The following is a 57,671-nucleotide window of genomic DNA, read 5'->3' as shown; positions in this document are numbered from 1 at the left end:
TTACCCGTTCGCGGATTATCGCTATAAGGAGCCCCAACGGCAGTCTTAGCCTGGAGTTGACCTTATGAGCGCTGGCAACGAACAACTGGAAGTGGAAGACGACCTCGTTGAGTCGGATGACGATGTGGTAGAGGCACCTGTAGCAGAGGTGGCCAAGACCAATTTAAGCAAACGCCGCACTATCGACAATCTTCTGGAAGAGCGACGCTTGCAAAAACAGCTGGCCGATTACGACTTCGATCTCTGATCAAGCCGTTGACGGCCGGAAGCCTCCCTGACGGAGGCTTTTTTCTGCCGGTTACACGGGTATTCAAGGGGTGCAATATCCTCCTAGACCAAGCCGTTGCGTTGGGCCAGTTCGATCAGGTCCACGAGGGACCTGGCATTGAGCTTGAGCAGCAAGCGCGTCTTGTAGGTACTGACGGTTTTGTTGCTGAGGAACATGCCATCGGCAATTTCCTTGTTGGTTTTGCCACGGGCCAGTTGCTGCAGCACCATCATCTCCCGCCCCGATAAGCGTTCGACCATGTCGGCTTCACTGGCATTGCCCATGGTTGACCGTACTGAGTTGAGCGCCTGGTTCGGGAAATAGCTATAGCCGGAAAGCACCGCCTTGATGGCACTGAGCAACTCTGTCAGATCCTGCTGCTTGCACACATAGCCGGCGGCACCTGCCTGCATGCAGCGCATGGAAAAATGGCCGGGCGCCTGGGACGTCAGCACCAGCACCTTGAACGAGACGGCTTGCTTGGTCGAAGCCAGCCGACAAATAACTTCCAGGCCGTCGAGCTTGGGGATTCCGATATCCAGTATCACAATATCCGGCATATGTTCCCGTGCAAGTTGCAACGCATCGACACCGTTATCAGTCTCGGCAACGACCTCATAACCATGACGCTCCATTAGCATGCGCACAGCAAGACGAATGACGGGATGATCATCCACGATCAGCACTTTATTCATGAGAAAGTCCAATTTCGCTGTTCGAATTATTTAGAGCAAACACAATAGCCTAGTCGATTACTAGTTGGCATAGCATTCCCCCCCGAGCAAGAGCAGGCAGAGACCCAACCCACAAGAAGATAGGAATTAGCCTACAAAAATTCGCCAACTTAGATGCATAGAGCTTTATGGTTGCTTTCAGACCTTTCTCGACGCGTACATATTTTGAGTGAAAGATCATGACCATCAGCCCGTAAAAGTAAACGTGCCGCACAAGCCTTTCAGGAAATACCCCTTGTTTGTCGCAATGACGCCAGCAAACCGCCCCGAAAAAACTATCCGCATTAGTTCCATTTAACATATTTCGACACTTCCATAATTCCTACAGAAAATTCAACAACTCACATATCCATTGCAGCTACATGAGTGAATTTTCTGTCAGACATAGTTCCTCATCAGATGTAAAAAATCATTCAACCTTAAAAATATAAAGATAAACTGGATAATAATTGCGCAAGTTACGGAAAAATCCTTAAACACACGCTAAACGCTAATAAACAGCGCCGCATCTAAAATCCAGGCAAAAAAAAGGCCCCTTGCAAAAGGGGCCTTTTTTCACGACGGGCGCACGGTTCAGAACAACGAGCGGCCCTTGTTGGCAGCAATGCGCATGCGCAGTGCGTTCAACTTGATGAAGCCTGCCGCGTCCGCCTGATTGTAGGCGCCGCCGTCTTCTTCGAAGGTGGCGATGTTGGAGTCGAACAGCGACTCATCGGACTTGCGGCCGGTGACGATCACGTTGCCCTTGTACAGCTTCAGGCGCACGACACCGTTCACGTGAGCCTGGGAGGCGTCGATCATCTGTTGCAGCATCAGACGCTCAGGGCTCCACCAGTAACCGGTGTAGATCAGGCTGGCGTACTTGGGCATCAGCTCGTCTTTGAGGTGCGCGACTTCGCGGTCCAGGGTGATGGATTCGATGGCGCGGTGGGCGCGCAGCATGATGGTGCCGCCCGGGGTTTCATAGCAGCCACGGGACTTCATGCCAACGTAACGGTTCTCGACGATGTCGAGACGGCCGATACCATGCTGACCGCCGATACGGTTCAGGGTCGCCAGTACGGTGGCCGGGGTCATTTCAACGCCGTCCAGCGCAACGATGTCGCCGTTGCGGTAAGTCAGTTCCAGGTACTGCGCCTTGTCTGGAGCGTTCTCCGGGGAGACCGTCCATTTCCACATATCTTCTTCGTGCTCGGTCCAGGTGTCTTCCAGCACGCCGCCTTCATAGGAAATGTGCAGCAGGTTGGCGTCCATCGAGTACGGCGACTTCTTCTTGCCATGGCGCTCGATCGGAATAGCGTGCTTTTCAGCGTAATCCATCAGCTTCTCACGGGACAGCAGGTCCCATTCACGCCACGGCGCAATGACTTTAACGCCTGGCTTGAGTGCGTAGGCACCCAGTTCGAAACGTACCTGGTCGTTGCCCTTGCCGGTGGCGCCGTGAGAAATGGCGTCGGCGCCCGTTTCATTGGCGATCTCGATCAGGCGCTTGGCGATCAGCGGACGTGCGATGGAGGTACCCAGCAGGTACTCACCTTCGTAGACAGTGTTGGCGCGAAACATCGGGAAAACGAAATCGCGGACGAACTCTTCGCGCAGGTCGTCAATGTAGATCTCTTTCACGCCCATGGCTTGCGCCTTGGCACGTGCAGGTTCGACCTCTTCACCCTGACCCAGGTCAGCGGTGAAGGTCACCACTTCACAGTTATAAGTATCCTGCAGCCACTTGAGGATCACCGAAGTGTCCAGGCCGCCGGAATACGCGAGAACGACCTTGTTTACGTCGGCCATGCCATCACTCCACGGGGTTGTACGGAAAGGCGACGATTCTACCGATCAAAACCGTGAAATTACAGGGGCGCGACAGCAAATGAAGATAAAGCGACAGATTATGTCGAGTGGGCGACCGATGGTCGCCTCTTATGAGGTAGCCGCCGGGTTGCTCGGCGCAGTGGCCTGAGGCGCCGGTTTCTCTGGGGTAGCCACCCGCTCAAGCTGAATATTTACACGGCGGTTACGCGCACGGTTGGCGGCATTGGTGTTGGGCGCCAAGGGGTAGCTTTCACCATGGAAGCGCATCGTGATTTGCGATTCCTGGATGCCGTTGGCCTTGAAGTAGTCCATCACCGCCAGGGCGCGGCGCCGTGAGACGTCACGGTTGGTCAGGCGATTGCCACTGTTGTCGGAATGACCGTTCAACTCGACATGATTGACCGTGGGATCGGCTTTCATGAATGCCAGGATCACCGACAACTTCTTCTTGGCCGCCGCGTCCAGCTCAATACCACCACCGGGGAAGCCCACTTCAGTCTGTTTGACCTGGTCGTAATTCATGGGCAGCAGCTTGGTGGTGCACACCTGATAATCGTTGTACGCCTTGTTGAACTTCACAGGCAGCAGGCGAATTTCCGAGTAGCCGCCTTGACGCCCGTAATGCCGCACGGTCGGGCTGCGCCCTTCAAGCAAACCCGTGAACAGGCGGCCGGCCTGGGCCTGGGAGCTATTGAACAGGACCTCGCCGCTGCCGACACGCACGGCCCCAAGGTTGATATCACCTCGGCCCGGCTGCCACGGCGCGGCCGCGGCCAATAAGGTTGCCGAGCCGGCGCCAAGGGTGCCGCCATAGGTTTTCAGACGAAACGTTGCCTGCTCGCCGGCCCGGCGCACGAACTCACCGGAACCGAAATCGGTGATCGGCTGGGTCAGGCGGCACTCGAACTGATCGCCCTCTACCTTCCACTCAATATTCTCCAGACGTGTCTGGAACGTGAGGGCCGCCGCAGGCAGGCTGGCGAACACACTGAGCAGGGCTAGATAATACTGGCGCACGGGAGGCTCCACTGGTTTCTACAACACTTCAAAGCGTCATACATCGTTAAGGCATACCCGGAGATATCGGTAGCATCCGGCAAAACTTGATAGCGAGTGCCTGCAAGAGTCTTTTCCGGTAGCATTCCCACCAGATTGACCCGCCTGGAATCCCCAATGTCCGACCGCCTGACCCTGCTGCGTCCCGACGACTGGCATATTCATCTTCGCGATGGTGCTGCGTTACCCCAAACCGTGGCCGATGTGGCCCGCACGTTTGGCCGTGCCATCATCATGCCTAACCTGGTACCTCCGGTGCGCAATGCCGCAGAAGCCGACGCCTATCGCCAGCGCATCCTCGCTGCACGACCGGCCGGCAGCCGCTTCGAACCGTTGATGGTGCTCTACCTGACCGACCGCACCCAGCCTGAAGAAATCCGTGAAGCCAAGGCCAGCGGTTATGTGCACGCCGCCAAGCTGTACCCGGCAGGTGCGACCACCAACTCCGATTCCGGTGTAACCAGTATCGACAAGATCCTGCCGGCGATCGAAGCCATGGCGGAGGTCGGCATGCCATTGCTGATCCACGGGGAAGTCACCCGTGGCGACGTGGATGTGTTCGATCGCGAAAAAATCTTCATCGATGAACACATGCGTCGTGTGGTCGAGTTGTTCCCTACGCTCAAAGTGGTGTTTGAACACATCACCACCGCCGATGCGGTGCAGTTCGTCAGCGAAGCGTCGGCCAACGTTGGCGCGACCATCACCGCTCATCACCTGCTCTACAACCGCAACCACATGCTGGTGGGCGGGATTCGGCCGCATTTCTATTGCCTGCCTATCCTCAAGCGCAATACCCACCAGGTGGCACTACTGGATGCCGCCACCAGCGGCAGCCCGAAGTTCTTCCTCGGCACCGACTCTGCGCCACACGCCCAGCACGCCAAGGAAGCCGCATGCGGCTGCGCCGGCTGCTACACCGCGTTTGCCGCCATCGAGTTGTACGCCGAAGCGTTCGAACAGCGTAACGCGCTGGACAAACTCGAAGGTTTCGCCAGCCTCAACGGCCCGCGTTTCTACGGCCTGCCGGCGAATACCGACCGCATTACCCTGGTCCGTGAAGACTGGACCGCCCCTGCCAGCCTGCCGTTTGGCGAGCTGACCGTTATCCCGCTGCGCGCCGGTGAAACACTGCGCTGGCGCCTGCTGGAGGAAAGCAAGTGAGTGAAGACCATTACGACGACGAACAAGAGCACGGCGGTGGCGGCTCGCGCCATCCGATGGCCGAGCGTTTTCGCGGTTATCTGCCGGTTGTCATCGACGTAGAAACCGGTGGTTTCAACTGCGCCACCGACGCCTTGCTGGAAATCGCCGCAACCACCATCGGCATGGACGAACAGGGCTTTGTGTACCCGGAACACACTCATTTCTTCCGCGTCGAGCCGTTTGAAGGCGCCAATATCGAAGCCGCTGCCCTGGAATTCACCGGGATCAAGCTCGACCACCCGCTGCGCATGGCGGTAAGTGAAGAAGCGGCGCTGACCGATATCTTCCGTGGCGTGCGCAAGGCGTTGAAGGCCAATGGCTGCAAACGTGCGATTCTGGTCGGCCACAACAGCAGTTTCGACCTGGGCTTCCTGAACGCCGCCGTGGCGCGGCTGGACATGAAGCGCAACCCGTTTCATCCGTTCTCCAGTTTCGACACCGCAACGCTTGCCGGCCTGGCCTACGGTCAGACCGTTCTGGCCAAAGCCTGCCAGGCGGCCGGTATCGACTTTGACGGGCGTGAAGCCCACTCGGCCCGCTACGACACCGAGAAGACCGCCGAGCTGTTCTGCGGCATCGTCAATCGGTGGAAACAGATGGGCGGCTGGGAAGACTTCAACGACTGAAGGCAAATCCCGCGCATAAAAAAACCGGCCTTTTCAGGCCGGTTTTTTTGTACCGTGACGTTGGCTTACAGCTTGCCAGCGTTCTCGGTCAGGTAAGCCGCTACGCCTTCAGGCGAAGCGTTCATGCCTTTGTCGCCTTTTTTCCAGTTGGCAGGGCAGACTTCGCCGTGCTCTTCGTGGAATTGCAGCGCGTCGACCAGGCGGATCAGCTCTTCCATGTTACGGCCCAGCGGCAGGTCGTTGATGATCTGCGAGCGCACAACGCCCTTGTCGTCGATCAGGAACGCGCCACGGAATGCCACGCCGCCTTCGGACTCAACGTCGTAAGCCTTGGCGATCTCGTGCTTCATGTCGGCAGCCATGGTGTATTTGACTTTGCCGATGCCGCCGTCGTTGATGGCGGTGTTGCGCCAGGCGTTGTGGGTGAAATGGGAGTCGATGGAAACCGCGACCACTTCAACATTGCGCGCCTTGAAATCGTCCATGCGGTGGTCCAGGGCGATCAGCTCCGAAGGGCAGACGAAGGTGAAGTCCAGCGGGTAGAAGAACACCAGGCCGTATTTGCCTTTGATGGCTTCAGACAGCTTGAAGCTGTCTACGATTTCGCCATTGCCGAGGACGGCTGGTACGTCGAAATCCGGGGCTTGTTTACCGACGAGTACGCTCATTGGATATCTCCTGATATAGGGGTGACGATTGAAGTAAAAGGACCGGTCGAGTCTGCCTGTGGAAACAGACAGAAATATGACGCAATCACGCTTCGTGAAGACCGACCATCATACACCGAAAAAACCGTTCGTCAGCGCACGGGCAATTCCCCCCGGATTGCTGCTGAAACTATTTTGACAATCATTCTCGTTAACATTAAGATCCATCGCACTTAAGCCATAAACCCGCGACGGTTCTCACTTATGTATGTCTGCCTCTGCACTGGCGTCACCGACGGACAAATCCGCGAAGCAATCTATGAAGGTTGCTGCAGCTACAAAGAAGTGCGTGAAACCACCGGCGTTGCCAGCCAGTGCGGCAAATGTGCTTGCCTGGCCAAGCAAGTGGTACGGGAAACCCTGACGCAGCTGCAAACAGCCCAGGCCGCACTCCCCTACTCGACAGAATTTACACACGCCTGATAGGCATGTTTTAAAGAGCCGGACCTTGTGTCCGGTTTTTTTATGCCTGTAATTCAATTAGTTAGCGCCAAGACGCGGAACACAAACATTCTTATTCCGATTAATTTTCATTTATTATTCAATAACTTAGGTTTGACACTAGGATTTTCACCGCTCAGACTCCGCCCTATACACAGCTATTACAGGGCAGGACCCCAGTCATGAAAGGCGACATCTCAGTCATCCAGCAACTCAACAAAATCCTTGCCAATGAACTGGTCGCGATCAATCAGTACTTCCTGCATGCGCGCATGTACGATGACTGGGGCCTGGAAAAGCTCGGCAAGCGTGAATACAAAGAATCGATCAAGGCCATGAAGGACGCCGACGCGCTGATCAAGCGCATCCTGTTCCTGGAAGGCCTGCCGAACGTGCAGGACCTGGGCAAGCTGAACATCGGTGAGCACACCCAGGAAATGATCAGCAGCGACCTGGGCTTTGAGCGCAAGAGCCACAGCGACCTGAAGGCTGGTATCGCTCACTGCGAAACCAAGGGCGATTTCGGCAGCCGTGAACTGTTGGAAGATATCCTGGAAGATCAGGAAGAGCATATCGACTGGCTTGAAACCCAGTTGGGCCTGATCGACAAGGTCAGCCTGGAGAATTACCTGCAATCGCAGATGGGTGAATAACCCGTAGCGTTCAGGCACAAAAAAGCCCCGCTCTCACCAGAGAAGCGGGGCTTTTTATTGCTCGCCCATTAGGCGTCAGTCTTGACTGCTGCTTTTTGCGCTGCGTCTTTGATCAGCGCTTGCAGCGAACCATCAGCTGCCATTTCAGTGATGATGTCGCTACCGCCAACCAGCTCACCGGCTACCCACAACTGCGGGAAAGTCGGCCAGTTGGCATACTTTGGCAGGTTGGCGCGGATTTCAGGGTTTTGCAGGATATCCACGTAAGCGAACTTCTCGCCACATGCCATCACAGCCTGGGACGCTTTTGCGGAGAAACCGCACTGAGGCGCGTTAGGTGCGCCCTTCATGTAAAGCAGAATGGTGTTGTTGGCAATCTGCTCTTTGATCGTTTCGATGATATCCATGGAACACCTCTGCAGGAACTTTGCGACTCACGGGTCGGCACGGTGGCGCATTGTAACGCAAAAATCCAGCAGGATGCTCAGGCCGCCGCCACCTTCACCGGTACGCCGTTGAGCGCCGCATTACCCGACAACTCGTCCAATTGCCGCTCGTCGGTCAAGTCATTGGCACTCGCCCCCGGCTGGCTGCTCGCGATGCTCATCTGCACGCCCGGACGACCGTGGCCCCAGCCGTGAGGCAGGCTGACCACACCCGGCATCATGTCCGTGCTGGCCGCTACTTCCACTTCGACCATACCGATACGCGAACTCACCCGCACCCGCTGGCCATCGCTCAACTGACGGCTAGCCAGATCATCGGGGTGCATCAGTAGTTGATGGCGTGGCTTACCCTTCACCAGTCGGTGATAGTTATGCATCCAGGAATTATTGCTGCGCACATGCCGCCTGCCAATCAATAGCAGTTCGTCGGCCACCGGCACCGGCTGCGCGGCGAAACGCGCCAGGTCGGCCAGGATCACGGCCGGTGCCGCTTGCACCTTGCCATCCGCGGTTTTCAAACGTGCCGCGAGGTTGGGCTTGAGCGGCCCCAGGTCGACGCCATGGGGATGATCCGCCAACATCGCCACCGACAGTTTATGACTGGATGCGTCACCATAGGCACCCGCACGCAGGCCAAAGTCGATCATCTGTGCCGGTGGCAGGGTGGGCTTGAGCACCGCGCCAGTGTGCGCCGCAAACGCCTTGGCCAAGCCGACAAAGATCTCCCAGTCATGCAATGCACCCTCAGGCTTGGGCAGGATGGCGCGATTGAAGCGTGTGACATTGCGTACCGCGAACAAATTGAAGGTGGTGTCGTAGTGATCGTTTTCCAGCGCCGAGGTGGAGGGCAAGATCAGGTCGGCATAACGCGTGGTCTCGTTGATATACAGGTCGATGCTGACCATGAACTCCAACCCGTCCAGGGCTTGTTCCAATTGGCGGCCGTTAGGCGTGGACAGTACCGGGTTGCCGGCCACCGTCACCAGGGCGCGGATCTGCCCTTCACCCTCGGTCAGCATTTCTTCGGCCAGGGCTGACACCGGCAGTTCTCCGCCGTACTCCGGTCGCCCGGACACGCGGCTCTGCCAGCGGTTGAAATGGCCGCCGCTGGTGGAGGCCACCAGGTCCACCGCGGGGCTGGTGCAGAGCGCGCCGCCGACGCGGTCCAGGTTGCCGGTCACCAGGTTGATCAGTTGCACCAGCCAATGGCACAGCGTGCCAAACGCTTGGGTCGAGACCCCCATGCGGCCATAACAAACGGCCTTGTCAGCGCCGGCGAAGTCCCTGGCCAACTGGCGAATCTGCTCGGCAGGCACCGCACACTGGCGGCTCATGGCCTCGGCATCGAAGCCGGTAATCGCCTTGCGTACATCATCCAGGCCTTGCACCGGCAAATGGCTGTCGCGTGTCAGCCCTTCGGAGAACAAAGTGTTGAGCACCCCAAACAACAATGCCGCATCGCCGCCGGGGCGCACGAACACGTGCTGGTCGGCGATGGCTGCCGTCTCGCTGCGCCGAGGGTCGACCACCACCACTTTTCCGCCCCGCGCCTGGATGGCCTTGAGGCGTTTCTCCACATCGGGCACGGTCATGATGCTGCCATTGGAAGCTAGCGGGTTGCCGCCGAGAATCAACATGAAGTCGGTCTGGTCGATATCGGGTATGGGCAACAACAGGCCGTGGCCGTACATCAGGTGACTGGTGAGGTGATGAGGCAGTTGGTCTACCGAGGTCGCGGAAAAACGATTGCGCGTCTTCAACAGCCCTAGAAAGTAGTTGCTGTGGGTCATCAACCCATAGTTATGCACGCTTGGGTTGCCCTGATACACCGCCACCGCGTTCTGCCCATGCCGCGCCTGGATACCCGCAAGCCGCTCGGCCACCAGGGCAAAGGCTTCATCCCAGGCAATCGGCTGCCATTCGCTGCCCACCCGTCGCATGGGTTGGTGCAGGCGGTCTGGGTCATTCTGGATGTCCTGCAGGGCCACGGCCTTGGGGCAGATGTGGCCGCGACTGAAACTGTCCAGAGGGTCGCCCTTGATCGAGGTGATCGCCAGGCTACCGTCTTCGGCTTGGGTGGTTTCCAGGGTGAGGCCGCAGATGGCTTCGCACAGGTGGCAGGCACGGTGGTGGAGAGTCTTGGTCATGGCCAGTCTCTTTTATAGGGGCTTTGACTCAACTATGGGCCGCGACCACTTGGCGCGCCAGCAACCTTCGCGTTGTGAATCGACGGGCATAGGCCAGGGCATGGCTAAGCATGAGCAAATGTTTCAGAAACCTTGTCGGCAGGCGCTGAAACCGACGCGACCTGGCCCAAGCCCGCCCCCGCGCATTGCAAAAGGCCTGGACGCCAGTGTACAAATGGCTCGCTGCTGTCAGGAATTCGTCTTCAAACGCGCGCCAGCGCCCTGCTTGAACACCCCTAAAGCCGTAGCCCTATTGGTAAAACGCGACATTTAATGTCAATATCGCGTCTTCCCCTATTTCGTCGCCCCGTGCGGCTTTCGCCGCAGGTCTCGCCCGTTGTCGCAATAAACAAGGCTTTGAGTATCTGCGGTCTGTTGCAAAAGGTAGTTAATGATGAGCGCAAGGCACTTTCTCTCCCTGATGGATTGCACGCCCGAAGAGCTGGTCAGCGTGATCCGTCGAGGCATTGAGCTTAAAGACCTGCGTAACCGCGGTGTACTGTTTGAGCCGTTGAAAAACCGGGTACTCGGGATGATTTTCGAAAAGTCCTCGACCCGCACACGCCTGTCGTTCGAAGCCGGCATGATCCAGCTGGGTGGCCAGGCCATCTTCCTGTCACCGCGCGACACCCAATTGGGCCGTGGTGAGCCGATCAGCGATTGCGCCATCGTGATGTCGCGCATGCTCGATGCCGTGATGATCCGTACCTTCGCCCACAGCACCTTGACCGAATTTGCCGCCAACTCCCGTGTGCCCGTGATCAACGGCCTGTCCGATGACCTGCACCCCTGCCAGTTGCTGGCCGACATGCAAACCTTCCTCGAACACCGTGGCTCGATCCAAGGCAAGACCGTGGCCTGGATCGGCGATGGCAACAACATGTGCAACAGCTATATAGAAGCGGCGATCCAGTTCGACTTCCACCTGCGCATCGCCTGCCCTGAAGGCTACGAGCCCAGCGCGGAGTTCATGGCCAAGGCCGATGGCCGTGTGCAACTGCTGCGCGATCCGAAGGATGCGGTGGTCGGCGCACACCTGGTCAGTACCGACGTCTGGACCTCCATGGGCCAGGAAGACGAGACCGCCAAGCGCCTGGCCAGGTTCGCGCCGTTTCAGGTGACCCGTGCGTTGCTCGACCTGGCCGCGCCAGACGTGCTGTTCATGCACTGCCTGCCCGCCCACCGGGGCGAAGAAATCAGCCAGGACCTGCTCGACGATTCGCGCTCAGTCGCGTGGGATCAGGCCGAGAACCGCCTGCATGCGCAAAAAGCCTTGCTCGAATTCCTCGTACCACCGTCGTACCACCACGCATGAGCCAATCATTACTGCTGAACCTGCGCAATCTGGCATGCGGCTATCAAGACCAGCGCGTCGTGCAGAACCTCAACCTGCACCTCAACGCCGGCGATATCGGTTGCCTGCTCGGCTCTTCAGGGTGTGGCAAGACCACTACCCTGCGCGCGATTGCTGGCTTTGAGCCGGTGCATGAAGGCGAAATCAGCCTGGCGGGCGAAGTCATCTCCCGTGCCGGTTTCACCCTCGCCCCGGAAAAACGTCGTATCGGCATGGTGTTCCAGGACTACGCGTTGTTCCCGCACCTGAGCGTGGCTGACAACATCGCCTTTGGCATTCGCAAGCACCCGCAAAAAGAGCGCGTAGTTGCCGAGTTGCTGGAACTGGTCAACTTGAAGAACCTGGGCAAGCGCTTCCCCCATGAGCTTTCCGGTGGTCAGCAACAACGCGTCGCCCTCGCCCGGGCCCTGGCGCCGGAGCCGCAACTGCTGTTGCTGGATGAACCCTTTTCCAACCTCGATGGCGAACTGCGCCGCAAGCTCAGCCATGAAGTGCGCGACATCCTCAAGGCTCGCGGCACCAGCGCGATCCTGGTAACCCATGATCAGGAAGAGGCCTTCGCGGTCAGCGACCATGTCGGCGTGTTCAAGGAGGGTCGTCTTGAGCAATGGGACACGCCCTACAACCTCTATCACGAACCGCAGACGCCTTACGTTGCCAGTTTCATCGGCCAGGGGTATTTCATCCGTGGTCGGCTGAACTCGCCCGAATCGGTCAGCACTGAACTGGGCGACCTGCGCGGCAACCGTGCCTACACCTTGCCGACCGGCGCTGCGGTGGACGTGCTGCTGCGCCCGGACGATATCGTGTATGCGCCGGACAGCGCGTTGAAAGCCCGGATCGTCGGCAAGACCTTCCTCGGCGCCTCAACGCTGTACCGGTTACAGTTGCCGACCGGCGCTCAGTTGGAGTCGATTTTCCCCAGCCATGCCGATCACCAAGTGGGCGCAGAGGTGGGGATTCGTGTGGCGGCTGAGCATTTGGTGGTGTTCCAGGCATCCGGCAGCACAGCGGCGCAGATTCCTGCTGTTGAGTCAGGCGTGCGCCGCCACAGCGTCGCTCACTGATAAAACCGGGTCGGAATGTAGGACCTGGCTTGCCTGCGATGCAGACAACTCGGGTTATCTGTTACACCGCGTTGATGCTATCGCAGGCAAGCCAGCTCCCACATTTGATCCTCATAGACTTCAAAGAATAATTATCAGGCCCGCCCGATCGGTGCGAATTTGGCCTGGGTGTGTTCAGCCAACACCGCTGCTGGCAATTCGACTTCCAATCCTCTTCTGCCCGCGCTGACAAAAATCGTTGCAAAGGGTTGCGCCGTTTCATCGATAAACGTTCGCAGCCGCTTCTTCTGACCCAGCGGGCTGATGCCGCCCAACAGATAACCGGTGGAACGCTGCGCCGCTGCCGGGTCAGCCATTTCGACTTTCTTCACACCCGCAGCGTGAGCCAGGGCTTTCAAGTCCAGACTTCCGACGACCGGCACCACGGCCACCAACAATTCGCCCTTCTCGCTACTCGCCAAGAGCGTCTTGAACACCTGCGCCGGGTCGAGGCCCAATTTCTCCGCAGCTTCCAGGCCATATGACGCCGCCTTGGGGTCATGTTCATAACTGTGAATGCGATGTTCGGCGCGAACTTTTTTCAACAAATCCAGTGCGGGCGTCATGGCGTCTCCGGCAGGGAAAACAGGTGCCCAATTCTAGGCCAAGCGCCGGCAAAACGCTCTAGTTCAAGCGCTGCTGGCTCACAGCTCCGGGATACACGGCGTGATCATTCATCAGACCAATAGTTCGAAAGTGACCAATGGTTCACTTTCGACCTTTGACAGCGGTCATTCTTGTCTATATTTTTTCGTTTCCGAATACTGTAGGAATAGTCCATCAGTGCTCCAGCAGTAAGCCGCGGCTAAGGATGGGGATCCTCGTCACGGTGAAAATCGCGCAACCGCCCGTTGAGGCAGTGCGCAAGACAAGAACAACAATTGAGGTTTTCCATGACAACTGCTCTTCAACAGCCTTCACTTTCGAGCCAATGCATGGCCGAATTCCTGGGCACCGCGCTGCTGATCTTCTTCGGTACAGGATGCGTCGCCGCGCTCAAGGTCGCGGGTGCGAGCTTTGGCTTGTGGGAAATCAGTATCATCTGGGGGGTCGGCGTGAGCATGGCGATCTACCTGAGTGCCGGTATTTCCGGGGCTCACCTCAACCCGGCGGTCAGTATCGCCCTGTGCATCTTTGCCGATTTTGAAAAGCGCAAACTGCCCTTCTATATTCTTGCCCAGGTCGCCGGCGCCTTTTGCTCCGCCGCCCTGGTGTACACGCTCTACAGCAATCTGTTTTTCGATTACGAACAAACCCACCACATGGTCCGCGGCTCACAAGCCAGCCTGGAATTGGCGTCGGTGTTCTCCACCTATCCCCATGCGCTGCTGAGCACGGCCCAGGCATTCCTGGTGGAGATGGTCATCACCGCCATCCTGATGGGCGTGATCATGGCTCTGACCGATGATAACAACGGCCTGCCACGTGGCCCCCTGGCCCCCCTGCTGATCGGTTTGCTGATCGCCGTAATCGGCAGCGCCATGGGCCCGTTGACTGGCTTTGCGATGAACCCGGCACGGGATTTCGGTCCCAAGCTGATGACCTTTTTCGCCGGTTGGGGTGAAATGGCCTTTACTGGCGGTCGCGATATTCCTTATTTCCTGGTGCCGATTTTCGCTCCGATTGTCGGCGCATGCCTGGGCGCTGCGGCCTATCGCGGGCTGATTGCTCGCCACCTGCCGAGCGCCGCACCGGCTATCGCTGAAGAAACACCTGACACGGCTGTCAACGGCAAGACTCGTATTTCCTGAAAGCGCCAGCCTGGCCCCCTGCCCTTCGCGGCCCAGGCTGATTTCTGACTTCCTTATTTCGTCCAAGGCAATTGACATGACCGACCTTCAGAATAAGAACTACATCATTGCCCTTGATCAGGGCACCACCAGTTCCCGGGCGATCATCTTCGATCGTGACGCCAACGTGGTGTGTACCGCCCAGCGTGAATTCGTCCAGCACTACCCGCAGGCTGGCTGGGTTGAACATGACCCGATGGAAATCTTCGCCACCCAGAGCGCGGTGATGGTCGAAGCGCTGGCGCAGGCCGGCCTGCACCATGACCAGGTGGCCGCCATCGGTATCACCAACCAGCGTGAAACCACGGTGGTCTGGGACAAGATCACCGGCCGCCCGATCTATAACGCCATTGTCTGGCAGTGCCGCCGCAGTACCGAGATCTGCCAGCAGCTCAAGCGCGACGGCCATGAGCAATACATCAGCGACACCACGGGCCTTGTGACCGACCCGTACTTCTCCGGCACCAAGCTCAAGTGGATCCTCGACAACGTCGAAGGCAGCCGCGAACGTGCGCGCAATGGCGAACTGTTGTTCGGCACCGTCGACAGCTGGCTGATCTGGAAATTTACCGGCGGCAAGACCCACGTCACCGACTACACCAATGCTTCGCGCACCATGCTCTTCAACATCCACACCCTGGAGTGGGATGCGAAGATGCTGGAGATTCTCGACATTCCGCGGGAAATGCTCCCTGAAGTGAAGTCGTCGTCGGAAATCTATGGCCGTACCAAGAGCGGCATTGCTATCGGCGGCATTGCCGGTGACCAGCAAGCGGCCCTGTTTGGCCAGATGTGCGTGGAAGCGGGCCAGGCCAAGAACACCTACGGCACCGGCTGCTTCCTGCTGATGAACACCGGCGACAAGGCGGTGAAATCCAAGCACGGCATGCTCACCACCATCGCCTGCGGCCCACGCGGCGAGGTGGCCTATGCCCTGGAAGGCGCGGTCTTCAACGGTGGCTCTACCGTGCAATGGCTGCGTGACGAGCTGAAGATCATCAACGATGCCCACGACACCGAATACTTTGCCGGCAAGGTCAAGGACAGCAACGGCGTGTACCTGGTACCCGCCTTCACCGGCCTCGGCGCGCCCTACTGGGACCCGTATGCCCGTGGCGCACTGTTCGGCCTGACCCGTGGCGTACGCGTAGACCACATTATTCGCGCAGCCCTGGAGTCGATTGCCTACCAGACCCGCGACGTCCTCGACGCCATGCAACAGGACTCGGGCGAACGCCTCAAGGCCCTGCGCGTGGACGGCGGCGCGGTTGCCAACAACTTCCTGATGCAATTCCAGGCCGACATCCTCGGCACCCAGGTAGAACGCCCGCAAATGCGCGAGACCACCGCCCTCGGCGCGGCCTACCTGGCGGGCCTGGCGTGTGGCTTCTGGGGCAGCCTGGACGAGTTGCGCGGCAAGGCAGTAATCGAGCGCGAGTTCGAGCCACAGCTGGATGAGGCGGCCAAAGAGAAACTCTACGCCGGCTGGCAGAAAGCTGTGAGCCGCACCCGTGACTGGGAGCCGCACGAAGGCGCCGAATAAGCCAAGCGCTGGCTTACGGTAGGTTGTAACTGGCAGGGAGCGGATTCCTGCGTCATCATGGGCCACTTTTGTATGGCAGCCCAAAGGACGCCCCATGAATCTGCCTCCCCGCCAACAACAAATCCTCGAACTGGTCCGCGAACGCGGGTACGTCAGTATCGAGGAAATGGCGCAGCTATTCGTTGTCACCCCGCAAACCATCCGCCGCGATATCAACCAGCTGGCGGACGCCAACCTGTTGCGCCGCTACCACGGCGGCGCAGCCTATGACTCCAGTGTCGAGAACACCGCGTACGCCATGCGTGCCGACCAGATGCGCGACGAGAAGCAACGCATCGGTGAAGCCATCGCCGCGCAGATTCCCGATCACGCCTCGCTGTTCATCAACATCGGCACCACCACCGAATCCATCGCCCGTGCGCTGCTCAATCACAGCCACCTGAAAATCATCACCAACAACCTCAACGTCGCCACCATGCTCAGTGCCAAGGACGACTTCGATGTGTTGCTCACCGGCGGCAATGTGCGCCGTGACGGTGGTGTGGTGGGCCAGGCCAGTGTCGACTTCATCAACCAGTTCAAGGTCGACTTTGCCCTGGTGGGCATCAGCGGGATCGACGAGGACGGCAGCCTGCTGGACTTCGATTACCAGGAAGTGCGGGTTTCCCAGGCAATCATCGCCAATGCGCGGCAGGTGATCCTGGCGGCGGACTCCAGCAAATTCGGGCGCAATGCCATGATTCGCCTGGGGCCGATCAGCCTGGTGGACTGCCTGGTGACTGACCAGCAGCCGGTGCCGGCGTTGGTGCAAGTGCTGAATGAGCACAAGGTGCGGCTGGAAGTCGTTTAGCGCCTGTTCAGGCGTCATCGCGGGCAAGCCCGACTCCCACAGTTTGAAATGCGATCAAATGTGGGAGCCGGGCTTGCCCGCGATGACGGCCTCACTAACACCCATACATTCACCTTTGTTCATAATTCTTCCTTTCTCCACCCTTCGATGAGTTTTTTCAATCGAAGTCGGGTGGCTGTGCCCGCAATTATCAGCTACCATTTTCGCAAATGAACATTCATGTTCGAATTCAAAGACGAAAAGATCGCGAGGCCAGCCGATGAACCCTTCCACCTTGCCTGCTCCACCGCTTGCCGAAGTCTATGACGTTGCCGTAATTGGTGGCGGGATCAATGGCGTCGGGATTGCAGCAGACGCAGCCGGTCGCGGTTTGTCGGTATTCCTTTGCGAAAAGGATGACTTGGCCAGCCACACCTCATCGGCCAGCAGCAAGCTGATCCACGGTGGACTGCGTTACCTGGAGCATTACGAATTCCGTCTGGTGCGTGAAGCATTGGCCGAACGCGAAGTACTGCTGGCCAAGGCACCGCACATCGTCAAGCAAATGCGCTTCGTACTGCCGCACCGCCCGCACCTGCGCCCGGCCTGGATGATTCGCGCTGGTCTGTTCCTTTATGACCACTTGGGCAAGCGCGAAAAGCTCGCGGGTTCCAAAAGCCTCAAGTTCGGTGCCGACAGCCCGCTGAAAAGCGAAATCACCAAAGGCTTTGAATACTCCGACTGCTGGGTCGACGACGCCCGCCTGGTGGTACTTAACGCCATGGCTGCCCGCGAGAAAGGCGCGCACATCCACACCCAGACCCGTTGCGTCAGCGCCAAGCGCAGCAACGGCATGTGGGAAATGAACATGGAACGTGCCGACGGCAGCCTGTTCTCGATCCGCGCCCGCGCCCTGGTGAATGCCGCCGGCCCATGGGTGGCCAAATTCATCCGGGACGACCTGAAGCTGGATTCACCGTACGGCATTCGTCTGATCCAGGGCAGCCACCTGATCGTGCCGAGACTGTACGAGGGTGCTCACGCGCATATTCTGCAAAACGAAGACCAACGCATCGTCTTCACCATTCCGTACCTGAACCACCTGACCATCATCGGCACCACCGACCGCGAATACACCGGCGATCCGGCAAAAGTCGCGATTACCGAAGGTGAAACCGACTACATGCTCAAGGTGGTCAACGCGCACTTCAAGAAACAGCTGAGCCGCGACGATATTGTTCACACCTACTCCGGCGTGCGCCCACTGTGCAATGACGAGTCGGACAACCCGTCGGCCATTACGCGTGACTACACCCTGTCGCTGTCCGGCGGCACCGGCGAAGCACCGATCCTGTCGGTGTTCGGTGGCAAGCTGACCACCTATCGCAAACTGGCCGAGTCGGCCATGGCCCAACTGGCGCCGTACTTCACCCAGATGCGCCCAAGCTGGACTGCCACAGCCAGCCTGCCCGGTGGCGAACACATGACTACCCCAGAAGCCCTGGCCGATGCCATCCGCGCCAAGTTCGACTGGGTACCGAGCGAGATCGCCCGTCGCTGGTCCACCACCTACGGCAGCCGCACCTGGCGCCTGCTGGAGGGCGTGCAATCGCTCGCCGATCTGGGTGACCACTTGGGTGGCGGCCTCTATACCCGCGAAGTCGACTACCTGTGCGCCGAAGAGTGGGTGACACAACCACAGGACGTGTTGTGGCGCCGTACCAAGCTTGGCCTGTTCACCACGCCGCAAGAGCAGGAAAACCTGCAACGCTACTTGTCCAAGGTCGAGCAGAACCGCAGCAAGATCGAAGCCGCCTGACCGCCCCAGTGTAGGAGCGAGCTTGCTCGCGAAAAACCCGAGAGCGCCGCGTTTATTCAGCATAAACGCGGCGTTTTTTCGTTTTTCGCGAGCAAGCTCGCTCCTACGGACTATTCGGTTTTCCGAACACTCCCCTCTGCCCTATTCGGTTTGCCGGACTACCGACCGAAAATACTGCCGACACAAAAAGTTAATTTTCATATAAATCATGAAGTTATCCTTTTATTTTCGGTATGGCACGACTCATGCTCTACACTCTTCAACGATTGCCTGAGGCGCCTTAGGAGCCGTCACGGGCAGTCGCTGTACAAGAGAGCCGTTCAGCTGGCTTCATAAAAAAAACAAATGTCGAGGAAGTATTGATGCGCATCGTTCCCCATATCCTGGGCGCAGCTATCGCTGCTGCTCTGATCAGCACTCCAGTTTTTGCCGCCGAACTCACCGGCACACTGAAGAAAATCAACGACTCCGGCACCATCACTCTCGCTCACCGCGACAGCTCCATTCCGTTTTCCTACATCGCGGATGGCTCGGGCAAACCCGTGGGCTACTCCCACGACATCCAGTTGGCCGTTGTCGAGCAACTGAAAAAAGACCTGAACAAACCCGACCTCAAAGCCAAGTACAACCTGGTGACCTCGCAAACCCGTATCCCGTTGATCCAGAACGGCACCGCGGATCTGGAGTGCGGCTCCACCACCAACAACACCGAACGCGCCCAGCAAGTTGATTTCACCGTCAACATCTTCGAAATCGGCACCCGCCTGCTGGTCAAGAAAGACAAGGAAGGCAAGCCGTCCTACGCTGACTTTGCCGACCTGAAAGGCAAAAACGTCGTGACCACCGCCGGCACCACGTCCGAGCGCATCATCAAGGCGATGAACGCCGACAAGCAGATGGGCATGAACGTTATCTCCGCCAAAGACCACGGCGAATCCTTCCAGATGCTCGAAAGCGGCCGCGCCGTTGCATTCATGATGGACGACGCCCTGCTGGCCGGTGAAGAAGCCAAGGCCAAGAAGCCGGACGACTGGGTCATTACCGGTACTCCGCAGTCCTTTGAAGCCTACGCTTGCATGGTTCGCAAAGGCGACCCGGACTTCAAGAAAGCCGTGGATGACGCCATTGTCGCCCTGTACAAGTCCGGCGAGATCAACAAGATCTACGCCAAATGGTTCGAAAGCCCGATCCCACCGAAAGGCCTGAACCTTAACTTCCCGATGAGCGACAAGGTCAAGGAGCTGATCGCTAACCCTAGCGACAAACCAGCGCCAGAAGTAAAAATCTGATACCTGACTAAGCTTATGTCCTGAGGGAGCCAACCCTCCCTCAGGCGTCTGTAATTACCTGCTGGTTTTAACTTGGAACACTCGACCTGGCGGTTTTCGAGCCGATCGTGTGTGCCTGGCGTTCAACGTCAGGCGGGAACGGATCTTCCCCAAGCGGGTGCTTGTACATCGATCGATCTCGAGGGGAGACCCTAATGAATTACAACTGGGACTGGGGCGTGTTCTTCAAGTCCACCGGCGTGGGCAGCGAGACTTATCTCGACTGGTACCTCTCCGGGCTGGGCTGGACCATCGCCATCGCTATCGTGGCATGGATTATCGCCTTGCTGCTGGGCTCCATTCTGGGGGTCATGCGCACTGTGCCAAACCGCCTCGTATCGGGCATCGCGACCTGCTACGTGGAACTGTTTCGTAACGTGCCGCTGCTGGTTCAGCTGTTCATCTGGTACTTCCTGGTACCGGACATGCTGCCGCAGAACCTGCAGGACTGGTACAAACAAGACCTGAACCCGACCACCTCGGCCTACCTGAGCGTCGTGGTGTGCCTTGGCCTGTTCACCGCCGCCCGTGTGTGCGAGCAAGTGCGTACCGGTATCCAGGCGCTGCCACGCGGCCAGGAATCCGCGGCGCGCGCCATGGGCTTCAAGCTGCCGCAGATCTACTGGAACGTGCTACTGCCCCAGGCTTACCGCATCATCATTCCGCCGCTTACCTCGGAATTCCTCAACGTGTTCAAGAACTCCTCCGTGGCGTCCTTGATCGGCTTGATGGAACTGCTGGCGCAAACCAAACAGACCGCCGAGTTCTCGGCCAACCTGTTTGAAGCCTTCACCCTGGCCACGCTGATCTACTTCACCCTGAACATGAGCCTGATGCTGCTGATGCGCGTGGTCGAGAAGAAAGTCGCGGTGCCCGGCCTGATCTCCGTGGGGGGCAAATAATGGACTTCGATTTCAGCGGCATCATCCCCGCCATTCCAGGCCTGTGGAACGGCATGGTCATGACCTTGAAGCTGATGGTCATGGGTGTGGTCGGCGGCATCATCATCGGGACCATTCTGGCCCTGATGCGCTTGTCGTCCAACAAACTGCTGTCCCGCGTGGCCGGCGCCTATGTGAACTACTTCCGCTCGATCCCCTTGCTGCTGGTGATCACCTGGTTCTACCTGGCGGTGCCGTTCGTACTGCGCTGGATCACCGGCGAAGATACGCCGATCGGTGCGTTCACCTCCTGCGTCGTGGCATTCATGATGTTCGAGGCCGCGTACTTCTGCGAAATCGTACGAGCCGGCGTGCAGTCGATTCCCAAGGGCCAGATGGCGGCAGCACAAGCCATGGGCATGACCTACGGCCAGACCATGCGCCTGATCATCCTGCCCCAGGCGTTCCGCAAGATGACGCCGTTGCTGCTGCAACAGTCGATCATCCTGTTCCAGGACACCTCCCTGGTCTACACCGTGGGCCTGGTGGACTTCCTCAACTCCGCCCGCTCCAACGGCGACATCATCGGCCGCTCCAATGAGTTCCTGATCTTCGCCGGTGTCGTCTACTTCATCATCAGCTTTTCCGCCTCGCTGCTGGTCAAGCGTCTGCAAAAAAGGTTTGCCGTATGATCTCTATCAAGAACATCAACAAGTGGTATGGCGACTTCCAGGTGCTGACCGATTGCAGCACCGAGGTTAAAAAAGGCGAAGTGATCGTGGTGTGCGGGCCATCCGGCTCGGGCAAGTCCACCCTGATCAAGTGCGTCAACGCACTGGAACCGTTCCAGAAGGGCGACATCGTGGTCGACGGCACCTCCATCGCCGACCCGAAGACCAACCTGCCAAAACTGCGCTCGCGCGTAGGCATGGTGTTCCAGCACTTCGAGCTGTTTCCGCACCTGACCATCACCGAAAACCTGACCATCGCGCAGATCAAGGTACTGGGCCGCAGCAAGGAAGAAGCCACCAAGAAGGGCCTGCAACTGCTCGACCGCGTGGGCTTGTCGGCACACGCCCACAAGCACCCTGGCCAGCTCTCCGGCGGCCAGCAACAACGTGTGGCGATTGCCCGCGCCCTGGCCATGGACCCGATCGTCATGCTGTTCGACGAACCGACCTCGGCGCTGGACCCGGAAATGGTCAACGAAGTGCTCGACGTGATGGTGCAACTGGCCCACGAAGGCATGACCATGATGTGCGTGACCCACGAAATGGGCTTTGCGCGCAAAGTGGCCGACCGCGTTATCTTCATGGACGCCGGCAAGATCATCGAAGATTGCCCTAAAGAAGAGTTCTTCGGCGACATCAGCGCACGCTCCGAACGCGCGCAGCACTTCCTCGAGAAAATCCTGCAGCACTAAAAGCAACACCGTTCGTCCTGTAGGAGCCGGGCTTGTGTGGGAGCTGGCTTGCCTGCGATGGCATCGCCTCGGTGCAACTGTTACACCGAGGCGCCTGCATCGCGGGCAAGCCCGGCTCCCACACAAGCCCGCTCTTACACTGGCAAGCGGTAGCTGACCCAAGGCATCTGTGATGAAATGCGACCCCAATCAATATCGCGCCGCGCCGCCATCACTTGCCGTGAAGCCTCGTCTGATACGCCAACTGTTCCTGCCGCCGTTGATCATCGCCCTGATGGTCGGCCTGGGTTATATCGGCTTCTGGGTCAGTGACTACTACGGCATCCGCACCCTCAGCGACAATGGCGAACGCCAGTTGGAGCTGCACGCCCGCACCGTCGAAAGCGAACTGAGCAAGTACACCTACCTGCCCAGCCTGCTGGAACTGGAGTCCAGTGTTTCCCAACTGCTCGCCGACCCGAACCAGGAAACCCGCAAGACGGTCAACGACTACCTCGAAGGCCTGAACCGCCGCAGTCGCAGCCGCGCCATCTATGTGATGGACACTACCGGCCGCGTGCTGGCCACCAGTAACTGGCGCGATGCCGACAGTTACCAAGGTGAGGACCTGTCCTTTCGCGCCTATTTCCAGAACGCCGTACGCGGCCAGCCCGGTCGTTTCTACGGCATCGGCAGCACCAACGGCGAACCCGGTTATTACCTGGCCCATGGCCTGGAAGAGCACGGCAAGATCATCGGCGTCGCCGTGGTCAAGGTGCGCCTCGAAGCCCTTGAAGAGCGCTGGCAACGTGCGCGCCTCGAAGCTTTCGTGAGCGATGAGAACGGCATCATTATTCTTTCCAGCGACCCGGCGCGTCGCCTCAAGGCTGTACGCCCGCTGAGCGATGACACCAAGGACCGCCTGGCCCACAGCCTGCAATATTACTGGGCGACGCTCAATGAACTGCAACCCCTGGCCCGTGAGCGCCTGAACGAAGGCACCGAGAAACTGACCTTCCCGGCCAACACCGAAGTGGTCAATGACCAGTACGCCGTCAGCTACCTGGCTCAGACCCGCCCGCTCAACGACACGCCCTGGAACTTCACCCTGCTCACGCCGCTCAACGACCTGCGCCGCGCTGCGATCAACCAGGGCATCCTGGTGGCCGTCGCCTTTGGCCTGGTCGCCTTCCTGCTGATCGCCTGGAACGAACGGCGCAAGGTCATCGCCACCCGCCTCGCCGCACGGGAAGCCTTGCAGGAAGCCAACAGCCAGCTTGAGCGTCGGATTGCCGAACGCACCGCCGACCTGCGCGCCAGTAACGAACGGCTCAAGGGCCAGATTCGCGAACGACGCCAGGCCGAAGAAACCCTGCGCCGCGCCCAGGACGAACTGGTGCAGGCTGGAAAACTTGCGGCCATTGGCCAGATGTCCACCAGCATCGCCCACGAACTGAACCAGCCGCTGGCAGCGCTGCGCACGCTGTCGGGCAACACCGTACGCTTCCTTGAGCGCGGCGCCCTGGACACTGCCAGCACCAACCTCAAGACCATCAACGAACTGATCGACCGCATGGGCCGCATCACCGCCAGCCTGCGCTCCTTTGCCCGGCGCGGTGACGACCAGGGCGAAGCCAGCCTCGGCAAGGCCGTGGACGCCGCGTTCCAGGTGCTCGGCGCGCGCCTGGACAGCTTGCCGTTGACCGTGCACCGTGACTTTGCCAACGCCCAATTGCAGATCGACCAGACCCGCCTGGAGCAGATCCTGGTCAACCTGATCGGTAACGCGCTCGATGCGATGCAAGCCCAAGCGGTGCCACAACTATGGCTGGAAGGCCAGAGCGGCGATGGCAAATACCGCCTGTTGGTGCGTGATAATGGCCACGGCATCGACCCCGAGGCGCGCAAGCATTTGTTCGAACCCTTTTTTACCACCAAGCCCGGCGAACAAGGCCTGGGCCTGGGCCTGACCCTTTCCGCAAGCCTCGCGGCCGCCACCGGCGGTAGCCTTGCCGTGGAACATCCGGCCAATGGTGGTACCGCCTTTGTCCTGAACCTGCCATTGGTGGGCGCTCAACGAGCTGAGTCGACATGAATACACAAGCCCAAGACCTTACCGTCCTGATCGTCGAAGACGACCCCCATGTACTGCTCGGTTGCCAGCAAGCACTGGCGCTCGAAGACATCACCAGCGTCGGCGTGGGCAGCGCCGAAGAAGCGCTCAAGCGCATCGGAGAAAACTTTGCCGGCATCGTCATCAGCGATATCCGCCTGCCGGGCATCGATGGCCTGGAACTGCTGACCCGCCTCAAGGCCCTGGATAAAAGCCTGCCGGTGGTGTTGATCACCGGGCATGGCGATATCTCCATGGCGGTGGGCGCCATGCGTAACGGCGCCTACGACTTCATGGAGAAACCCTTCTCGCCCGAACGCCTGGTGGACGTGGCACGCCGCGCCCTGGAACAACGCGGGCTGGCGCGGGAAGTCTGGTCGCTACGCCGGCAACTGGCCGAACGCGACTCGCTGGAAGGCCGCATCATCGGCCGCTCGCCGGCCATGCAAAACCTGCGCGAACTGATTGCCAATGTCGCCGATACCTCGGCCAACGTGCTGATCGAAGGCGAGACCGGCACTGGCAAGGAACTGGTCGCGCGCTGCCTGCATGATTTCAGCCGACGCCATACCCACCAGTTCGTCGCGCTCAACTGCGGTGGCCTGCCGGAGAACCTGTTCGAAAGCGAGATTTTCGGCCACGAGGCCAACGCCTTCACCGGCGCCGGCAAACGTCGCATCGGCAAGATCGAGCATGCCCATCAAGGCACGCTGTTCCTCGATGAAGTAGAGAGCATGCCGATCAACCTGCAGATCAAATTGCTGCGGGTGCTGCAAGAACGTACGTTGGAACGCCTGGGTTCGAACCAGAGCGTGGCAGTGGATTGCCGGGTAATCGCTGCCACCAAGTCCGACCTCGACGAGTTGAGCCGCGCCAGCCAGTTCCGCAGCGACCTGTACTACCGCCTCAACGTCGTCACCCTGGAACTGCCGCCTTTGCGCGAGCGGCGCGAAGACATCCTGCAACTGTTCGAACACTTCCTGCAGCAATCGTCGCTACGCTTCGACAGGGCGGTGCCGGAGCTGGACAACCAGACCCTGTCCAACCTGATGAGCCACGACTGGCCAGGCAATGTGCGTGAGCTGCGCAACGTCGCCGAACGTTTCGCCCTCGGCCTGCCCGCCTTCAAGAAAAGCGGCGCCGGCAGCGGCAACCAAGGGGTTGCCTTTACCGAGGCGGTGGAAGCCTTTGAACGCAACCTGCTCAACGATGCCCTGCAGCGCAGCGGCGGGAACCTGACCCAGGCCAGCCAGGAACTGGGGATGGCCAAGACCACCCTGTTCGACAAGGTCAAGAAATACGGATTGAGTCACTGATGGATCTGTTCCTGAAGGCTGCACTTGGCGCCGCAGTGGTGCTGATCCTGGCGGCGCTGGCCAAGACCAGAAACTATTACATCGCAGGCTTGGTGCCGCTGTTTCCCACTTTTGCGCTGATCGCCCATTACATCGTCGGCAAAGGCCGAACGGTTGCGGACTTGAAGACCACGATCCTGTTCGGGATGTGGTCGATCATTCCGTACTTTGTGTATTTGGCGACGCTGTATGTGATGGTCGATCGGCTGCGGTTGGAGGCATCGCTGGCAGTCGCCGCCGTGGCCTGGTTGATGGCCGCGACGGTGTTGGTCAGCGTGTGGGTACGCCTGCACACCTGACACAACACGGTTAAACCGGTGGCAGCTGGCTTGCCTGCGATAGCGGTGTGTCAGGTAAACATCCGGCACAGACAGACCGCAATCGCAGGCAAGCCAGCTCCCACACTCAGATCAGCGCACGATCTTGTCGACCTGAATCCCCAGCTTCTTCAGGCGATACCAGAAGCTCCTCTCGGAAATCCCGATCCGCTGCGCCGCCGCGGCCTGCACCCCATTGCTCTCCTGCAGCGCCGCAAGAATATAGGCTTTCTCCACTTCGGCCAGCGCCGCATCCAGATCCCTCGGCACGCCTGGGCCGTCGCTGAGGATCGCGGTCACATCACCCTCGCTCGGTGTGGAGGCAAACAGATACCCCGGCAAATCAATATCCTCGATCACCGATGAAGCCGCCACGATGGTTGCGCGCTCCACGCAGTTTTGCAGCTCGCGGATATTGCCCGGCCAGTGATACGCCGCCATGGCCTGCAACGCCTCGGGGCTGAAACCGGTGATACGTTTGCCAGTGGTGGCGCTCAAAGTGTGGGCGAAGTGGCGCGCCAGGGGCGCGATGTCTTCCACGCGTTCGCGCAACGACGGCAACGGAATCGGAAAGACATTGAGGCGGTAATACAGGTCTTCGCGAAACTCCTTGGCCGCCACCGCATCCAGCAGGTTCTTGTTGGTGGCGGCAATTACTCGTACATCCACCTTGCGTTCGCGGGGGTCGCCTACCGGCTCGATAACCCGCTCCTGCAATGCGCGCAGAATCTTGGCCTGCAACGCCAAGGGCATATCACCGACTTCATCCAGAAACAGCGTGCCCTTGTCGGCCTGCATGAAACGCCCTACCCGGTCAGCCACGGCGCCGGTGAACGCGCCTTTGCGATGGCCAAACATCTCGCTTTCCAGCAAGCCTTCAGGGATGGCCGCGCAATTGACCGCCACGAAGGGTTGGTCGGCACGGCTGCCATGCTTGTGGATGGCGCGGGCGACCATTTCCTTGCCAGTGCCGCTTTCGCCGGTCAGCAGGATGGTGGCGTTGCTGTCGCGCACTGAGTCCACCGCCTGGAGCACCTGGCGAAACGCCGGGCTGTCGCCCACCAGGCTGTCGAACTGCGCATGCTCGTCCAACTCGGCGCGCATGCGCGCGTTGTCGCGCATGATGTCGCGAAATTGCAGGGCCTTGGCCACAGTGATGTCCAGCTCGTCGATGTCGAACGGCTTGGCAATATAGTCATAGGCACCGTTACGCATCGACTGCACGGCGTTTTTCACCGTGCTGTAGGCCGTCATCACGATCACCGGCAAGGTCGGATAACGCACCTTGATCTCGGCCAGCAACGCCGGCCCGTCCATGCCCGGCATGCGCCAGTCGCTGATGACCAGGTCGATGTCCTCCTCCCCCAGCACCTTGAGCGCATGCAGGCCATTGCCCGCGCTGAACACCTGGATGCCGTTCTGGCTCAAGGCCTGGGTCAGCAGATCACAGAGCTTGGGCTCATCGTCGACCACCAATACGTTATGCGTCATGCCCGTCCTCATCTTCACCGTCGTCTTCACCGTCAGCAGGAATGTACAGGCTGAAGGTCGCGCCGGCATCTTTCTCACTGGCGCATTCGATGCTGCCGTCGTGACTTTCCATGATCGAATAGACTTTGGCCAGGCCCAGCCCTGTGCCCGAGGCCTTGGTGGTGACGAATGGCGTGAAGATGCGCTCCACCATGTCCGCAGGGATGCCCTCGCCGGTATCGGCGATGCTGATCACGGTGTTGTCGCCCACGCTGCGAATGCCCAGGGTCAGGCGCCCGCCGTCGGGCATCGCGTCGATGGCGTTGAGAATCAGGTTGAGACAGGCCTGTTTGAGCTGCTTGGCATCGGCGTAGATCGTCGCGCCAGGCGCCTGGTCGTCGATCTGCGCGTCAATGCGATGGCTACTCAGCTCCGGGCCGCAGAAACCGAGAATTTCCTCTACCAGGGCGCGTGCCGGTTGTTGCACGCGTATCGGCGGGTTGGGCTTGGCGAAATCGAGGAATTCGGTAATCAGCTCGTTGATGCGGCTGACTTCGCTGATGACATATTCCAGGTGACGCTTGTCGGTTTCCGCCAGGTCAGCGCGCCGATGCAACAGTTGGGTGGCGGTCTTGATGATGCCCAGTGGGTTGCGAATTTCGTGAGCCAGGCCCATGGCGACTTCACCCAGGGCATGCAAGCGGTCACGCCGACGCAGTTGGGCTTCCAGATGATGCAACTCGCCCAGGCGTTCGGTCATGTGGTTGAAGGTGCTGCTCAATTGCGCCAGTTCGTCACCGCCACTGACCACCACACGGTGCGCATAACTGCCCGAGATCACCGCATCCACGCCTTGGGACAAATCGCGCAGGGGCTTGGTCAGGCGCCGCGACACCAACAACCCGGCCGCCAGCGACAGCGCCGAGCTGACCAGGAAGATCAGCACGAACAGATTGCTCTGGTTCACCAGCCCCACCAGGCTGGTATGGCGTAGCAGGCCGCTGAAGATCACGCCTTGCAACTCGCCGGCATCATTGAAAATCGGCCAATACAAACCGCTGTACTGGTTAGTGAACTGCTCGCTGGGCTGCTTGGTACTGCGCAGGTAGGTCTCGACATTCTTGGGGATGCGCGAGGGGTGATTGGCGAAGCGCTGGGTGGAAAATATTTCGGAAAAACCGGCAGGGTTGGCCAGGTACAAACGCAGGTCGAGGGAATGCACGTCGGCCACGCTGGTGAGGAAACTGCTGTCCAGGTAAGTGGCGACCAGCAACAGGTAATCAACGCCGTCACGGCTGGTTTCGAAAGTGGACACCACCAGGCCCGTGCTCACGCCGGCGACTTGCACGGTTTGCAGCACCGCGTTGCTGGTGAGGTTGATCTGCCTGACGATGTCATCGGCAGCCGTGCTGAACATCACTTTACGGTCGCTGGTGCGGATCAGCGCGACCACGTCGATATCGGTGGCATCGGCAATGTCGGCAGTGAGCCGGTCGTGCTTCTCGGCATTTTTGGACGACGGCGGGCTGGTATAGCGCAGGAACAGCTTGGCCATGCGCGCGTTGTCGTGAAGGATGTCGCCGATTTCGTCCTTGACGATCTTGGTCGACTCTTGCAGCCAGATACGCACGTTGCTGTCGAAAATCTGCGACAGCGTGGTGGCAGCCAGCTCAGCCGCGATCATGGTGGGAATCACGCTGACCAGCCAGAACGCCAGCACCAGCTTGCGCTGGACGCTCCAACGCGAGATGGCAAAGGGGCGGGCTTTCTGGCGGGTCTTGGTAATCATCAGGTTTCGCTTATCGCAGCAGCCATGGCAGGGTCGGAACGATCCGGTCGAATAAACAGTTTTACAAGCGTGAGCAGGCCGTTGACCAGCCGGTTGCGGTGGCGGAAGAACAGGCTGTTGCCCTCGAACTCGCAACCCAGGCGCAGTTTACTGGCATACCCGGCCTGGCCGCACTCGTACAGCGGAATATGGTGTTCAATACAATAGTCGACATTGGTCAACCAACTGCGGAAGTACAGGTTGTACTCGCGGCTGAACGCAAGGTCATGGCCAAAGAACTTGTCCACCAGCCGATGCTCATCCAACAGGATAAGGTTGAACGCCACCAGGCGCTCGTCCACCCAGTACAGAACACAGACCGCCCGCTCGTGCAGGTGTTCGAGCACGCCCGTGAAGTAACCGGCGGGCAGGCGTTCGAACTGCAAGTCTGCGCGCGCGAGCGTGGCTTCATACAGGCGCATGACCTCAGGCAGCACGTCATCGATATTACGCCGCCACTCGACCCTCGGCCCTGGTGCGCGCAGTTTGCGGCGCAGGTCCTTGCGCGTGGATTTGCCCAGCGAACCCAGGTAGGCATCCACCGAGCCATAAGGCAGCGGCAACACCCCCGTGGGCAAGCTGGGCATGCTTTGAAAACCTGCGGCAAGGCAGCTCTGGGCCCAATGCGGGTCGTTGGTGGGCGCATCCTTGACCGCCAGCAAGCCGATACCGAGCGCGTCGGCATCACACCGCGCAGCCGCCAGTAACTGCTGCAACAGCAACGGGCGCCGGGATTCGGGCACATGGCTGGCGACACCGGCATCACAGCGTTCAGCCACCGGCGAACCGATGGCGTACAACGCCAATTGCAAAACGCCAGGCCACAGCTGCTCCAGGCGCTCGGTCAAGCGCTTGCCGGCCCCCGACACCGTGGTGTCGAGGCGATAATGGGTGACGAACGCGGCAGCCACGGCCACCAGCGTTTGATCCTCGAAGACCGCGAGGTAACGCCACTGAAAGTCATCGATCGCGGCGTTTTCCACGGCCAGGTAATAGTCCCAATCCTCCAGGGCACCGGGAAAACAGTCGTTCCAGGCATCGCGCTGGATAGCCCGGATGGTCGGGAAGGCTTGGGTGGTTATCACAGATTGCCCTTATTTCTATGGCGAACGCCGGTTCAATGTGGGAGCTGGCTTGTCGGATCGCCGCACCGCTGCGATGCAGGCGCCTCGGTATGTCAGGCAGACCGCAGTGATGCCATCGCGGGCAAGCCCGCTCCCACATTGACCTGCGTTGAATTGAGAACTGTGTGCTGCTCGACAAACCTGGCACTCAACTCGATCACCCGCCGGTACTGCAAATCGACCGTGATCATGTGGTAGCAGTTGTCCAACAGGATCTTGGTCACCGGCCCGCCGAGGTGGCGCTCCACGTAATCGGCGTTCCAGCGGCTGGTGATGTCGTCCTCGATGGAGTGCAGCACCAGCGCCGGCACCTTGATCTGGGGCATGCGCTTCTTGACCACGGCGTTCATGCGGTGCAGCTCGCGCACGGTAATGCCTTCCATGGTCAGCAACCCCGCCTCGCTGCTCTCGCCTTCCTTCATCTGCCGCTCGACGATGGCCCGCAGGCGCTCGTTCTTGATGCCGTAGGGCGGCTTCTCTTCGAAGCTGCAAATGTGTACGCCGAATGGAATCTTCATCAGCAACGGCGTGAGGAACGCCAGCTTGTTGATGCTCCAACCGTCGTACTTCAAGGTGGTGGAATACATCAGCAACCCGGCAACTTGCCCAGGATGTTCGGACGCCACATACATCGACATCACCGCGCCCATCGACAAGCCACCGACAAACACCTGCCCGTGGCGTTGCTTGACCTGTACGAAGGTCTTGCGCACGCCTTCGTACCAGTCCTGCCAGCCAGTGGCCTGCAAGTCGCTGTTGTCGCCGCAGTGCCCCGCCAGTGTGGGCACATACACCGTGCAGTTGCCTGCCTTGGCCAGGCCCTTGGCGACCTGGCGCAATTCAGTCGGTGTGCCGGTCAGGCCGTGGATCAACAGGATCCCGACCGGACCATCACCGAGAACGAAACCGGCAGTACCTTCACCGAGGTCGATCCCTTGAGCATTCACCGCTTGGTCGCTCGCACCAGCAGTTGCTCGAGCAACTTCAGGCCCAGATCGATTTCCGGGTAGCTGATTTCCAGGGAAGGCGCCAGGGTGATCACGTTCTTGTAGTAACCGCCTACGTCGAGGATCAGCCCGAGTTTCTGGCCGTCTACCAGCATGTCGCCTTTCATGCCTTCTTCGACCATGTAGTCCAGGGTCGCCTTGTCCGGGGTGAAGCCATCCGGGCCGCAGATTTCGCAGCGCAGCGCCAGGCCCAGGCCGTCCACATCGCCGATGATCGGGAAGCGTTTTTGCAAGTCTTGCAGGCCTTCCAGGAAGTATTTGCCCTTGGCCATGACCATGGCGCCGTAGTCGACTTCGCTGGTCATCTTGAACATTTCCAGGCCGACGGCGGTGCCCAGCGGGTTGGAGGCGAAGGTGGAGTGAGTCGAACCTGGCGGAAACACCGTCGGGTTGATCAACTCTTCACGGGCCCAAATGCCGCCTAGTGGGTTGAGGCCGTTGGTCAGGGCCTTGCCGAACACGATCACGTCCGGCTGCACATCGAAGTGCTCGATCGACCAGAGTTTGCCGGTGCGGTAGAAGCCCATCTGGATTTCGTCGGACACCATCAAGATGCCGTGCTGGTCCAGGACGTGCTTGAGCTCGCGATAGAAATTCATTGGCGGGATCACGTAGCCGCCAGTGCCCTGGATCGGCTCGACGTAGAAGGCTGCGTATTCGCACTGGTTGGTCTTAGGGTCCCAGACGCCGTTGTATTCGGTCTCGAACAGGCGGGCGAACTGCTGCACGCAATGGCTGCCGTACTCTTCCTTGGTCATGCCCTTCGGGCCACGGAAGTGGTACGGGAAGGGAATGAAGTTGGCGCGTTCGCCAAAGTGGCCGTAGCGACGACGATAGCGGAAGCTGGAGGTGATCGACGAGGCGCCGAGGGTGCGGCCGTGGTAGCCGCCTTCGAAGGCGAACATCAGGCTTTTGCCGTTGCTGGCGTTGCGCACCACTTTCAGGGAGTCTTCGATCGACTGCGAACCGCCAACGTTGAAGTGCACACGGCCGTCGAGGCCGAACTTGTTCTTGGCATCGACCGCGATCATTTCCGACAGCTCGATCTTGCCTTTGTGCAGGTACTGGCTGGCGATTTGCGGCAGCGTGTCGATCTGCTTTTTCAGCGCGTTGTTCAGGCGCGGGTTGGCATAGCCGAAGTTGACGGCCGAGTACCACATTTGCAGGTCGAGGTAGGCCTGGTCTTCGGTGTCCCACACATAAGAGCCTTCGCAGCGGCTGAAAATACGCGGCGGCTCGATGTAGTGAACGGTGTCGCCATAGGAGCAGTACTTGGCTTCTTTATCCAGGAGAACCTGGTCTTCGGCGGTAGCGATACGGATATCAGACATGATGGAAGAGTTCCTGATTGTCAGAAGAGGTGTTGAAGGTGGTGGCGTTGGCGGCGATGCCTTGAGGCAGCTTGGCCAGCAACGCCGGCACTTGCGCAAAGGTGTCGAAGCGCGCATGAGGAATCTGGTGGGCGACGCAGTACTCGGCGAGGCTGCCCTTGGCGAACACGAAGTCGGCAGTGGAGGCCACGCACATGTCGGACTTGCCATCGCCGATCACCAGCACGCGCTTGTTGCGCGGCGTGGATTTGCACTTGCAGTTGCCGGCAGCGGCGCGACAGGCATCGCTGGCATACGGGAAGTCGATGCGCCAGCTGTCCTGGTCAACCTGGCGCAGGCGGTTGGCGAGGATCGGCAGCAGGGTCACGTAGTTGCGCGAAAGGATGCGGGCAATGCCCTGCTCGATGCCGTCGCTGACCACTTCGATGGAGGCACCCAGGCCCATGACGTGATCGACGAAATCCGGGAAGTCCGGGTCGATCTCGACACTGTCAAAGTACGCCAGCAGTTCAGCCGGGGTGGCCTTGATCAGCGCCAGTTGGCGGCTCAGGCATTCGCGTGAACCGATATGCCCATCCAGCCATTCCTGCTCAATGGTTTCCCACTCGGGGCCGGCGAAGCGTTGGAGGACGTTGTCGATGACATCCGTGGGAGTAATGGTCCCGTCGAAGTCACACACGATATGCCAGTTGATCATCTGCCTTTCCTTTAGGTAAAGGGCCTTGGAGGAGCGCGCTGTATGCGCTTGCCAAGGGATAGAGCAGGGACTGTGCCAACTGGCGAAAACCCCGCAGGGCTGGGGGTTAGGGCGAAATGCGCGGTGATAGTTGTCGCGGGAGCTACAATTTTTGTAGCTTGCTACAAACAACATGAGTGCTTGCGCAGGCGCGTCGGTTTGCGCGTTCATGCGCGCCTGCCCACCTTCAGGAAACGTCCCCATGTCCAAGCTCGCTGCTGCTGTATTCACCGGTTTACTTGGAGGGTGGGGCCTTTGCAGTGCCGCGTGGGCAGAAGGCATCACGGGCGACGTGGGCGCGGGCCTCAGCTATCAGCCCCACGACCCCAGCGCCAGCCGCTACGAAACCCGGCCTGTGCCTTATCTGGACCTGGATTGGGGCGACGTCAGCCTGAGCACCGATGACGGCCTCACCTGGAGCGCCCTGGATACCCACGGCCTTACCGCTGGCCCCTATATCAACTACCTGCCGGGGCGTACTTCCAACGGCGAATTGCAGGGCCTGCGCAACGTGTCGGACATGGCCGAGGTGGGCGGTTTCGTCCAATATGCCCCGGCCAATTTCTGGCGGGTCTACGCGCAATTGGGCCAGGCCGTGGGCGGCGGGCATTCCCAGAGCGGCGCCCTGGGTAAAATCGGCGGCGAACTGGGTTACCCCGTGGGTGGCGGGATTATCGGCAGCAATAGCCTGGTTGCGCATTTTGCCGATGCGCGCCAGACCAACACCTTCTTCGGCGTGGACAACAACGAAGCTGTCGCCTCGGGCTTGCGGCCCTATAACGCGAGCGGGGGCTTCCAGAACGTGACGCTGAGCCAAAGCTTCGCCTTTCCCCTTGCGCCCCATTGGTCGCTACTGACCAGCGCCAGCTGGGTACACCTGGTGGGGTCGGCGGCCAAGAGCAGCATCGTCAAGGAGGCTGGCCATGTGAATCAGGGCCAGGTGCAGACGGCGATCAGCTACACCTTCGACTGAATTACACGGGAGCAAAATTGTGGGAGCGGGCTTGCTCGCGAAAGCAGTGTGTCAGTCACCCGATACTTCACTGATCCACCGCATTCGCGAGCAAGCCCGCTCCCACATTGAGCCTGTGTTTCATAGCTCTATATTCAGTGTTCTTCGCCCTCAGCCAACAGCGCGATACCACCGATAATTACCACCACGCCCACCCAATGCAACACGCTGATGTGCTCCCCCAACCCCAGCCAAGAGCCCAGCAGCACCGCCACGAACACCAGCGAACTGAGCGGAAACGCCAGGGACAAACTGCTACGCCGCAGGATCAGCATCCACACAAAAAACGCACCCAGATAGCTGGCAATCGCCGCCAGAATCCCCGGGTTGCGCGCCACGTCCGCCAGCCATTGCCAACTGAAGTCCATCGGCCCCAATTGATCGCCGGCTACCTTGGTGAACAACTGCCCGGCGCTTTCGGTGGCGATCAGCAATGCCCATAGCACCAGGGTGCCAAGCCGCCCATGCAGCCAGCCGGTATTGATTGTTTGCGTTGTCATGCCTGGTTCCCCGCGATCGCTACCAACATCACACCTAAAGTAATCACCAGCGTGCCCAGCCAACGACGCCGACTGACGGTTTCCTTGAGCACCACCCTGCCTGCCAGTACCACCAGGCAATAGGCCAACGCCGCCAGCGGAAACAGCAGACTCAAGGGCGCACGGGACAGCGCTTCGAGCCACACAAAAAACTCAATCACGTAGGCGCCGACGCCGGCCCACAACAGCGGCGCATTGAACACCTGGCCCCAGAACGCACGCAGGCGAAAACCGCCATCGAGTTGCGGCAAACGGTCCACGCCCAATTTGAAACACAGCTGGCCAATCACATCGAGGACGATGGAAAACGCCAGTAACAGCACCACGGTCAGGGTCACGGGAACAGCTCCTCAAACAGGTCGATCAAGGCTTCATTGGTTGCCGCATTACGCTGCAAGTCTTGCGGGCTCCAGCGCTCCGGTGGCGGCTGGTCGGACTTGGCTTCCCAACGCTTGAACGCGTTGCTGAATGCCGGCGTAGCGAACTCACCGCAGACGTCGATGCCAATGATGCGTTTACCCGCCGCCAACGCCCGCAGGGCCTGGAGCAAATGGGTCAGGCGCATGCCGCCCTGGTCCCAGTTGGTGGCGGCGTCTTCACTGGCGAGCACATCTTTGTCGATGGTGATCCAGATCGCCTCGGTGGGCAGGCTGGCAATCATCTGGTCGAGGAAGGCGCCCCAATCCAGGTCCGCCAGGTTGCGCCAGTGCAGGTGGTTTTCCTGTTGCTGGTGGCCGGCGCCGTCCCCCACCCGGCCCCAGACCTTGGACGGCGGATGCTGCCAGGGAAACAGCTGCAAACGCCCGCGCTTGAGGGCGCCAAGGTTGCCGCCGCGCAGTTGCGGGTTATGCAGGTCATCGCTGCACGGGCCGAGGGTGACGATGCGTTGGATCGCTGGCATCTTCAGCGCCCGGTTGACCCACGAACCACAGTGCCGCTTGGGCGCAAAGCGCACCCAGTCTGGGTGGTTGTCAAAGTGAATCAGGCTGACGGGCTCTTTGAGGTCGGCCAAAAACGCCGGCGTAAGGTGGTGATAATCGCCGGAGCCGACAAACAGGATTTCCGGGCGCGCGTCACGGGGCCGTAGCCGTTGGGCCAGGCGCTCGACGAAACGTTTCCAGGTTTTTTCGGTGGACCACAAACGCAATTTCGGGCCCAGGTCCAGCAGGTCCAGGCGCGTGGCCCGACCGCTGGCCAACCGCTGGGCAATCGGTGCCTGGCCGGTGAGGCTGTGGTCAAGGTCAAGAATATTCAAGGTAAGTTTCACCCCTAATGGCAGTGCCCAACCGCAGGCCGGTTGGGCTTTAGGGGGGTAATGCAAGGGATGGGCCAGCGCTTGGATGAGCGCCACTTTTGCAAACAATGAGTATCAAGTGTGGGAGCTGGCTTGCCTGCGATAACGGCGTGTCAGCCAGCCCATTTGCAACTGACAGTCCGCTATCGCAGGCAAGCCAGCTCCCACATTTTGCTGCGTGCTCGGCCTCAGGATTTCGATTCGTTGATGATCTGGCGAATCGCGCCGACGAAGGCTTCCGCCGGTTGCCCACCGCTCACCGCATATTGGTCATTGAAAACAATGGTCGGCACCGAACTCACCCCACGAGAAACCCACAGCTGTTCCTGCTCGCGGACTTCGGCGGCGTATTCATCGCTGGCAAGAATCTCGGCGGCGCGCGCAATATCCAGCCCTACGCTCTCGGCGATGATCGCCAGGGTCGCGTGGTCGGAAGGGTCCTGGCCATCGCTGAAATACGCCTTGAACAGCGCTTCCTTGAGGTTGTATTGCAAACCTTCCAACCCGGCCCAATGCAACAGGCGGTGCGCGTCGAAAGTGTTGTAGATACGGCTCTGGCCGTCGGTGCGGAACGCAAAGCCCAATGCGGCGCCCATGTCGCGGATACGCGCACGATTAGCCTGGGACTCTTCAGCCGTGGAGCCGTATTTTTCAGTGATGTGCTCGACGATGTTCTGACCGATGGCGGGCATGTTCGGGTTCAGTTCGAACGGCTGGAAATGAATCTCGGCCTGCACTTCGCTGCCGAGCTGGTCGAGGGCTTCGGTCAGGCCGCGCAGGCCGATGATGCACCAGGGGCAGGATACGTCGCTGACGAAATCGATTTTCAGGGGAGTACTCATGGTGGGCAACCTCGCGTGCAGTCATGCGTATACATAAAGGTTGCACGATACACCACCTTCACAGCACCTTCGAAGGCTCGCTCAAATCGATCTGCGCCCAGTGCGCGGCATCCTGGCGATGGGCTTGCAGGTAGGGCAACACCGCCGCCAGCAAGGGCGCCTTGAACGCTTCCTGAAAACGGTGGGCCAGGCCGGGAATCAATTTCAACTGGCTGCCCTGGATATGCGCGGCCAGGTGCACGCCGTGCATCACCGGCAGCAAGGGGTCGGCGGTGCCGTGGACGACCAACGCCGGCACGCGCAGTTGGTTGAGCAAGGGCACACGGCTTGGCTCGGCCAGGATTGCCATGATCTGGCGCTTCACGCCTTCGGGGTTGAAGGCGCGGTCATAGGACAGCGCCGCCTGCTGCAGCAACGCCTGGCGATCATCCTTGATATCCGGGCTGCCCAACGCCGCGAGCAAGTCTGCCTGTTGCTCCAGCGCCACCTCACGGTTGGGAGCGCTGCGTCGCGAGAGCAATTGCACCAGCGCTGCGTTCGGTGCGGGCAGGCCCTCGGCGCCTGAGCTGGTCATGATCAGGGTCAGGCTTTCCACGCGCTGTGGCGCCATGGCCGCCAGGTGTTGAGCGATCATGCCGCCCATGCTCGCGCCGAGTACGTGAAATTGCTGAACCTGCAGCGCGTCCATCAAACCCAGGGCGTCATCGGCCATATCGGTCAAGGTGTAGGGCGCGGCCAACGGCAGGCCGAGCTTGTAGCGCAGCACTTCGAAGGTCAGGTTGGCGCTCGCCGGCGCCTGCCGCCAGGTGGACAGGCCGACGTCGCGGTTGTCGTAGCGAATCACCCGAAAGCCTTGTTCGCACAGGGCCACCACCACTTCGTCCGGCCAGTGAATCAACTGCCCGCCCAGGCCCATCACCAGCAGCAACGCAGGGTCGGACGCACGACCGATACTTTGATAGGCGATGCTTACCTGAGCCAGGTCGACCGTTTGGGTCGGGACATTGACATCACATCGAGACGCCGCAAAAGACGGCAGGCCGAACAGTAGAGCGGCCACTAAAAACAACGCACGCATGAAAAACACCAAAACGCAGAACCCCAGTAGAGCGCGAGTCTGATGAAGTTTGTTCAAGCGCGCTGCCACAGTTCGATGACAGTTTGATGAAGAGCGCCCAGTGGTCATGGTCGACACGCCCCACAACATGAGACAAAATCAAGCATTCCGTTTTCGTCGCAAATTTTATTCATGGAGCGCCTGTGCTCGAAATCCGTCACTTGAAAACCCTGCACGCCTTGCGCGAAGCCGACAGCCTGGTGGAAGCCGCCGAACGCCTGCACCTGACCCAGTCCGCCCTCTCCCATCAGTTCAAAGAACTGGAGGAGCGCCTGGGCATGCCACTCTTCGTGCGCAAGACCAAACCGGTGCGCTTCACCAGCGCCGGCCTGCGCCTGCTGCAATTGGCCGACGCAACCCTGCCGTTGTTGCGCGGTGCCGAGCGCGATATTGCGCGGCTGGCCGGGGGTACCGCTGGGCGCTTGCACATGGCGATCGAATGCCACAGTTGTTTCCAGTGGCTGATGCCGACCATCGACCAGTTCCGCGATGCCTGGCCGGAAGTCGAGCTGGACCTGGCCTCGGGCTTTGCCTTCGCGCCGCTGCCGGCCCTGGCCCGTGGCGACCTGGACCTGGTGGTGACCTCCGACCCGCTGGAACTGCCGGGCATCACCTACGTACCGCTGTTTACCTACGAGGCCATGCTGGCGGTAGCCAACCAGCACGCGTTGGCGAACAAGTCCTATATCGTGCCGGAAGACCTGCTGACAGAAACCCTGATCACCTACCCGGTGGAACGTGACCGCCTGGACATCTTCACCCGCTTCCTGGAACCGGCTGACGTGGAACCGGCCCAGGTGCGGACTTCGGAGCTGACCGTGATGATGATGCAACTGGTGGCCAGCGGCCGTGGGGTGTGCGGTATGCCCCACTGGGCGCTGCATGAATACAGCTCACGCGGGTATGTGAAAGCCAAGCGGTTGGGCGAGAAAGGTTTATTTGCCACGCTGTATGCCGGAATTCGCGCAGACATGCTGGATGCGCCGTATATGCGCGACTTTTTGCTGACCGCCAAGGACACGTCGTTTTCGACCTTGGATGGAGTTAGCGCGGTTCGCTGAGCTGGAGAGAACCTCATCGAGCCAGCAGATCGGGCTTGTGTGGGAGTCGGGCTTGCCCGCGATGCAGGCAACTCGGATCGCTTGTCACACCACGTAGATGCTGTCGCAGGCAAGCCAGCTCCCACCTTGGGCTTCATTCAACCCGGATTTCGCGCCACATGTGGATCTTGTCGAAGTAATCGACACCTACCCGCACCGCCAATGGCTCGAGACCGTACTGGATGAAGCCGCAGCGTTGGTAAAGTGCCAACGCCGCCTCATTTCCAGCGGTGACGGTCAGCTGGATCAGTTTCAGGCGCGGATGCCGGCGAGCCTCCTCAAGCGCTGCTTGCACCAGTTGCCGCCCCATTCCCTTCTGCTGATAAGCCTCGGTCACGTACATGCCGAACAAGGTCACCTTGTGCCGCGCCTTTTCGCGAGGCTCGTAGGCCAGGCCAACGATACCGGCCAGTCGCTCGCCATCAAAGCCGCCCAACAGGCAATCCAGCGGGCTGTCGAGACGCTTTTCCCACCAGCTCAATGGCATCGAGGCGCGCTCCGCGACACTGGACGTGAACGCTTGCGGATACGCGCCATAGGCCTCGAGCATCAATGCCCGATAGGCTTGCGCATCGTCGGCGTCCAGCGGGCGAATCATCATGCGGTAGCCAGCGAATCACGATAGAACGGCAGGATCAAATCGCGCGTCAATGGCGCCAGATGCAAGTCACCTTCGCCCATGGGATCGATCCAGCACACCTCTTCAATCTCTGCTGCAGGGGTGACGGCGACGTCGACCTGCACCTTGAACAACTCCGCCTCTACGGTAAAACCCGGTTCGTTGGCCGCGGGTGCCGAGAACTGGCCAAGATAGACGGCTTGGCTCGGATCAACGCGCAGGTTCAGCTCCTCGTGCAACTCACGGACGAGCGCCTCGGCAGGTTGCTCGCCGGCGTCGATTTTGCCGCCCGGTTGCATGAAAGCCAGGGTATTGCGCTTGCGCACAAGCAGGGTTTGACCGTCGCCACGGACCAACAGCGCGGCTGCAATGCGGATAGTCTTGGACATGGAAAGCCCTCTCTCGGATTGAAAAGCGGCCAAGGATCCCACGCGCATTCTGCACACGCAACTCGCGCGTGCAGGGCGATTTTTTCCGACATACATACACCGCAGGGTCCAGTTTCGGCCACCCTAAACTCGCAAACTCATATTCAGCAGGGCTCGCTGCACCTCGGTGCGCCGCGCTCTTTTATAAGAGTTTACTCATGCACAATTCATTGCCCACCCTCAAAGAATCATCCACTGACGAACCGCAACCGCTGCCGGCCGACAGCACGTCAACCCCTACCGTGCAACCGATGACGCTTGCGGTCGTGCCGCCGGCTTCACTTTCTGCCGAAGAACAACTGGCTTACCTCACCCGTGAACTCGACAAACTCAATGCACAGACCTCTGAGCTGGTAAGGCGACAGCCGAGTGTCGGCCGCGTGTACCAGCAGCAATTGGCCGAGATGTTTCCCGATGCACATCTGCCCATCAATCCCAACCAGATTTTTTATAGCCGCTATCGCGAAGACCAGGAAGGCCAAAAGCACCTGCTGTCCTGCGAACCACTGGGCTCGCTGCTGGCCACCTTACGCGCGCCTGGCGCAGAGTCTTATCTGACCCAGGAGAGCGGCGCCTTCTACCGCGAATGCAACACCCTGGACACCGATAAATTCCTCTCTGCCAATGCCTCGACGACAACCCTGGCCGCCAGGCTGGAAATAGCCATCACGTTGAGCCTGAATACATTCTGGGGGGCTGGCGAGCCCTCCCAACCCAATACGGAGGAGCAATTGGTTGCACTGCGACGACAAGTGCTGGCCCATCAACTGGCATTGCGCTCGGTGGACGGCACGTTGTCGGCGCATGCAAGGACGCTGGCGCAGAATGTGCTCAAGTACCCAAGTGCTGCGGCACGTGAACAGGTGTTTACCGTCGACAACAGGCCCACGGTGTACCGACTGGCCCTGGAGAATGGCAGTGAATTCGCCGGCGCATTCATTCTGACCCCCACGGGCACGACGCCTCTGACGGGCAAAGTGATGCTCTATAGCCCAAGCGAGGAGTTTGAGGAGTTTGAAAACCTGGCGCGTTTGAATGACACCGTCGCAGCCCGCATACAAGACGGCGCAGCGCCAGGCAAGCTGTTGATCGCAAGCCTGCCGACAGCCGCTCGTGCCGCGCTGAGCGGCTTGCCCGTACTGACGACGACCCCGTCCCAGATAGACGCTGACGTGATTGCTGACAGTGTCCGCGCATTGCGAGTCAGGCAACATTTCTCCGTTCGCGAAGCCTTGCGCAGGGAGACGTTGCCCTCCACAGGCGAGCTCGACCTGGCCGCAGACCTGGCGCCACAGTGGGATGTCGCTAATGCTTTTATGGTGCGCAACCTACGCCTGTTGACGGCCGAACCCGCATGGTTGAAAACCGCCGACGAGCAAGACCAGGCTCGGTACAGGCAACTGGAGCAAGAACTGATCGACAGCAATGAGGAACTCGCACCTCATCTTGAGAGAATCTTGACACTGGAAGCGTTCTCCCAACAGGAGACCGACAAGGTGCTGAAAAAACAGAAACCTGTGTATGCCAACGTTGATATTGACCCTTATAGAAGCCTGGTTCATCTGCGCGTCACAACGTCCTCCCGGTCGGCCGAAATGACGGGGTACCGTAACGAGGAAGCCACCATTGTCTACATCAGCGAAGACCGCAAGATCAATATCCCGCAGTGCCTGCCAGGCAAAAAACTGACGTGGGGCACCTGGCGTACCCAAACCGTGGTGGATCTGCGCACACTGGGAAGTTATACCCAACGTAATGTCGACCCATGGTCGGTGCACGGCATACATAGAACGATCAGTGCCACCGCCAACATTATTGACACAGCCGGCAACCCTCACGGAAAACTTGGCAACGATGATTTGCGCGCACTCGCAACAGAAGCTGACATTGGCCAAAAATACGATACGTATCTGCGGTCAACCTTCTCGCTGAGCAGCGGGACAAGCAGCTTCGCTACAGTCTGGCAGCGCGCCAACGCGGCAAAAATGAATAAGGACGCGCTTGAGAACCGTCTCAACCCTGACGCAGCCAAACTGTTTACATTCCAGACGCCAGGCAGTGGGTTTGACTGGATAAAAGCCGTCACTGAACACCCTGATTCAACCACCCGCCCCCGAGTCAGCGAATTCGAGATAGAGGTCAACCTGCTGGTAGTGGGCGCCGCGCAAGAGAGGGGCCAAGGCGGGCAGGTCATGCATCGTGTCCTGGTCATTCATCGAAAAGGCACCAAGCCTGACGGGGTCAGTGTGCTGTATACCCCGGATGCACCAGATGGCGTTGCCTTCCGGGAGCTGACCAAGGGGCTGGTGGAGCTGGACACGCTGAAAGCAAAACCGGAATGGCAGGCCTATTTCACTTCCCAGATGGCCACTAAGGATACGAAAGAGATCACACGGATCTTCAACGATACGCGCAGTGTGTACCGCTATACCTTGACGCCGATAACCGGCAATTTCCACGCGTACCTGTATTCGGCGCAACTGGGTTTTCAACTCGCGCACGCCGACTACCGTTCACGGAGCAATGCGCAAATTTTCCGCGAATCGGCGGTAAACGCCTTTATGTTCGGGGTGGAAACCGCCGATTTTCTGCTCGGGTTGATACCCGGCAAAACCGCCCTGTCGTTTTTGCGCCGAGCTATCAACCGCGGATTAGGCGTGGCCAAGCAGCTGGGGCGGCGCATTCCGGGGCTGGCCAGTAAAGTCGGTACGGACAGGAGCACCGCCATCGTACTGACGGGTGCCTCCCTCCGCCCGTTGGAACCCGCCTGGGTCAATGTGATGCCGTATCGGTTGCCTGAGCAAATAGAGCCGTTCTTTGACGTAGTGGAGTTTGCCGACACCCACCGATACAGACTGTCGCGCCAGTCGGGCCGCGCACCGTGTTTTTTTGATAAACACAATAACCAGTTCATCGCGATGCGCGACCCAACAGGCCGCTATCACCTGTATCAGTCCTATATAGAAGACGGCGCACGCTATGTAAAAGACCCGGCAGGTCACCACGTGGACTTTATGGTCGTACCGGGAGACGCAAAAAGCTGGAAGCCCCGTTTCGAACGAGACGCTGTGGGCGGAGGTTCCGTTCTGGGTGCCCTGCGTCCTCTCACCCCTGAACAGCAAGTGGATGCGGACCTGATCGCGGCGATGCGGCTTTTTGCAACAGAAGGGGAAATGCGGGATTTCGTGCGCGTCATAGAACAAACCGACGCTTCCCTGAAGCTCGATTTGATCACTCGCGCCCGACAACAGCTTGGCACCCTGGATGAAGCTGAATTTCGCCGCTGGATGTCGAACTCGAAAAGCTTGAGCCGAGCCAATCAAGAGAGATTACGTAGTTCCCTGTTAAACCTGCGGCTCGAACTGGCCACGGTTGAACATATACACCTGTCGACACAACATTTTGCGCAACCCCTGTCTGCGCGGGACAAGGAAGAACTGTTTAAAAAAGTCAAAAGGCTCATTGGCAAAAACGAGAACCTCGACAAACAAATCAGAACATCGATTGCCGTTGCCGACCCCGATACTGGCGCACAATTTGTCGGGTACGCCATCACCCACAAACACCAGCATGCGATGGATAAATTCGCAGCAAAATATGAACTTTATACTTGGCGGGATGCTGCACTGAAAGTGTTTGCATACAAGCCCGAACACCTCGTACGTATTAATCAACTCGCCTCAGATCTGGGAATTACACGCCAGGAGGCGATACGTCGATTCTTACTGCTGCCTGAGACAAAAAGCACCCTGGATGCCTTCATGAAGGATACCTTCAAGGCCAAGCTCGCCAAGCTTCAAGTCACCTCCTTTTCAGAGGATTTCAAAAAATCCGGTATTCCCTATATCGCCCTATCCCGAGGCCTGCATGGGGCAGATACTGGCGTAGCCATGGTAGACAGTAGAGACGTCACCGCATTCGAAAAAGCCCTGCCCAAGTTTGCAACGCCTCTGGAGTTTGAAGTCCCCCGCGTTCAAACCCATAGAGTTGAAAGGCCAGGGCCACCGCTGCCTGTCGTGCCGGAAGTCGTGCCCACTCGCGATCCGCACATCAACATCGTGAAGCTGGATGAACTGGCGCAAACCCAGAAAAAACTTCTGCCCGCCCCTGCCACCGCCAAACTTGAGGAAATCACCCAGGATATCCAAGCCGGTCGCCTCAGCCGCAAGCGAATAGGCAACTTCACCTATGTCGATCTCCCCCAGGTGCAGCCCGGCACAGGCCGTGGTCTTTGGCGCGTGGCAATTGAACAAAATGGCAAAGAAGGTGGCAAAGATGTCTACATCATCAGGGGTATCTTTGATTACCACGCCAGCAAGCACGTAGCCTGGGGCGTATAACTACAGGAGGGGCGGCACCTCGTCCGGCGCCCTGATAAACACACTGTACTTGGCGCCCTCCATCGCCTCGAACGCGATCAGCTTGTCCACCAGTGGCAGGTTCAGCACCTTGCCGGCATTGAGCAATAACATGCCGTTGTCGGCATTGAGGTTGCGCGCCAGCACCATGCCGGCTTCCAGCTCACGGGTGGAGAGGACTTTTACCGTCGGATCACCCAGGGTCACATCGCTGAGGAAGGTCGCGCAGGCTTGCACGAAATTTTCCACCAACGCAGGGTCATACAGGCGCCCGGCGTACTTGCGGATATACAACAGCGCTTCGTCGCTGTTGAGGTGTCGCTCCAGGATCAGGCCTTTCTGCAATTCGATAAAGTCCACCGCCAGCTTCAGCAGCCGTGAACCGGGCGGGATGGTATCGCCCTTGAGGTGGTCGGGAAACCCCGTGCCGTCCCAACGTTCCTGGTGATGACGAATGATCCGCGCCGCGTCCTTCATCGGCTCAAGGGTCATCAGCAGCGACTCGCTCTGCCCCGGATACTCACGGTACAAGCCGCGGTCGGTGCTGTGCAGCTTGTCCGACGGTGCAACCATCATGCTGTCGGTCCAGCTCAACTTGCCGATGTTGTACAACGCGGCGGCCATGGTCAGGTCACGGGTGCTGGATTCGTCCATGGACTGGGCGGCGCAATACACCCGGATCAACTCGATCAACGCGCGGTTGGTCTGTTTGTCCTTGGGCAAGCGCAGGTTGGCCAGCAGCGAAAACACTTCCGTGCCGGTCACATAGCTGCGCTTGAGCTCGTCGTAGGCCAGGTCGAGCATGTCGGCGGTTTGTTGCAACTCGGCGGTACGCGCCGCCACACGTTTTTCCAGGGTGGCGTTGAGTAGCTTTAGCTGTTCGGTCTGGTCTCGGGCCAGGCGTTCAAGGCGTTGGTGCTCGAGGGTTTGCTGCAACACCAGTTGCAACTCTTCGTCGTTCCAGGGTTTGCTGATGTAGCGGTGGATCTGCCCGTCGTTGATCGCCTTGATGATGGTGGTGAGGTCGGCGTAGCCGGTGAGCAGGATGCGGCTGGTGGCGGGATACAGGCGGTGGACCTCGGCCAGCAGCGTGGCGCCGTCCATGCCGGGCATGCGCGCATCGCTCATCACCAGATCGATAGGCCGGGTCGCCATGATCTCCAGCGCCTGGGCGCCGCTGGTGGCCAATACCACCTCATAGGGCTGGCCGCGCAACAGGCGGCGCAGGCTATTAAGGATCGACTCTTCATCGTCGACCAGCAAAACAGCGGACTTCGTAGCGAGTTGTTCATCCATGGCGACTCTGCCTTCAAATTAAACGAAGTTAGGCTAAATTGAATCCGCGCAATACAAAGCGCGATTGATTTGACGCCAACTGGCCGTCGATATCAAGGGAACTCAACTATGCTGCACTGCATGCTCGCGCCCCGTTCAGTTGTAGAACCAGGGAAGGAATTGTCATGCCATCAAGCCTTTTGCACGTGCCGAGTGCGCCATGAGGACGGAATCGGGCCGGGCCAACCGGCGCATCCTGATCGTGGATGACACGGCTTCGATCCACCAGGATTTTCGCAAGATCCTCTGTGCCGACGAGCATGGCGAGCCCTCCCTCGACACTTTGGAGTCCACCCTGTTCGGCACCACCGCGCCGGCGCGCCAGGCGTTTGACCTGGATTCGGCCTATCAGGGCCAGGAAGCCTTGGCGCTGGTCAAGAAAGCCCTGGACGCCCACTCGCCCTACGCCATGGTGTTTATCGACATGCGCATGCCCCCTGGCTGGGACGGCCTGCACACCATCGAACAGCTATGGGAGGCGGACCCCAACCTGCAAATCGCGCTCTGCACGGCCTATTCCGACTACTCCTTCGAGGCCATCGAAGCGCGCCTGAAATACAACGACCAACTGCTGATCCTGAAAAAGCCCTTCGACCACCTGGAAATCCGCCAGATGGCCAGCGCCCTGACCTGGAAATGGCAACTGGCCCAGGACGCGGCCCTCAAAGTGATCAGCCTGGAGCGCACCATCGAGGAACGCGTGCAGGAGCTGCTCAAGGTCTCGCACTTATTGCAATACGACGCCCTGACGGAGTTGCCCAACAGCACGTTGCTGGGCGACCGCCTGACCCAGGCGATCGCCTTGGCCCGCAGGCACGACACGCAACTGGCGGTGATGTTTCTGGGGCTCGACCGCTTCAAGCGCATCAACAACGCCCTGGGCTATCCGGCCGGCGACGAGGTGCTTGCACAGGTCAGCCTGAGCCTGGTGGCGGTGGTGCGGGCGTCGGATTCGGTGTTTCGTTATGGCTCTGACGAGTTCGTGGTGCTGCTTAACGATATCCAGCATCCCCAGCAAACCCAGCACATTGCGCAAAAGGTACTCAATGCCGTCAGCGCGACTCGCCATGTTGCGGGGCATGACCTGAGTGTGAGCGCCAGCCTGGGCATCAGCATTTATCCCGATGACAGCGACAATGCCGTGGGCTTGCTCAAGCACGCTGAAACCGCGATGCGTACCAGCAAAGAACGCGGCCCGGGGGATTTCAGCTTTTACACCGAAGACATGAACCTGCGCGCCCAGCATCAGCAAAACCTGGAAAGCGCGATCCGCCAGGCGCTGGACCGCGATGAATTTGTGCTGCATTACCAACCCAAGCTGGCGCTGGAGTCCGGGCGCATCGTCGGTGCGGAAGCGCTGACCCGCTGGTTTCGACCGCAGTCGGGTTGGGTCAGCCCGGCGGAGTTCATTCCGGTCGCCGAAGACAGCGGCCTGATCGTGCGCCTGACTCAGTGGGTACTGCGCCAAGCCTGCGCACAAGCCCAAGCCTGGCGTGAGATGGGCCTGGCGCCCCTGCGCATGTCGGTGAACATCTCGGCAATCGACTTTCGCCAACGGGACTTCGTCGACAACCTGGCCGCCATCCTGAAAGAAACAGGCCTGCCGCCCACCCAACTGGAACTGGAAATCACCGAAAGCGTGCTGATGCAGAACGTCGACGAAACCGTGGAAACCCTGCAAAAGATCAAGGCCATGGGCATCCGCCTGGCCCTGGACGACTTCGGCACCGGCTACTCCAGCCTCAGCTACCTGCGACGCTTTCCCATCGACGTGCTGAAGATCGATCAATCCTTCGTGCGCGGCCTGCGCATCAATAGCCAGGACGAACAATTGATCAGCGCTATCATCGGCATGGGCAAGAGCCTGGAACTGAACATCATTGCCGAAGGTGTGGAAACCGTCGACCAATTGAACTTCCTCAAAGCCCAGCGGTGTGAGGAGGGCCAGGGCTTTCTGTTCAGCAAGGCGCTGCCTTCGAAAGATTTTGTGCAACTGCTGCAAACGGATAGCGCGACACTGATGCCGGATCAATAAAATAAATAGCCCTGGGCCTGCAAGGAGTGCTCGCTTGAGCAATGTCGTAAACCACCGTTCCGGCCTGATGTTCGCGTTATGCCTGAGCACCGCATCGCTGTCAGCCGCACCGCTGGACGAAGCGCTCAAGCCCTTGCCGGCGGTTCCAGTACTGGAGCCGGCCAAGGTTGAGTTGGGTCGCCAGTTGTTCAATGAGCCGCGCTTGTCGGTCAACAACACCTTGTCCTGCGCAAGCTGTCACCAACTCACCAGCGGCGGCGCCGACAACAAGCCATTCTCCATTGGCTTTGACGGCAAACCGGTGCAGATCAATACCCCTTCCGTATTCAATGCCAGCCTGAACTTCAAACAGTTCTGGAACGGTCGGGTGGACACGCTGCAGGCCCAGGTCGAGCAGGTGGTGATCAGCCCGGTGGAAATGGGCAGCGACTGGAATACCGTGGTGCGCAACCTGTCCGCCCTGCCCGCCTACCAGAACGCGTTCAAACAGGCCTATCCCGATGGCGTCACCGCTTCCAATGTGCAAAACGCCCTGGCCACCTACGAGCGTACGCTGCTGACACCCAATTCGCGGTTTGACCAATACTTGCTGGGCAACACCGATATCCTGACCCGCCAGGAAAAATACGGCTACCAACGCTTCAAGGATTACGGCTGCATCGCCTGTCACCAGGGCGTGAACATTGGCGGCAATATGTTCCAGAAGTTCGGCGTGATGGGCGACTACTTCAAGGCCCGCGGCAACCCGCTGGAATCGGACCTGGGGCGCTACCTGCTGACCCAGGATGAAGAGGACCGCCACGTGTTCAAGGTGCCCAGCCTGCGCAATGTGGCCGTCACGGCGCCGTACTTCCACGACGCCTCGGCCAAGACCCTTGAAGAGGCGGTTGACGTGATGTTCAAGTACCAGTTGGGGCGCAACCCGTCCCAGGAAGACAAGGACCTGATTATCCAGTTTCTCAAGACCCTGACCGGTGAATGGGCGGGCAAGCCGTTATGAGACCCTTGTCACGCCGACGCACCAGCCAAATCCTGCTAGGCCTCATCACCCTGTTCCTGGCCTCCACCCTGGTGTTTTTGTACCTCAAGTCTTCACGCGACCAGACAGCCACTTATACCCAGTCGCGCGACTTGATCCGCCAACTACAGCAGCTCAATGCTCAGTGGGACAGCGAAGTGCTCAAGGCCCGCATCGCGATCACCCACAACTACGATCCACTTGTCACACCGCTGACCGAGATGACCCGCATCGGGGCTGAGCTGGAAAGCCGCGACACCTACCACAGCGCCGTCGACCTGCCCGGTTGGCAAGCCAGCTATGCGGCGTATCTGAGGGCCATCGAGGAAAAAGCCCGGTTGGTCGATCAGTTCAAATCCCACAACGCCGTGCTGCGTAACTCATTGGCTTTTTTGCCGACGGCCGAAGACGACATCCAGGCCCAATTCAACAGCATGACCGACGAAGGCCGGCTGCAACTGCAAAACGTGGCCACCGATACTTACGACCTGCTGCTCAGCAGCCTGGAGTTCGCCCAGGTCACCAGCGACGAACGTGCTGCCGATATCCTGGTGGGCCTGGGCAAGCTGGCCATCAACCAACAGAGTCTGCCCATTGAATTCCAGGCACCGGTGGAGATTCTCAGCAATCATATTTCGCTGATCCTGCGCGAACAGCCACTGGTCAACAGCCTGCTTGAGCAGATTGCCGCCGTGCCGGTGGCCGAACACCTTGATGACCTGACCACTCACCTCAATCAGGACCAGCAGGCTACAGACCTCATCGATCATCAGTACCATCGCTACCTGCTGATCTTCTCGACCTTGCTGGTGGTGCTGCTGCTTTACCTGGCGGTGCGCCTGTTGCGCAGTTTCGCCGAGATCAACCGAGTCAACCGAGCGTTGCAGGCCGCCAACGAAACCCTGGAACAACGAGTGGAACGGCGCACGCAACAGCTCAAGGATGCCCAGAGCGAGCTGATGAACAGCGCCCGCCAGGCCGGCATGGCGGAGATCGCCACCAACGTGCTGCACAACGTCGGTAACGTGCTCAACAGTGTGAACATCTCTGCCGACCTGGTCAGCCGCAAGCTGCGCAGCAGCAAGGCGCTCGGCCTGGGCAAGGCCATGCAACTGATCAACGCCCATCAGGGCGACCTGGGCACCTTCCTTACCGAGGATGAAAAGGGCAAGTTGCTGCCGGGCTATCTGAACCAGTTGGTCGAAGCGATTGCCCTCGAACAGCAAGGCATGAGCGATGAGCTGGTGCAGTTGAGCAAAAGCGTGGACCACATCAAGGACATCGTCTCGACCCAGCAATCCTATGCGGGTGCGTCTACCTTGCTGGAGCCGGTCAATATCAGCGCCTTGATGGACGACGCCCTGCGCATGAACGCCGGCGCGCTGAGCCGTCACCATGTCACTGTTGTGAAGGCGTACGCCCCGGTGCCGGAGATTTTGGCGGACAAGCACAGGTTATTGCTGATCATGGTCAACCTGATCAGCAATGCCAAATACGCCATGGACAAACTGTCTGAGCGCCCACGGCAAATCACCCTGGCGGTGGAATCGGTAGGTAACGAGACCCTGAAGATCACTGTGAAGGACGATGGCGAAGGCATACCACCCGAGAACATGGCACGTATCTTCACCCACGGTTTTACCACCCGCAAGGAAGGCCACGGCTTCGGCCTGCACAGCTGCGCCCTGGCCGCCGTGGAAATGAACGGCCAGCTCAGCGCCCACAGCGACGGGCCGGGCCTTGGCGCCGTCTTCACCTTGACCATCCCCCTGACCCTTGCCGGAAGCAGCTCATGAACCAACCTCCCAACCGGCGCATCCTGCTGATCGATGACACACCGTCCATTCATGAGGATTTTCGCAAGATCCTGATGCCCGACGAAGCCTCAACCGAAGCGCTGGATGAAATGGAGTCGGCGTTGTTCGGCGACACCGCCAAACCTCAAGCCCAGGCATTCGAACTGCACGGCGCGTATGGCGGCGAGGAAGGCCTGGGCTTGCTGACCAGCGCCATGGCGCAACAGCGCCCCTATGCCTTGGCCTTCGTTGACATGCGCATGCCCCAGGGCTGGGACGGCGCCAAGACCATTGAAGAACTGTGGAAAGTCGCCCCCGACTTGCAAGTGGTGGTGTGCAGCGCCTACTCGGACTATTCCTGGGATGACCTGTTGTTTCGCCTGCACGCCCACGACCGCCTGCTGATCCTGAAAAAGCCGTTCGACAACATAGAAGTCCAGCAAATGGCCAACACCCTGGCCAACAAATGGGACATGGCCCGCCGCGCCTCCTTGCAAACCTCGCAGTTGGAGCGGTTGGTGGAAGAGCGCACCCAAGCGCTGCAACTGGAAATTGAAGAGCGCAAGCACCTGGAAAGCCAACTGGTGCAGTCGGAAAAACTCGCCTCGCTGGGGCAACTCGCGGCCGGCGTCGCCCATGAGATCAACAACCCGGTGGGCTTTATTTCCTCCAACCTCAGCACCCTCGACAGTTACTTCAAGCAGCTGCAACAGATGCTCGATGCCTACCAGCGCAGCGAAGCGCACATCGGGGCGCCAGAACATCGCGAACCGCTCACGGCATTGCGTAACGAGCTGGACCTGGATTTTCTCAAGGACGACATTCCGATCCTGATCCGCGAATCCAAGGACGGCATCGGCCGTGTGGTGCAGATCGTCAAGGACCTGAAGAACTTTTCACGGGTGGATAACGACCAGACCTGGCAATTCGCCAACCTGCAGCAAGGCATCGATTCGACGCTGAACATCGTCGCCAGCGAACTCAAGTACAAGGCCGATGTGGTCAAGCACTACACGCCGCTGCCAGAAATCGAGTGCCTGGCCTCGCAACTCAACCAGGTGGTGATGAACCTGGTGATCAACGCCGCACAAGCCATGGGCCCTGAGCGCGGCACCATTACCATCAGCAACGGGGTGGACGGCGAGAACGTGTGGCTGGAAGTCGCAGACAACGGCTGTGGGATTGCCCCCGACACCGTGCAGAAGATTTTCGACCCGTTCTTCACCACCAAGCCTGTGGGCGAAGGTACCGGGCTGGGTTTGTCGTTGTCCTACGGGATCGTCAAGAAACACCGTGGCGATATCAGCGTCAGCAGTGAGGTGGGCAAGGGTACGAAGTTTCGGGTAGTACTGCCGATTCGGCAGACGGCGGCGTAGGGCACGCCGCCGAATCATGCTCATGCGTCAGCTTTTTTCGGGCTCGACCCAAACGATGCAAAACGCTTGTTGAACCCGGCAATCCGGCCTTCGGCCTGGGTCTTGCGCTGCTGGCCGGTGTAGACCGGGTGCGAGGCGCTGGAGACGTCCAGGGGGATGTAGGGATAGGTGTTGCCGTCGCTGTGTTTCTGGGTGCGATCACTGTCGGCGGTGGAACCGATGAGGAAGAACACGTCGGCGGCAGTGTCGTGGAACAGCACGGTGCGGTAGTCTGGGTGGATACCAGCTTTCATGAGGCCTCCGGGGCGTCTGGGCGCGGTTGATTTGTTATACAGTAACATAATATCGCACAGACAAACGAGAACCTATTGCAATAAAGGTATAACACGAGGGGCCTTGGGCCTTCTGGAAATCCATTTCCTGTGGCGTCCAACCATTAAACCAAACTGGCTTAACTGCTGATCTTATCCAGTGTTGACTGGGCCTCATTCGGCTTGGCTTCGTTGTTCTTCACGGCATTGATATACCCTTTAACGACGCCGACAAGATTTCCTCTCGTAGCGCTGGCGAGCGCTTCATCGAAACCATCAGCCCGAGTTTTGTCAAAACCCGCCTTGGCCCCTTTGATAGCTCCGATCACTCCCGGTTCCGAATCGCCAATACCTAGAAGAATGTTGCTGAGCCCAGGGATAAACCGGGTTCTCTTTCCAGCCTCGCCGGCAGCCCACTGCACGTTATCTTTGTTGGTGCCGTCCTTCCTGACATGGGTGTCGCTGGTACTATCCAGACGGTGATGCTCACGCAAGGCTAAATAACCCTGTTCCGTAAAGTCTTTCCACATGCCTGCAGGTGTACCGTGCCGAGCGTCGCCGCTACGGGTAATGCCTTCAAGGTCGCCATTTCCGTGGGCCTTGCCTCGGTGTTCGCCGTCAGCCGATAACGACGAATCAATATAGTTGAGCACCCGCGCAGCGTTGAAGGCTGCATCAGCCCGTGCGTCCGGGTCTTTGTTGTTACTCGTCCAATCCCCCAGAAGTTTGTAAGCCAATGAGCGATTGATATCTTTTTGATGAGCCAGGTTTTTGAGGATCGGATTATCGTTGATGATTTGTTCGGCGGTGCGGTTATCACCCGGTGGGCGGCCTGTGGCGATCTCCGGCTTTCGGCTCACATCCTGCTCGGGTTTTTCGATACCTTCCATGCGTTTGTGTTCTTGGGCAATTTGCTCCCGTAGCGGGCCGGTTAACTGGCTTTTATTCCAATCGTGGCTGGAGGGGGCAGAATTCCAGACATTGGAAAAAGCATTCCCTACCGCTATCGATGTCGTCATAGGTAAGTCACTCGTTTTGGTCGTTATAAATTCCTTCTTGATAAAGTGTCCTTACTTCACAGCGCCCGGTCACAACCAGACACTCAATGAATGGTGACGGGGCAGCAATACGTTCCTGATCAAGCTGATAGTTTTTTGTCGGTACAAATACGCAGAGGCCCAAATAGCTGACTGGACGATCAATCCTTGTCCGTGCTTTGTCGACAGGTGCAGAATGGTTAATCGACCTGAAGAGTCCGAACCCAAGGAAACCGTATGAGCCTGTCCTTGTTAAGCCGCTACGCCTTCTTTGCTGTGTGCGTCATTTTCACCCTCGCCAGCCTCCCCTTTATCGAACACGAATGGCTGTGGCCGATCACGCTGGTCACCGGTGTACTCAGCCTGATCGGCATTGTCGACCTGCTGCAAAGCCCCCATGCGGTGCGCCGCAACTATCCGATCCTGGGCAATATCCGTTACCTGGTAGAAACCATCCGCCCGGAAATCCGCCAGTACCTGCTGGAGTCTGACAGCGACGCCCTGCCCTTCTCCCGCGCCCAGCGCTCGCTGGTGTATTCGCGCGCCAAGAACGAAACGGCAGACAAACCCTTCGGCACCCTGATTGACGTATACCAGTCAGGCTTCGAATTTATCGGCCACTCCATGCGCCCTGCGCCACTGAGCGACCCCAGCAGTTTTCGCGTGATGGTCGGCGGCCCGCAGTGCACACAGCCGTACTCGGCGTCGGTGTTCAATATCTCGGCGATGAGTTTCGGCTCATTGAGCGCCAACGCGATCCGGGCACTCAACCACGGCGCCAAGCTCGGCAACTTTGCCCACGACACCGGCGAAGGCAGCATCAGCCCCTACCATCGCGAAAACGGCGGCGACCTCACTTGGGAACTGGGCAGCGGCTACTTTGGCTGCCGCACCAGCGACGGCCGTTTCGACCCCGAACGCTTCGCCGTGCAGGCTCAGAACCCCCAAGTGCGCATGATCGAAATCAAGATGAGCCAAGGGGCCAAGCCCGGCCATGGCGGGATTTTGCCCAAGCACAAGGTCACCCAGGAAATCGCCGACACCCGCGGCATCATGATGGGTGAAGACTGCATCTCGCCGTCGCGTCACAGCGCGTTTTCCACGCCGATCGAGCTGATGCAGTTCATCGCTCAGTTGCGCGAACTGTCCGGCGGCAAACCCGTGGGCTTCAAGTTCTGCCTGGGCCATCCGTGGGAATTCATGGGCATCGCCAAGGCCATGCTCGAAACCGGCATCCTTCCGGACTTTATCGTGGTGGACGGCAAGGAAGGCGGTACCGGTGCCGCGCCGGTGGAATTCACCGACCATATCGGCGTGCCGCTGCGCGAAGGCCTGCTGTTCGTACACAACACCCTGGTGGGCCTGAACCTGCGCGACAAGATCAAGCTCGGCGCCAGCGGCAAGATCGTCAGCGCCTTCGACATCGCCAGCGTCCTGGCCATCGGCGCCGACTGGGCCAACTCGGCACGCGGCTTCATGTTCGCCATCGGCTGCATTCAGTCTCAGTCATGCCACACCAACAAATGCCCGACTGGCGTCGCCACCCAAGACCCGCTGCGCCAACGTGCGCTGGTGGTGCCGGACAAGGCCCAGCGCGTGTTCAACTTCCACCGCAACACGCTGCATGCCCTGGCAGAAATGCTCGCCGCCGCCGGGCTGGAGCATCCGTCGCAGTTGTCGGCCAAGCATTTGGTACGTCGGATGTCGGCGACGGAGATCAAGCTGTTTTCGCAGTTGCATGTGTTCCTAAAGCCCGGCGAGTTGCTCACCGGGGAAGTGAACGGCGAGTTTTATTCGCGGATGTGGCAGATGGCGCGGGCGGACAGTTTTGAGCCGCATGAAATCGCTGCTGCCTGACGGAGGCCTGCCATGTTGAAAGTCATCGCTGAAGACTTTATCAAGCCCGAACATTTGGAAACCGTGCGGCCCTGGTACGCTGAACTGGTGGAAAAAACCCGCCAGGAACCGCTGTGCATCGCCTACGATCTGTTTGTCGATCAAAAAGACCCCGGGCACTTCGTCTTTATCGAACAGTGGCCTGATCAGGCAGCGCTGGATGCGCATTGCCAGACCGAGCACTTCACCCGATTGGTACCCCAGATCAATGCGTATCAGGCCAAACCGTGCAGGGTCTTGCTGATGGACGCTTTCTGAGCATACCCACTGCTCGCTGAACCGGCCCACCGACGGCATCGTTGAAACAAGGAAGTTCACGTGCCGTTATTGAAATTTGTCGCCATTGTGCGCCGCGTTAACTCTTTCGGAGAAATCACCTCCCAACGCGACAGAAAAAACCGCATGCGCAGATGGGCCCTAACCATCCCCAGGGTTAGGCCACCCATGCAGGTCATGAGCAGCAACTAGCGGCCCAAGGAAACCGGCATACCAAGCGTAAAGAGGTGGCAGGCAGCCCACACACAACTGAGACATTCAGTAATACCCAGCCTTTGCAATTGCTTACAAATTCCGCCAACCTCCGCCCGCCCGACGTGCGGCGACGCCCGCGCTCACCTATCGTCATTCAACAACTTGTTCAAGAGCCCGCTGCCATGCTGAACGGACGCGACCCGCGCATCGACTTTTTTCGGGGCCTGGCGTTGATCTTCATTTTCTGGGATCACGTGCCCCACAACCCTCTCGCCAACATCACCGTGCAGAACTTCGGGTTCAGTGACGCCGCGGAAATCTTCGTGTTCCTGGCCGGCTACGCAGCCGTGCTGGCCTACGGCAAGATTCTGCAGCGCGAGGGCTATCTCTTCGCCTGCCTGAAAATCCTGCGTCGAGTGTGGACACTCTACGTGGCGCATATTTTCCTGTTGGCGCTGTTGATGGGCATCGTGGTTTTCGCCAACAGCCATATCGAGACCCGCGACCTGGTGCAGGAGATGGGCCTGGGGCATTTTCTCGGCAATACCCAGCAGGCCTTGATGGATGAGTTGCTGCTGCGCTTCAAGCCCAACCTCACCGACCCGTTGCCGTTGTACATCGTGCTGATCCTGAGCCTGCCGCTCACCCTGCCACTGCTGGTGTATGTGCCCAACGTGATGGTGGCGATCTCGGTGGCGGTGTACCTGCTGGCGCCCTGGCAGGGCTGGAATTTGCCCGCGAGCAACGGCGGAGTGTGGTACTTCAACCCCATCACCTGGCAATGCTTGTTCATCCTCGGCGGCGCAGCCGCGTTGCGCTCACCCAGCCGCGCCGAAGCGCGGCCGTTGCTGCGCCAACCCTTGTTCGTGGCCGCTGCGCTCTACGTGTTGGTGACTTGTGTGATCACCCTGTCGTGGCGCTGGCCCGAGGTGCATGACGCCTGGATGCCACGCGTGATTGGCGAATGGCTGTACCCCATCAGCAAGACCGACCTGTCCCCGGTGCGCCTGCTGCACTTCCTGGCATTGGCCTACGTCACCGCCAAATTGCTCCCCGACGTCGGCTGGACGCAGCAGTGGCTGGCCCTGCAATTGGCGAGGATGGGGCGTTACTCCCTGGAAGTGTTTTGCCTGGGCGTGGTGCTGGCGCCACTGGCCGACATGCTCAATGCCATGGCCGGCGACAGCCTGGCGATCAGGTTATCCACGGCCTTGGCGGGCGCTGTGTTGATGGGCTTATTGGCGGCATGGCTGGACCTGAACAAGCGCCTGGACCAACGCTACGCCAGCCGCGCCGTCGTCACGACTACATAGTTAGCGACGCCGCCGGACACCGGGATGGCAACTGAACCACCGCTTTCGCAGGCAAGCCAGCTCCCACATTGGTCGGGTATTGCCCACAGGATCAACGCCCGGCACAGATCCCCCTGTGGGAGCGGGCTTGCTCGCGAAGGTGGCGGGCCAGTCAATTAATCTGCAACTGAACCACCGCTATCGCAGCATAGGTATCTACACAACTTCGGCACGACGCTAAATCTGTGGCGAGGGAGCTTGCTCCCGTGACGGCCTGGCAGCCGACACAGATATAACTGATGCCCCGCGATCCAATGTGGGAGCTGG

The 57,671-nt window shown here is 59.4% G+C and carries 51 protein-coding genes; 28 read left to right on the top strand and 23 right to left on the bottom strand.

Annotation, left to right across the window (positions count from 1 at the left end; genetic code table 11):
- The first annotated feature begins 64 nt into the window (after positions 1-64).
- On the top strand, positions 65-247 hold the full coding sequence (locus GIV35_RS13550) for a PA3496 family putative envelope integrity protein (protein WP_014717144.1): 183 nt from the start codon (positions 65-67) through the stop codon (positions 245-247).
- An 83-nt stretch (positions 248-330) separates the two neighbouring features.
- On the opposite strand, the gene GIV35_RS13545 is transcribed toward GIV35_RS13550, so the two are convergent.
- The 3 genes from GIV35_RS13545 to GIV35_RS13535 form a co-directional block, all read right to left on the bottom strand.
- Positions 331-963 (bottom strand): response regulator transcription factor, encoded by a 633-nt coding sequence (locus tag GIV35_RS13545; RefSeq protein WP_003188986.1) that lies wholly within the window; start codon positions 961-963, stop codon positions 331-333.
- Between the two features lie 612 nt (positions 964-1,575).
- Entirely contained in the window at positions 1,576-2,793 is a 1,218-nt protein-coding gene (locus tag GIV35_RS13540; RefSeq protein ID WP_003188984.1) for an argininosuccinate synthase, read from the bottom strand.
- Between the two features lie 129 nt (positions 2,794-2,922).
- A complete protein-coding gene (locus tag GIV35_RS13535) occupies positions 2,923-3,831 on the bottom strand; it encodes a flagellar protein MotY (RefSeq protein ID WP_223023000.1) in 909 nt (302 codons plus the stop codon).
- 156 nt (positions 3,832-3,987) lie between these two features.
- Here GIV35_RS13535 and pyrC point away from each other — a divergent pair, with 156 nt between their 5' ends.
- Positions 3,988-5,034: a dihydroorotase gene (gene pyrC, locus GIV35_RS13530; RefSeq protein WP_032893318.1), complete on the top strand. Its 1,047-nt coding sequence runs from the start codon at positions 3,988-3,990 to the stop codon at positions 5,032-5,034.
- On the top strand, positions 5,031-5,702 hold the full coding sequence (gene rnt, locus GIV35_RS13525; RefSeq protein WP_003188980.1) for a ribonuclease T: 672 nt from the start codon (positions 5,031-5,033) through the stop codon (positions 5,700-5,702). The genes pyrC and rnt overlap by 4 nt, the downstream gene beginning before the upstream one ends.
- 65 nt (positions 5,703-5,767) lie before the next feature.
- Here rnt and GIV35_RS13520 read toward each other — a convergent pair whose 3' ends face one another.
- Entirely contained in the window at positions 5,768-6,370 is a 603-nt protein-coding gene (locus GIV35_RS13520; RefSeq protein WP_034096135.1) for a peroxiredoxin, read from the bottom strand.
- A gap of 243 nt (positions 6,371-6,613) precedes the next feature.
- Here GIV35_RS13520 and GIV35_RS13515 point away from each other — a divergent pair, with 243 nt between their 5' ends.
- Together GIV35_RS13515 and bfr are read left to right on the top strand one after the other, a co-directional pair.
- Positions 6,614-6,832: a bacterioferritin-associated ferredoxin gene (locus GIV35_RS13515; RefSeq protein WP_017526354.1), complete on the top strand. Its 219-nt coding sequence runs from the start codon at positions 6,614-6,616 to the stop codon at positions 6,830-6,832.
- Positions 6,833-7,032: 200 nt separating this feature from the next.
- Positions 7,033-7,503: a bacterioferritin gene (gene bfr, locus GIV35_RS13510; RefSeq protein ID WP_054898039.1), complete on the top strand. Its 471-nt coding sequence runs from the start codon at positions 7,033-7,035 to the stop codon at positions 7,501-7,503.
- Positions 7,504-7,571: 68 nt separating this feature from the next.
- Here bfr and grxD read toward each other — a convergent pair whose 3' ends face one another.
- Positions 7,572-7,910, bottom strand: a complete 339-nt coding sequence (grxD, locus tag GIV35_RS13505; protein ID WP_054898038.1) for a Grx4 family monothiol glutaredoxin — start codon at positions 7,908-7,910, stop codon at positions 7,572-7,574.
- Positions 7,911-7,987: 77 nt separating this feature from the next.
- Positions 7,988-10,096 (bottom strand): molybdopterin oxidoreductase family protein, encoded by a 2,109-nt coding sequence (locus GIV35_RS13500; protein WP_105225907.1) that lies wholly within the window; start codon positions 10,094-10,096, stop codon positions 7,988-7,990.
- A 433-nt stretch (positions 10,097-10,529) separates the two neighbouring features.
- On the opposite strand from GIV35_RS13500, the gene argF reads away from it, so the two are divergent.
- On the top strand, positions 10,530-11,450 hold the full coding sequence (gene argF / locus GIV35_RS13495) for an ornithine carbamoyltransferase (RefSeq protein WP_200648446.1): 921 nt from the start codon (positions 10,530-10,532) through the stop codon (positions 11,448-11,450).
- Positions 11,447-12,556, top strand: a complete 1,110-nt coding sequence (locus GIV35_RS13490; protein ID WP_034126462.1) for an ABC transporter ATP-binding protein — start codon at positions 11,447-11,449, stop codon at positions 12,554-12,556. The genes argF and GIV35_RS13490 overlap by 4 nt, the downstream gene beginning before the upstream one ends.
- A gap of 134 nt (positions 12,557-12,690) precedes the next feature.
- Here GIV35_RS13490 and ybaK read toward each other — a convergent pair whose 3' ends face one another.
- Complete coding sequence (gene ybaK / locus GIV35_RS13485; protein WP_057021816.1) at positions 12,691-13,161, bottom strand: Cys-tRNA(Pro) deacylase; 471 nt, start codon at positions 13,159-13,161, stop codon at positions 12,691-12,693.
- 327 nt (positions 13,162-13,488) lie between these two features.
- Between ybaK and GIV35_RS13480 the strand changes: the two genes are divergently transcribed.
- The 11 genes from GIV35_RS13480 to GIV35_RS13430 all read left to right on the top strand — a co-directional run bounded on the left by GIV35_RS13480 (position 13,489) and on the right by GIV35_RS13430 (position 25,954).
- Positions 13,489-14,346: an MIP/aquaporin family protein gene (locus tag GIV35_RS13480; protein ID WP_014717136.1), complete on the top strand. Its 858-nt coding sequence runs from the start codon at positions 13,489-13,491 to the stop codon at positions 14,344-14,346.
- A gap of 76 nt (positions 14,347-14,422) precedes the next feature.
- The gene (glpK, locus tag GIV35_RS13475; protein WP_032893327.1) at positions 14,423-15,928 is read left to right on the top strand and encodes a glycerol kinase GlpK; all 1,506 of its coding nucleotides are present in this window, start codon (positions 14,423-14,425) and stop codon (positions 15,926-15,928) included.
- Positions 15,929-16,022: 94 nt separating this feature from the next.
- The gene (locus GIV35_RS13470) at positions 16,023-16,778 is read left to right on the top strand and encodes a DeoR/GlpR family transcriptional regulator (RefSeq protein WP_003188962.1); all 756 of its coding nucleotides are present in this window, start codon (positions 16,023-16,025) and stop codon (positions 16,776-16,778) included.
- A 259-nt stretch (positions 16,779-17,037) separates the two neighbouring features.
- Positions 17,038-18,576 carry a glycerol-3-phosphate dehydrogenase gene (gene glpD, locus GIV35_RS13465; protein WP_105225905.1) on the top strand — a complete coding sequence of 513 codons (1,539 nt, stop codon included), beginning with the start codon at positions 17,038-17,040 and terminating at the stop codon, positions 18,574-18,576.
- A 362-nt stretch (positions 18,577-18,938) separates the two neighbouring features.
- A complete protein-coding gene (locus GIV35_RS13460) occupies positions 18,939-19,865 on the top strand; it encodes a glutamate/aspartate ABC transporter substrate-binding protein (RefSeq protein WP_003188957.1) in 927 nt (308 codons plus the stop codon).
- Positions 19,866-20,059: 194 nt separating this feature from the next.
- Positions 20,060-20,806: an amino acid ABC transporter permease gene (locus tag GIV35_RS13455; RefSeq protein WP_003188956.1), complete on the top strand. Its 747-nt coding sequence runs from the start codon at positions 20,060-20,062 to the stop codon at positions 20,804-20,806.
- On the top strand, positions 20,806-21,477 hold the full coding sequence (locus GIV35_RS13450; RefSeq protein ID WP_003188954.1) for an amino acid ABC transporter permease: 672 nt from the start codon (positions 20,806-20,808) through the stop codon (positions 21,475-21,477). Before GIV35_RS13455 ends, GIV35_RS13450 begins: the two co-directional genes overlap by 1 nt.
- A complete protein-coding gene (locus tag GIV35_RS13445) occupies positions 21,474-22,208 on the top strand; it encodes an amino acid ABC transporter ATP-binding protein (protein WP_003188952.1) in 735 nt (244 codons plus the stop codon). The genes GIV35_RS13450 and GIV35_RS13445 overlap by 4 nt, the downstream gene beginning before the upstream one ends.
- A gap of 172 nt (positions 22,209-22,380) precedes the next feature.
- Positions 22,381-24,282: a sensor histidine kinase gene (locus GIV35_RS13440; protein ID WP_198716676.1), complete on the top strand. Its 1,902-nt coding sequence runs from the start codon at positions 22,381-22,383 to the stop codon at positions 24,280-24,282.
- Entirely contained in the window at positions 24,279-25,616 is a 1,338-nt protein-coding gene (locus tag GIV35_RS13435; RefSeq protein WP_105225903.1) for a sigma-54-dependent transcriptional regulator, read from the top strand. The genes GIV35_RS13440 and GIV35_RS13435 overlap by 4 nt, the downstream gene beginning before the upstream one ends.
- Positions 25,616-25,954, top strand: a complete 339-nt coding sequence (locus GIV35_RS13430) for a GlpM family protein (protein WP_014717129.1) — start codon at positions 25,616-25,618, stop codon at positions 25,952-25,954. The genes GIV35_RS13435 and GIV35_RS13430 overlap by 1 nt, the downstream gene beginning before the upstream one ends.
- A 111-nt stretch (positions 25,955-26,065) precedes the next feature.
- Here the strand turns inward: GIV35_RS13430 and GIV35_RS13425 are convergent, their stop codons facing one another.
- The 6 genes from GIV35_RS13425 to GIV35_RS13400 all read right to left on the bottom strand — a co-directional run bounded on the left by GIV35_RS13425 (position 26,066) and on the right by GIV35_RS13400 (position 33,429).
- On the bottom strand, positions 26,066-27,463 hold the full coding sequence (locus tag GIV35_RS13425; protein WP_034126458.1) for a sigma-54-dependent transcriptional regulator: 1,398 nt from the start codon (positions 27,461-27,463) through the stop codon (positions 26,066-26,068).
- Entirely contained in the window at positions 27,453-29,231 is a 1,779-nt protein-coding gene (locus GIV35_RS13420) for a sensor histidine kinase (RefSeq protein WP_198716674.1), read from the bottom strand. Before GIV35_RS13420 ends, GIV35_RS13425 begins: the two co-directional genes overlap by 11 nt.
- Positions 29,231-30,355: a GNAT family N-acetyltransferase gene (locus GIV35_RS13415; RefSeq protein ID WP_105225901.1), complete on the bottom strand. Its 1,125-nt coding sequence runs from the start codon at positions 30,353-30,355 to the stop codon at positions 29,231-29,233. The genes GIV35_RS13420 and GIV35_RS13415 overlap by 1 nt, the downstream gene beginning before the upstream one ends.
- Before the next feature lie 92 nt (positions 30,356-30,447).
- Positions 30,448-31,341 carry an alpha/beta hydrolase gene (locus GIV35_RS13410; protein WP_236264406.1) on the bottom strand — a complete coding sequence of 298 codons (894 nt, stop codon included), beginning with the start codon at positions 31,339-31,341 and terminating at the stop codon, positions 30,448-30,450.
- Positions 31,338-32,732, bottom strand: coding sequence for an aspartate aminotransferase family protein (locus GIV35_RS13405; RefSeq protein WP_105225899.1), 1,395 nt, complete (start codon positions 32,730-32,732; stop codon positions 31,338-31,340). The genes GIV35_RS13410 and GIV35_RS13405 overlap by 4 nt, the downstream gene beginning before the upstream one ends.
- Positions 32,725-33,429 (bottom strand): MtnX-like HAD-IB family phosphatase, encoded by a 705-nt coding sequence (locus tag GIV35_RS13400; protein WP_200648441.1) that lies wholly within the window; start codon positions 33,427-33,429, stop codon positions 32,725-32,727. The genes GIV35_RS13405 and GIV35_RS13400 overlap by 8 nt, the downstream gene beginning before the upstream one ends.
- A gap of 241 nt (positions 33,430-33,670) precedes the next feature.
- On the opposite strand from GIV35_RS13400, the gene GIV35_RS13395 reads away from it, so the two are divergent.
- Positions 33,671-34,441: a MipA/OmpV family protein gene (locus GIV35_RS13395; protein WP_020301179.1), complete on the top strand. Its 771-nt coding sequence runs from the start codon at positions 33,671-33,673 to the stop codon at positions 34,439-34,441.
- 134 nt (positions 34,442-34,575) lie between these two features.
- Here GIV35_RS13395 and GIV35_RS13390 read toward each other — a convergent pair whose 3' ends face one another.
- The 5 genes from GIV35_RS13390 to GIV35_RS13370 all read right to left on the bottom strand — a co-directional run bounded on the left by GIV35_RS13390 (position 34,576) and on the right by GIV35_RS13370 (position 38,233).
- Complete coding sequence (locus GIV35_RS13390; protein WP_014717122.1) at positions 34,576-34,980, bottom strand: EamA family transporter; 405 nt, start codon at positions 34,978-34,980, stop codon at positions 34,576-34,578.
- Positions 34,977-35,357: an EamA family transporter gene (locus GIV35_RS13385; protein WP_003188930.1), complete on the bottom strand. Its 381-nt coding sequence runs from the start codon at positions 35,355-35,357 to the stop codon at positions 34,977-34,979. The genes GIV35_RS13390 and GIV35_RS13385 overlap by 4 nt, the downstream gene beginning before the upstream one ends.
- Positions 35,354-36,274, bottom strand: a complete 921-nt coding sequence (locus tag GIV35_RS13380) for an arginase (RefSeq protein ID WP_236304266.1) — start codon at positions 36,272-36,274, stop codon at positions 35,354-35,356. The genes GIV35_RS13385 and GIV35_RS13380 overlap by 4 nt, the downstream gene beginning before the upstream one ends.
- 227 nt (positions 36,275-36,501) lie before the next feature.
- The gene (locus GIV35_RS13375) at positions 36,502-37,155 is read right to left on the bottom strand and encodes a DsbA family oxidoreductase (protein ID WP_034126450.1); all 654 of its coding nucleotides are present in this window, start codon (positions 37,153-37,155) and stop codon (positions 36,502-36,504) included.
- 58 nt (positions 37,156-37,213) lie between these two features.
- On the bottom strand, positions 37,214-38,233 hold the full coding sequence (locus GIV35_RS13370) for an alpha/beta fold hydrolase (RefSeq protein ID WP_236265017.1): 1,020 nt from the start codon (positions 38,231-38,233) through the stop codon (positions 37,214-37,216).
- 182 nt (positions 38,234-38,415) lie between these two features.
- On the opposite strand from GIV35_RS13370, the gene metR reads away from it, so the two are divergent.
- Positions 38,416-39,333 carry a transcriptional regulator MetR gene (gene metR, locus GIV35_RS13365; protein WP_003188924.1) on the top strand — a complete coding sequence of 306 codons (918 nt, stop codon included), beginning with the start codon at positions 38,416-38,418 and terminating at the stop codon, positions 39,331-39,333.
- 133 nt (positions 39,334-39,466) lie between these two features.
- Here metR and GIV35_RS13360 read toward each other — a convergent pair whose 3' ends face one another.
- Together GIV35_RS13360 and GIV35_RS13355 are read right to left on the bottom strand one after the other, a co-directional pair.
- The gene (locus tag GIV35_RS13360) at positions 39,467-39,973 is read right to left on the bottom strand and encodes a GNAT family N-acetyltransferase (RefSeq protein ID WP_105225896.1); all 507 of its coding nucleotides are present in this window, start codon (positions 39,971-39,973) and stop codon (positions 39,467-39,469) included.
- On the bottom strand, positions 39,970-40,380 hold the full coding sequence (locus GIV35_RS13355) for an NUDIX hydrolase (protein ID WP_060763761.1): 411 nt from the start codon (positions 40,378-40,380) through the stop codon (positions 39,970-39,972). Before GIV35_RS13355 ends, GIV35_RS13360 begins: the two co-directional genes overlap by 4 nt.
- 197 nt (positions 40,381-40,577) lie before the next feature.
- Here GIV35_RS13355 and GIV35_RS13350 point away from each other — a divergent pair, with 197 nt between their 5' ends.
- A complete protein-coding gene (locus tag GIV35_RS13350) occupies positions 40,578-44,759 on the top strand; it encodes a hypothetical protein (RefSeq protein WP_236265018.1) in 4,182 nt (1,393 codons plus the stop codon).
- On the opposite strand, the gene GIV35_RS13345 is transcribed toward GIV35_RS13350, so the two are convergent.
- Positions 44,760-46,073: an HD domain-containing phosphohydrolase gene (locus tag GIV35_RS13345; RefSeq protein ID WP_236265019.1), complete on the bottom strand. Its 1,314-nt coding sequence runs from the start codon at positions 46,071-46,073 to the stop codon at positions 44,760-44,762.
- Between the two features lie 199 nt (positions 46,074-46,272).
- Between GIV35_RS13345 and GIV35_RS13340 the strand changes: the two genes are divergently transcribed.
- From GIV35_RS13340 to GIV35_RS13325, 4 genes are all read left to right on the top strand, one after another.
- A complete protein-coding gene (locus tag GIV35_RS13340; protein WP_236265020.1) occupies positions 46,273-48,147 on the top strand; it encodes a putative bifunctional diguanylate cyclase/phosphodiesterase in 1,875 nt (624 codons plus the stop codon).
- 67 nt (positions 48,148-48,214) lie between these two features.
- Positions 48,215-49,147 (top strand): cytochrome-c peroxidase, encoded by a 933-nt coding sequence (locus GIV35_RS13335; RefSeq protein ID WP_419789551.1) that lies wholly within the window; start codon positions 48,215-48,217, stop codon positions 49,145-49,147.
- Positions 49,144-50,961: a DAHL domain-containing protein gene (locus GIV35_RS13330; RefSeq protein ID WP_236265023.1), complete on the top strand. Its 1,818-nt coding sequence runs from the start codon at positions 49,144-49,146 to the stop codon at positions 50,959-50,961. The genes GIV35_RS13335 and GIV35_RS13330 overlap by 4 nt, the downstream gene beginning before the upstream one ends.
- Complete coding sequence (locus tag GIV35_RS13325; protein ID WP_223023008.1) at positions 50,958-52,337, top strand: ATP-binding protein; 1,380 nt, start codon at positions 50,958-50,960, stop codon at positions 52,335-52,337. Before GIV35_RS13330 ends, GIV35_RS13325 begins: the two co-directional genes overlap by 4 nt.
- A gap of 20 nt (positions 52,338-52,357) precedes the next feature.
- On the opposite strand, the gene GIV35_RS13320 is transcribed toward GIV35_RS13325, so the two are convergent.
- Together GIV35_RS13320 and GIV35_RS13315 are read right to left on the bottom strand one after the other, a co-directional pair.
- Positions 52,358-52,630 carry a type B 50S ribosomal protein L31 gene (locus GIV35_RS13320; RefSeq protein WP_034126440.1) on the bottom strand — a complete coding sequence of 91 codons (273 nt, stop codon included), beginning with the start codon at positions 52,628-52,630 and terminating at the stop codon, positions 52,358-52,360.
- Positions 52,631-52,788: 158 nt separating this feature from the next.
- The gene (locus tag GIV35_RS13315) at positions 52,789-53,667 is read right to left on the bottom strand and encodes a hypothetical protein (protein WP_213153288.1); all 879 of its coding nucleotides are present in this window, start codon (positions 53,665-53,667) and stop codon (positions 52,789-52,791) included.
- A gap of 255 nt (positions 53,668-53,922) precedes the next feature.
- Here GIV35_RS13315 and GIV35_RS13310 point away from each other — a divergent pair, with 255 nt between their 5' ends.
- The 3 genes from GIV35_RS13310 to GIV35_RS13300 all read left to right on the top strand — a co-directional run bounded on the left by GIV35_RS13310 (position 53,923) and on the right by GIV35_RS13300 (position 57,365).
- On the top strand, positions 53,923-55,542 hold the full coding sequence (locus GIV35_RS13310) for an FMN-binding glutamate synthase family protein (protein ID WP_105225888.1): 1,620 nt from the start codon (positions 53,923-53,925) through the stop codon (positions 55,540-55,542).
- A 12-nt stretch (positions 55,543-55,554) separates the two neighbouring features.
- Positions 55,555-55,839, top strand: coding sequence for a putative quinol monooxygenase (locus GIV35_RS13305; RefSeq protein ID WP_105225887.1), 285 nt, complete (start codon positions 55,555-55,557; stop codon positions 55,837-55,839).
- Between the two features lie 395 nt (positions 55,840-56,234).
- Positions 56,235-57,365, top strand: a complete 1,131-nt coding sequence (locus GIV35_RS13300; RefSeq protein ID WP_236265026.1) for an OpgC family protein — start codon at positions 56,235-56,237, stop codon at positions 57,363-57,365.
- The last annotated feature ends 306 nt before the right edge of the window (positions 57,366-57,671 follow it).

The organism is Pseudomonas sp. PA-1-6B (assembly GCF_021609545.1).
Classification (GTDB): Bacteria; Pseudomonadota; Gammaproteobacteria; order Pseudomonadales; family Pseudomonadaceae; genus Aquipseudomonas; species Aquipseudomonas fluorescens_BV.
This window is presented reverse-complemented; position numbering and strand designations above follow the sequence as displayed.

What these genes read in the sequence shown, in the direction of transcription:
- GIV35_RS13550 (WP_014717144.1), top strand. Translation starts at nt 65, where the DNA reads ATGAGCGCTGGCAACGAACAACTGGAAGTGGAAGACGACCTCGTTGAG.
- GIV35_RS13545 (WP_003188986.1), bottom strand. Translation starts at nt 963, where the DNA reads ATGAATAAAGTGCTGATCGTGGATGATCATCCCGTCATTCGTCTTGCT.
- GIV35_RS13540 (WP_003188984.1), bottom strand. Translation starts at nt 2,793, where the DNA reads ATGGCCGACGTAAACAAGGTCGTTCTCGCGTATTCCGGCGGCCTGGAC.
- pyrC (WP_032893318.1), top strand. Translation starts at nt 3,988, where the DNA reads ATGTCCGACCGCCTGACCCTGCTGCGTCCCGACGACTGGCATATTCAT.
- GIV35_RS13520 (WP_034096135.1), bottom strand. Translation starts at nt 6,370, where the DNA reads ATGAGCGTACTCGTCGGTAAACAAGCCCCGGATTTCGACGTACCAGCC.
- GIV35_RS13515 (WP_017526354.1), top strand. Translation starts at nt 6,614, where the DNA reads ATGTATGTCTGCCTCTGCACTGGCGTCACCGACGGACAAATCCGCGAA.
- bfr (WP_054898039.1), top strand. Translation starts at nt 7,033, where the DNA reads ATGAAAGGCGACATCTCAGTCATCCAGCAACTCAACAAAATCCTTGCC.
- grxD (WP_054898038.1), bottom strand. Translation starts at nt 7,910, where the DNA reads ATGGATATCATCGAAACGATCAAAGAGCAGATTGCCAACAACACCATT.
- GIV35_RS13500 (WP_105225907.1), bottom strand. Translation starts at nt 10,096, where the DNA reads ATGACCAAGACTCTCCACCACCGTGCCTGCCACCTGTGCGAAGCCATC.
- argF (WP_200648446.1), top strand. Translation starts at nt 10,530, where the DNA reads ATGAGCGCAAGGCACTTTCTCTCCCTGATGGATTGCACGCCCGAAGAG.
- GIV35_RS13490 (WP_034126462.1), top strand. Translation starts at nt 11,447, where the DNA reads ATGAGCCAATCATTACTGCTGAACCTGCGCAATCTGGCATGCGGCTAT.
- ybaK (WP_057021816.1), bottom strand. Translation starts at nt 13,161, where the DNA reads ATGACGCCCGCACTGGATTTGTTGAAAAAAGTTCGCGCCGAACATCGC.
- GIV35_RS13480 (WP_014717136.1), top strand. Translation starts at nt 13,489, where the DNA reads ATGACAACTGCTCTTCAACAGCCTTCACTTTCGAGCCAATGCATGGCC.
- glpK (WP_032893327.1), top strand. Translation starts at nt 14,423, where the DNA reads ATGACCGACCTTCAGAATAAGAACTACATCATTGCCCTTGATCAGGGC.
- GIV35_RS13470 (WP_003188962.1), top strand. Translation starts at nt 16,023, where the DNA reads ATGAATCTGCCTCCCCGCCAACAACAAATCCTCGAACTGGTCCGCGAA.
- glpD (WP_105225905.1), top strand. Translation starts at nt 17,038, where the DNA reads ATGAACCCTTCCACCTTGCCTGCTCCACCGCTTGCCGAAGTCTATGAC.
- GIV35_RS13460 (WP_003188957.1), top strand. Translation starts at nt 18,939, where the DNA reads ATGCGCATCGTTCCCCATATCCTGGGCGCAGCTATCGCTGCTGCTCTG.
- GIV35_RS13455 (WP_003188956.1), top strand. Translation starts at nt 20,060, where the DNA reads ATGAATTACAACTGGGACTGGGGCGTGTTCTTCAAGTCCACCGGCGTG.
- GIV35_RS13450 (WP_003188954.1), top strand. Translation starts at nt 20,806, where the DNA reads ATGGACTTCGATTTCAGCGGCATCATCCCCGCCATTCCAGGCCTGTGG.
- GIV35_RS13445 (WP_003188952.1), top strand. Translation starts at nt 21,474, where the DNA reads ATGATCTCTATCAAGAACATCAACAAGTGGTATGGCGACTTCCAGGTG.
- GIV35_RS13440 (WP_198716676.1), top strand. Translation starts at nt 22,381, where the DNA reads ATGAAATGCGACCCCAATCAATATCGCGCCGCGCCGCCATCACTTGCC.
- GIV35_RS13435 (WP_105225903.1), top strand. Translation starts at nt 24,279, where the DNA reads ATGAATACACAAGCCCAAGACCTTACCGTCCTGATCGTCGAAGACGAC.
- GIV35_RS13430 (WP_014717129.1), top strand. Translation starts at nt 25,616, where the DNA reads ATGGATCTGTTCCTGAAGGCTGCACTTGGCGCCGCAGTGGTGCTGATC.
- GIV35_RS13425 (WP_034126458.1), bottom strand. Translation starts at nt 27,463, where the DNA reads ATGACGCATAACGTATTGGTGGTCGACGATGAGCCCAAGCTCTGTGAT.
- GIV35_RS13420 (WP_198716674.1), bottom strand. Translation starts at nt 29,231, where the DNA reads ATGATTACCAAGACCCGCCAGAAAGCCCGCCCCTTTGCCATCTCGCGT.
- GIV35_RS13405 (WP_105225899.1), bottom strand. Translation starts at nt 32,732, where the DNA reads ATGTCTGATATCCGTATCGCTACCGCCGAAGACCAGGTTCTCCTGGAT.
- GIV35_RS13400 (WP_200648441.1), bottom strand. Translation starts at nt 33,429, where the DNA reads ATGATCAACTGGCATATCGTGTGTGACTTCGACGGGACCATTACTCCC.
- GIV35_RS13395 (WP_020301179.1), top strand. Translation starts at nt 33,671, where the DNA reads ATGTCCAAGCTCGCTGCTGCTGTATTCACCGGTTTACTTGGAGGGTGG.
- GIV35_RS13390 (WP_014717122.1), bottom strand. Translation starts at nt 34,980, where the DNA reads ATGACAACGCAAACAATCAATACCGGCTGGCTGCATGGGCGGCTTGGC.
- GIV35_RS13375 (WP_034126450.1), bottom strand. Translation starts at nt 37,155, where the DNA reads ATGAGTACTCCCCTGAAAATCGATTTCGTCAGCGACGTATCCTGCCCC.
- GIV35_RS13370 (WP_236265017.1), bottom strand. Translation starts at nt 38,233, where the DNA reads ATGCGTGCGTTGTTTTTAGTGGCCGCTCTACTGTTCGGCCTGCCGTCT.
- GIV35_RS13360 (WP_105225896.1), bottom strand. Translation starts at nt 39,973, where the DNA reads ATGATGATTCGCCCGCTGGACGCCGACGATGCGCAAGCCTATCGGGCA.
- GIV35_RS13355 (WP_060763761.1), bottom strand. Translation starts at nt 40,380, where the DNA reads ATGTCCAAGACTATCCGCATTGCAGCCGCGCTGTTGGTCCGTGGCGAC.
- GIV35_RS13350 (WP_236265018.1), top strand. Translation starts at nt 40,578, where the DNA reads ATGCACAATTCATTGCCCACCCTCAAAGAATCATCCACTGACGAACCG.
- GIV35_RS13345 (WP_236265019.1), bottom strand. Translation starts at nt 46,073, where the DNA reads ATGGATGAACAACTCGCTACGAAGTCCGCTGTTTTGCTGGTCGACGAT.
- GIV35_RS13340 (WP_236265020.1), top strand. Translation starts at nt 46,273, where the DNA reads ATGAGGACGGAATCGGGCCGGGCCAACCGGCGCATCCTGATCGTGGAT.
- GIV35_RS13335 (WP_419789551.1), top strand. Translation starts at nt 48,215, where the DNA reads ATGTTCGCGTTATGCCTGAGCACCGCATCGCTGTCAGCCGCACCGCTG.
- GIV35_RS13330 (WP_236265023.1), top strand. Translation starts at nt 49,144, where the DNA reads ATGAGACCCTTGTCACGCCGACGCACCAGCCAAATCCTGCTAGGCCTC.
- GIV35_RS13325 (WP_223023008.1), top strand. Translation starts at nt 50,958, where the DNA reads ATGAACCAACCTCCCAACCGGCGCATCCTGCTGATCGATGACACACCG.
- GIV35_RS13320 (WP_034126440.1), bottom strand. Translation starts at nt 52,630, where the DNA reads ATGAAAGCTGGTATCCACCCAGACTACCGCACCGTGCTGTTCCACGAC.
- GIV35_RS13315 (WP_213153288.1), bottom strand. Translation starts at nt 53,667, where the DNA reads ATGACGACATCGATAGCGGTAGGGAATGCTTTTTCCAATGTCTGGAAT.
- GIV35_RS13310 (WP_105225888.1), top strand. Translation starts at nt 53,923, where the DNA reads ATGAGCCTGTCCTTGTTAAGCCGCTACGCCTTCTTTGCTGTGTGCGTC.
- GIV35_RS13305 (WP_105225887.1), top strand. Translation starts at nt 55,555, where the DNA reads ATGTTGAAAGTCATCGCTGAAGACTTTATCAAGCCCGAACATTTGGAA.
- GIV35_RS13300 (WP_236265026.1), top strand. Translation starts at nt 56,235, where the DNA reads ATGCTGAACGGACGCGACCCGCGCATCGACTTTTTTCGGGGCCTGGCG.